The sequence below is a fragment of the Micromonospora sp. NBRC 110037 genome, from assembly GCF_001652995.1.
GTDB lineage: Bacteria > Actinomycetota > Actinomycetes > Mycobacteriales > Micromonosporaceae > Micromonospora > Micromonospora chalcea.
Window position 1 is genome coordinate 1 of record NZ_BBVA01000010.1, and the last position, 54,270, is coordinate 54,270.

The 54,270-nt window shown below is 72.8% G+C and carries 55 protein-coding genes and 3 tRNA genes (1 of these 58 only partly in view); 27 read left to right on the forward strand and 31 right to left on the reverse strand.

Features of this window, described 5'->3' with window-relative positions:
- The coding region (locus A4R25_RS25295; protein ID WP_157539161.1) for an IS5 family transposase at nucleotides 1-625 on the forward strand (625 nt) is incomplete at its 5' end.
- 52 nt (nucleotides 626-677) lie between these two features.
- Here A4R25_RS25295 and A4R25_RS25300 read toward each other — a convergent pair.
- The 7 genes from A4R25_RS25300 to A4R25_RS25330 form a co-directional block, all read right to left on the reverse strand.
- Entirely contained in the window at nucleotides 678-1,301 is a 624-nt protein-coding gene (locus A4R25_RS25300) for a DedA family protein (protein WP_043327550.1), read from the reverse strand.
- Between the two features lie 24 nt (nucleotides 1,302-1,325).
- Nucleotides 1,326-2,585 carry an adenylosuccinate synthetase gene (locus A4R25_RS25305; RefSeq protein ID WP_064448328.1) on the reverse strand — a complete coding sequence of 420 codons (1,260 nt, stop codon included), beginning with the start codon at nucleotides 2,583-2,585 and terminating at the stop codon, nucleotides 1,326-1,328.
- Nucleotides 2,582-3,541: a hypothetical protein gene (locus A4R25_RS25310; protein ID WP_064448329.1), complete on the reverse strand. Its 960-nt coding sequence runs from the start codon at nucleotides 3,539-3,541 to the stop codon at nucleotides 2,582-2,584. The genes A4R25_RS25305 and A4R25_RS25310 overlap by 4 nt, the downstream gene beginning before the upstream one ends.
- 10 nt (nucleotides 3,542-3,551) lie before the next feature.
- Complete coding sequence (locus A4R25_RS25315) at nucleotides 3,552-4,535, reverse strand: hypothetical protein (RefSeq protein ID WP_064448330.1); 984 nt, start codon at nucleotides 4,533-4,535, stop codon at nucleotides 3,552-3,554.
- A complete protein-coding gene (locus A4R25_RS25320) occupies nucleotides 4,532-5,290 on the reverse strand; it encodes an NUDIX domain-containing protein (RefSeq protein WP_197494967.1) in 759 nt (252 codons plus the stop codon). The genes A4R25_RS25315 and A4R25_RS25320 overlap by 4 nt, the downstream gene beginning before the upstream one ends.
- A gap of 80 nt (nucleotides 5,291-5,370) precedes the next feature.
- Nucleotides 5,371-6,435, reverse strand: coding sequence for a MaoC/PaaZ C-terminal domain-containing protein (locus A4R25_RS25325; RefSeq protein WP_231915643.1), 1,065 nt, complete (start codon nucleotides 6,433-6,435; stop codon nucleotides 5,371-5,373).
- Entirely contained in the window at nucleotides 6,435-7,793 is a 1,359-nt protein-coding gene (locus A4R25_RS25330; RefSeq protein ID WP_064448332.1) for a 3-oxoacyl-ACP reductase, read from the reverse strand. The genes A4R25_RS25325 and A4R25_RS25330 overlap by 1 nt, the downstream gene beginning before the upstream one ends.
- Before the next feature lie 55 nt (nucleotides 7,794-7,848).
- Here A4R25_RS25330 and A4R25_RS25335 point away from each other — a divergent pair, with 55 nt between their 5' ends.
- The 4 genes from A4R25_RS25335 (at nucleotide 7,849) to purB (ending at nucleotide 13,220) form a co-directional block, all read left to right on the forward strand.
- Complete coding sequence (locus tag A4R25_RS25335; RefSeq protein ID WP_064448333.1) at nucleotides 7,849-9,141, forward strand: acetyl-CoA C-acetyltransferase; 1,293 nt, start codon at nucleotides 7,849-7,851, stop codon at nucleotides 9,139-9,141.
- Between the two features lie 124 nt (nucleotides 9,142-9,265).
- Nucleotides 9,266-9,781 carry a SigE family RNA polymerase sigma factor gene (locus A4R25_RS25340; RefSeq protein WP_043327545.1) on the forward strand — a complete coding sequence of 172 codons (516 nt, stop codon included), beginning with the start codon at nucleotides 9,266-9,268 and terminating at the stop codon, nucleotides 9,779-9,781.
- Nucleotides 9,778-11,697, forward strand: coding sequence for a hypothetical protein (locus A4R25_RS25345; RefSeq protein ID WP_064448334.1), 1,920 nt, complete (start codon nucleotides 9,778-9,780; stop codon nucleotides 11,695-11,697). Before A4R25_RS25340 ends, A4R25_RS25345 begins: the two co-directional genes overlap by 4 nt.
- An 89-nt stretch (nucleotides 11,698-11,786) precedes the next feature.
- Nucleotides 11,787-13,220 carry an adenylosuccinate lyase gene (gene purB / locus A4R25_RS25350; protein WP_370446779.1) on the forward strand — a complete coding sequence of 478 codons (1,434 nt, stop codon included), beginning with the start codon at nucleotides 11,787-11,789 and terminating at the stop codon, nucleotides 13,218-13,220.
- 93 nt (nucleotides 13,221-13,313) lie between these two features.
- Here purB and A4R25_RS25355 read toward each other — a convergent pair whose 3' ends face one another.
- Together A4R25_RS25355 and A4R25_RS25360 are read right to left on the reverse strand one after the other, a co-directional pair.
- Nucleotides 13,314-13,889: a YbjQ family protein gene (locus A4R25_RS25355; RefSeq protein ID WP_181373706.1), complete on the reverse strand. Its 576-nt coding sequence runs from the start codon at nucleotides 13,887-13,889 to the stop codon at nucleotides 13,314-13,316.
- 12 nt (nucleotides 13,890-13,901) lie between these two features.
- The gene (locus tag A4R25_RS25360; RefSeq protein ID WP_043327542.1) at nucleotides 13,902-14,585 is read right to left on the reverse strand and encodes a trypsin-like serine protease; all 684 of its coding nucleotides are present in this window, start codon (nucleotides 14,583-14,585) and stop codon (nucleotides 13,902-13,904) included.
- Between the two features lie 465 nt (nucleotides 14,586-15,050).
- On the opposite strand from A4R25_RS25360, the gene purS reads away from it, so the two are divergent.
- The 4 genes from purS to A4R25_RS25380 all read left to right on the forward strand — a co-directional run bounded on the left by purS (nucleotide 15,051) and on the right by A4R25_RS25380 (nucleotide 19,491).
- Nucleotides 15,051-15,314, forward strand: coding sequence for a phosphoribosylformylglycinamidine synthase subunit PurS (gene purS, locus A4R25_RS25365; RefSeq protein WP_043327541.1), 264 nt, complete (start codon nucleotides 15,051-15,053; stop codon nucleotides 15,312-15,314).
- Nucleotides 15,311-15,994 carry a phosphoribosylformylglycinamidine synthase subunit PurQ gene (gene purQ, locus A4R25_RS25370; RefSeq protein ID WP_064448336.1) on the forward strand — a complete coding sequence of 228 codons (684 nt, stop codon included), beginning with the start codon at nucleotides 15,311-15,313 and terminating at the stop codon, nucleotides 15,992-15,994. The genes purS and purQ overlap by 4 nt, the downstream gene beginning before the upstream one ends.
- A 64-nt stretch (nucleotides 15,995-16,058) precedes the next feature.
- Nucleotides 16,059-18,731, forward strand: coding sequence for a phosphoribosylformylglycinamidine synthase subunit PurL (gene purL / locus A4R25_RS25375; RefSeq protein ID WP_064448337.1), 2,673 nt, complete (start codon nucleotides 16,059-16,061; stop codon nucleotides 18,729-18,731).
- 10 nt (nucleotides 18,732-18,741) lie between these two features.
- Nucleotides 18,742-19,491, forward strand: a complete 750-nt coding sequence (locus A4R25_RS25380) for a 2-phosphosulfolactate phosphatase (protein ID WP_064448462.1) — start codon at nucleotides 18,742-18,744, stop codon at nucleotides 19,489-19,491.
- Between the two features lie 94 nt (nucleotides 19,492-19,585).
- On the opposite strand, the gene A4R25_RS25385 is transcribed toward A4R25_RS25380, so the two are convergent.
- The gene (locus A4R25_RS25385) at nucleotides 19,586-21,817 is read right to left on the reverse strand and encodes a carboxypeptidase-like regulatory domain-containing protein (RefSeq protein WP_064448463.1); all 2,232 of its coding nucleotides are present in this window, start codon (nucleotides 21,815-21,817) and stop codon (nucleotides 19,586-19,588) included.
- A gap of 160 nt (nucleotides 21,818-21,977) precedes the next feature.
- Here A4R25_RS25385 and A4R25_RS25390 point away from each other — a divergent pair, with 160 nt between their 5' ends.
- The 5 genes from A4R25_RS25390 (at nucleotide 21,978) to amcA (ending at nucleotide 26,642) form a co-directional block, all read left to right on the forward strand.
- Nucleotides 21,978-22,331, forward strand: coding sequence for a sterol carrier family protein (locus A4R25_RS25390; protein WP_043327538.1), 354 nt, complete (start codon nucleotides 21,978-21,980; stop codon nucleotides 22,329-22,331).
- Nucleotides 22,332-22,500: 169 nt separating this feature from the next.
- A complete protein-coding gene (gene purF / locus A4R25_RS25395; protein WP_043330756.1) occupies nucleotides 22,501-24,018 on the forward strand; it encodes an amidophosphoribosyltransferase in 1,518 nt (505 codons plus the stop codon).
- A 57-nt stretch (nucleotides 24,019-24,075) separates the two neighbouring features.
- Nucleotides 24,076-25,230 (forward strand): phosphoribosylformylglycinamidine cyclo-ligase, encoded by a 1,155-nt coding sequence (gene purM / locus A4R25_RS25400; protein WP_043327537.1) that lies wholly within the window; start codon nucleotides 24,076-24,078, stop codon nucleotides 25,228-25,230.
- A 127-nt stretch (nucleotides 25,231-25,357) separates the two neighbouring features.
- On the forward strand, nucleotides 25,358-26,449 hold the full coding sequence (gene amcB, locus A4R25_RS25405) for a cyclophane-forming radical SAM peptide maturase AmcB (protein ID WP_197494971.1): 1,092 nt from the start codon (nucleotides 25,358-25,360) through the stop codon (nucleotides 26,447-26,449).
- Nucleotides 26,430-26,642 carry a multiple cyclophane-containing RiPP AmcA gene (amcA, locus tag A4R25_RS25410; protein WP_030500600.1) on the forward strand — a complete coding sequence of 71 codons (213 nt, stop codon included), beginning with the start codon at nucleotides 26,430-26,432 and terminating at the stop codon, nucleotides 26,640-26,642. The genes amcB and amcA overlap by 20 nt, the downstream gene beginning before the upstream one ends.
- Nucleotides 26,643-26,788: 146 nt before the next feature.
- On the opposite strand, the gene A4R25_RS25415 is transcribed toward amcA, so the two are convergent.
- Nucleotides 26,789-27,004, reverse strand: coding sequence for a DUF3073 domain-containing protein (locus tag A4R25_RS25415; RefSeq protein WP_013283429.1), 216 nt, complete (start codon nucleotides 27,002-27,004; stop codon nucleotides 26,789-26,791).
- Between the two features lie 292 nt (nucleotides 27,005-27,296).
- Nucleotides 27,297-28,379 carry a Glu/Leu/Phe/Val dehydrogenase gene (locus tag A4R25_RS25420; protein WP_043327536.1) on the reverse strand — a complete coding sequence of 361 codons (1,083 nt, stop codon included), beginning with the start codon at nucleotides 28,377-28,379 and terminating at the stop codon, nucleotides 27,297-27,299.
- A 174-nt stretch (nucleotides 28,380-28,553) separates the two neighbouring features.
- Here A4R25_RS25420 and A4R25_RS25425 point away from each other — a divergent pair, with 174 nt between their 5' ends.
- The gene (locus A4R25_RS25425) at nucleotides 28,554-29,393 is read left to right on the forward strand and encodes a hypothetical protein (protein WP_030500602.1); all 840 of its coding nucleotides are present in this window, start codon (nucleotides 28,554-28,556) and stop codon (nucleotides 29,391-29,393) included.
- 256 nt (nucleotides 29,394-29,649) lie between these two features.
- Complete coding sequence (locus A4R25_RS25430) at nucleotides 29,650-29,859, forward strand: BldC family transcriptional regulator (protein WP_007073996.1); 210 nt, start codon at nucleotides 29,650-29,652, stop codon at nucleotides 29,857-29,859.
- Nucleotides 29,860-29,930: 71 nt separating this feature from the next.
- Here the strand turns inward: A4R25_RS25430 and A4R25_RS25435 are convergent, their stop codons facing one another.
- The gene (locus A4R25_RS25435) at nucleotides 29,931-30,329 is read right to left on the reverse strand and encodes a PPOX class F420-dependent oxidoreductase (protein ID WP_064448338.1); all 399 of its coding nucleotides are present in this window, start codon (nucleotides 30,327-30,329) and stop codon (nucleotides 29,931-29,933) included.
- Between the two features lie 55 nt (nucleotides 30,330-30,384).
- On the opposite strand from A4R25_RS25435, the gene A4R25_RS25440 reads away from it, so the two are divergent.
- Entirely contained in the window at nucleotides 30,385-31,164 is a 780-nt protein-coding gene (locus A4R25_RS25440) for a bifunctional 2-polyprenyl-6-hydroxyphenol methylase/3-demethylubiquinol 3-O-methyltransferase UbiG (protein WP_064448339.1), read from the forward strand.
- Nucleotides 31,165-31,217: 53 nt separating this feature from the next.
- On the opposite strand, the gene A4R25_RS25445 is transcribed toward A4R25_RS25440, so the two are convergent.
- Nucleotides 31,218-31,505 (reverse strand): hypothetical protein, encoded by a 288-nt coding sequence (locus tag A4R25_RS25445; RefSeq protein ID WP_043327533.1) that lies wholly within the window; start codon nucleotides 31,503-31,505, stop codon nucleotides 31,218-31,220.
- A gap of 162 nt (nucleotides 31,506-31,667) precedes the next feature.
- Here A4R25_RS25445 and A4R25_RS25450 point away from each other — a divergent pair, with 162 nt between their 5' ends.
- Nucleotides 31,668-32,525 carry a 3-hydroxyacyl-CoA dehydrogenase family protein gene (locus A4R25_RS25450; RefSeq protein ID WP_064448340.1) on the forward strand — a complete coding sequence of 286 codons (858 nt, stop codon included), beginning with the start codon at nucleotides 31,668-31,670 and terminating at the stop codon, nucleotides 32,523-32,525.
- On the forward strand, nucleotides 32,522-33,265 hold the full coding sequence (locus A4R25_RS25455) for an enoyl-CoA hydratase/isomerase family protein (protein ID WP_064448341.1): 744 nt from the start codon (nucleotides 32,522-32,524) through the stop codon (nucleotides 33,263-33,265). Before A4R25_RS25450 ends, A4R25_RS25455 begins: the two co-directional genes overlap by 4 nt.
- A 60-nt stretch (nucleotides 33,266-33,325) precedes the next feature.
- Here the strand turns inward: A4R25_RS25455 and A4R25_RS25460 are convergent, their stop codons facing one another.
- Nucleotides 33,326-34,663, reverse strand: a complete 1,338-nt coding sequence (locus A4R25_RS25460) for an ABC transporter substrate-binding protein (RefSeq protein WP_043327530.1) — start codon at nucleotides 34,661-34,663, stop codon at nucleotides 33,326-33,328.
- Between the two features lie 166 nt (nucleotides 34,664-34,829).
- On the opposite strand from A4R25_RS25460, the gene A4R25_RS25465 reads away from it, so the two are divergent.
- Together A4R25_RS25465 and A4R25_RS25470 are read left to right on the forward strand one after the other, a co-directional pair.
- Nucleotides 34,830-35,219 carry a hypothetical protein gene (locus A4R25_RS25465; protein ID WP_043327529.1) on the forward strand — a complete coding sequence of 130 codons (390 nt, stop codon included), beginning with the start codon at nucleotides 34,830-34,832 and terminating at the stop codon, nucleotides 35,217-35,219.
- A 44-nt stretch (nucleotides 35,220-35,263) separates the two neighbouring features.
- Nucleotides 35,264-35,968: a DUF2786 domain-containing protein gene (locus A4R25_RS25470; protein ID WP_064448342.1), complete on the forward strand. Its 705-nt coding sequence runs from the start codon at nucleotides 35,264-35,266 to the stop codon at nucleotides 35,966-35,968.
- A gap of 20 nt (nucleotides 35,969-35,988) precedes the next feature.
- Here A4R25_RS25470 and A4R25_RS25475 read toward each other — a convergent pair whose 3' ends face one another.
- Nucleotides 35,989-36,501: an SRPBCC family protein gene (locus tag A4R25_RS25475; protein WP_064448343.1), complete on the reverse strand. Its 513-nt coding sequence runs from the start codon at nucleotides 36,499-36,501 to the stop codon at nucleotides 35,989-35,991.
- A gap of 297 nt (nucleotides 36,502-36,798) precedes the next feature.
- Between A4R25_RS25475 and A4R25_RS25480 the strand changes: the two genes are divergently transcribed.
- Complete coding sequence (locus tag A4R25_RS25480; RefSeq protein WP_043327526.1) at nucleotides 36,799-37,236, forward strand: ArsI/CadI family heavy metal resistance metalloenzyme; 438 nt, start codon at nucleotides 36,799-36,801, stop codon at nucleotides 37,234-37,236.
- A gap of 50 nt (nucleotides 37,237-37,286) precedes the next feature.
- Here A4R25_RS25480 and A4R25_RS25485 read toward each other — a convergent pair whose 3' ends face one another.
- The 3 genes from A4R25_RS25485 to A4R25_RS31590 form a co-directional block, all read right to left on the reverse strand.
- Nucleotides 37,287-37,871 carry an N-acetyltransferase gene (locus A4R25_RS25485; RefSeq protein ID WP_064448344.1) on the reverse strand — a complete coding sequence of 195 codons (585 nt, stop codon included), beginning with the start codon at nucleotides 37,869-37,871 and terminating at the stop codon, nucleotides 37,287-37,289.
- Nucleotides 37,872-37,922: 51 nt separating this feature from the next.
- On the reverse strand, nucleotides 37,923-38,909 hold the full coding sequence (locus A4R25_RS25490) for a hypothetical protein (protein ID WP_231915633.1): 987 nt from the start codon (nucleotides 38,907-38,909) through the stop codon (nucleotides 37,923-37,925).
- 147 nt (nucleotides 38,910-39,056) lie between these two features.
- On the reverse strand, nucleotides 39,057-40,292 hold the full coding sequence (locus A4R25_RS31590; protein ID WP_197494968.1) for an NAD(P)-binding domain-containing protein: 1,236 nt from the start codon (nucleotides 40,290-40,292) through the stop codon (nucleotides 39,057-39,059).
- An 80-nt stretch (nucleotides 40,293-40,372) separates the two neighbouring features.
- Between A4R25_RS31590 and A4R25_RS25500 the strand changes: the two genes are divergently transcribed.
- Entirely contained in the window at nucleotides 40,373-41,269 is an 897-nt protein-coding gene (locus A4R25_RS25500; RefSeq protein WP_064448345.1) for a LysR family transcriptional regulator, read from the forward strand.
- A gap of 63 nt (nucleotides 41,270-41,332) precedes the next feature.
- Here A4R25_RS25500 and A4R25_RS25505 read toward each other — a convergent pair.
- The 8 genes from A4R25_RS25505 to A4R25_RS25540 all read right to left on the reverse strand — a co-directional run bounded on the left by A4R25_RS25505 (nucleotide 41,333) and on the right by A4R25_RS25540 (nucleotide 46,859).
- A tRNA-Phe gene (locus tag A4R25_RS25505) sits at nucleotides 41,333-41,406 on the reverse strand.
- Between the two features lie 76 nt (nucleotides 41,407-41,482).
- A tRNA-Asp gene (locus A4R25_RS25510) sits at nucleotides 41,483-41,556 on the reverse strand.
- Between the two features lie 33 nt (nucleotides 41,557-41,589).
- Nucleotides 41,590-41,662 (reverse strand) — tRNA-Glu (locus tag A4R25_RS25515).
- A 143-nt stretch (nucleotides 41,663-41,805) separates the two neighbouring features.
- Nucleotides 41,806-42,591, reverse strand: coding sequence for a polysaccharide deacetylase family protein (locus tag A4R25_RS25520; RefSeq protein WP_043327523.1), 786 nt, complete (start codon nucleotides 42,589-42,591; stop codon nucleotides 41,806-41,808).
- Nucleotides 42,592-42,666: 75 nt separating this feature from the next.
- A complete protein-coding gene (locus A4R25_RS25525) occupies nucleotides 42,667-43,614 on the reverse strand; it encodes a MerR family transcriptional regulator (RefSeq protein WP_064448346.1) in 948 nt (315 codons plus the stop codon).
- On the reverse strand, nucleotides 43,604-44,197 hold the full coding sequence (idi, locus tag A4R25_RS25530; protein WP_043327521.1) for an isopentenyl-diphosphate Delta-isomerase: 594 nt from the start codon (nucleotides 44,195-44,197) through the stop codon (nucleotides 43,604-43,606). Before idi ends, A4R25_RS25525 begins: the two co-directional genes overlap by 11 nt.
- Complete coding sequence (gene crtI / locus A4R25_RS25535) at nucleotides 44,194-45,675, reverse strand: phytoene desaturase family protein (RefSeq protein ID WP_197494969.1); 1,482 nt, start codon at nucleotides 45,673-45,675, stop codon at nucleotides 44,194-44,196. The genes idi and crtI overlap by 4 nt, the downstream gene beginning before the upstream one ends.
- A gap of 29 nt (nucleotides 45,676-45,704) precedes the next feature.
- Entirely contained in the window at nucleotides 45,705-46,859 is a 1,155-nt protein-coding gene (locus tag A4R25_RS25540) for a polyprenyl synthetase family protein (protein ID WP_064448348.1), read from the reverse strand.
- 64 nt (nucleotides 46,860-46,923) lie between these two features.
- Here A4R25_RS25540 and A4R25_RS25545 point away from each other — a divergent pair, with 64 nt between their 5' ends.
- Together A4R25_RS25545 and A4R25_RS25550 are read left to right on the forward strand one after the other, a co-directional pair.
- On the forward strand, nucleotides 46,924-47,850 hold the full coding sequence (locus tag A4R25_RS25545; RefSeq protein ID WP_064448349.1) for a phytoene/squalene synthase family protein: 927 nt from the start codon (nucleotides 46,924-46,926) through the stop codon (nucleotides 47,848-47,850).
- Nucleotides 47,847-49,169 (forward strand): deoxyribodipyrimidine photo-lyase, encoded by a 1,323-nt coding sequence (locus tag A4R25_RS25550; protein WP_064448350.1) that lies wholly within the window; start codon nucleotides 47,847-47,849, stop codon nucleotides 49,167-49,169. The genes A4R25_RS25545 and A4R25_RS25550 overlap by 4 nt, the downstream gene beginning before the upstream one ends.
- 360 nt (nucleotides 49,170-49,529) lie before the next feature.
- On the opposite strand, the gene A4R25_RS25555 is transcribed toward A4R25_RS25550, so the two are convergent.
- Nucleotides 49,530-50,630: a serine hydrolase gene (locus tag A4R25_RS25555; protein WP_064448351.1), complete on the reverse strand. Its 1,101-nt coding sequence runs from the start codon at nucleotides 50,628-50,630 to the stop codon at nucleotides 49,530-49,532.
- Nucleotides 50,631-50,722: 92 nt separating this feature from the next.
- Between A4R25_RS25555 and A4R25_RS25560 the strand changes: the two genes are divergently transcribed.
- Nucleotides 50,723-52,207, forward strand: a complete 1,485-nt coding sequence (locus A4R25_RS25560; RefSeq protein ID WP_064448352.1) for an NAD(P)/FAD-dependent oxidoreductase — start codon at nucleotides 50,723-50,725, stop codon at nucleotides 52,205-52,207.
- A 4-nt stretch (nucleotides 52,208-52,211) separates the two neighbouring features.
- Here the strand turns inward: A4R25_RS25560 and A4R25_RS25565 are convergent, their stop codons facing one another.
- The 3 genes from A4R25_RS25565 to A4R25_RS25575 are packed head-to-tail and all read right to left on the reverse strand — an operon-like array spanning nucleotide 52,212 to nucleotide 53,648.
- Complete coding sequence (locus A4R25_RS25565) at nucleotides 52,212-52,976, reverse strand: crotonase/enoyl-CoA hydratase family protein (RefSeq protein WP_064448353.1); 765 nt, start codon at nucleotides 52,974-52,976, stop codon at nucleotides 52,212-52,214.
- Nucleotides 52,977-53,016: 40 nt separating this feature from the next.
- Nucleotides 53,017-53,442, reverse strand: a complete 426-nt coding sequence (locus A4R25_RS25570; RefSeq protein WP_064448354.1) for a PIN domain nuclease — start codon at nucleotides 53,440-53,442, stop codon at nucleotides 53,017-53,019.
- Nucleotides 53,439-53,648 (reverse strand): type II toxin-antitoxin system VapB family antitoxin, encoded by a 210-nt coding sequence (locus A4R25_RS25575; RefSeq protein ID WP_064448355.1) that lies wholly within the window; start codon nucleotides 53,646-53,648, stop codon nucleotides 53,439-53,441. Before A4R25_RS25575 ends, A4R25_RS25570 begins: the two co-directional genes overlap by 4 nt.
- 110 nt (nucleotides 53,649-53,758) lie before the next feature.
- On the opposite strand from A4R25_RS25575, the gene A4R25_RS25580 reads away from it, so the two are divergent.
- A protein-coding gene (locus A4R25_RS25580) for a Rieske 2Fe-2S domain-containing protein (protein ID WP_064448356.1) crosses the window boundary here: on the forward strand, nucleotides 53,759-54,270 show its 5' portion. The gene runs 340 nt beyond the window's last position; the window shows 512 of its 852 coding nt (coding positions 1-512); its start codon is at nucleotides 53,759-53,761; its stop codon lies beyond the right edge, outside the window.

Genomic DNA, 54,270 nt, shown 5'->3' on the forward strand with positions numbered 1-54,270 from the left:
GGTGTACTGGTGGTTCGCTCGATGGCGCGATGACCACACGTTGATGCGTCTGCACGACCGGTTGCGGGAGCAGTGCCGTACCGCCGCCGGACGGCACGCGCATCCCAGCGCCGGAGCGATCGATTCTCAGTCGGTGCGCGCCGCGGACACCGTGCCCCGACACAGCCGCGGTTTCGACGTCGCGAAGAAGGTCAACGGCCGTAAACGCCACATCGTCGTGGACACCATGGGCCTGCTCCTGGCCGTCATGATCACCGGCGCGCACGTCAACGACCGCACCATCGCCCGTGACCTGCTCTGGCGCACCCGGCTGTTCCACCCCCGCCTACGCCTGCTCTGGGCAGACGGCGGCTACATCGGCACCCTGAGCACCTGGGCCCGCCACGCCCTCGACCTCACCGTGCACCTGGTCCACAAACTCCCCGGACAACACACCTTCGTCGTGCTGCCCCGCCGCTGGGTCGTCGAACGCACCTTCGCCTGGATCAGCAAGAAACGCCGCTGCGTCCGCGACTACGAACACCTACCCACAAGCCACGCCGCCTTCGTCACCTGGGCCATGATCCACGTCATGGTCACCCGCCTGGCCCGACACACGAAACCGGCCCAGGCAACCCACACCTGAGCCGGAATCTCAAACACTCACTTAACGCCTCCGGTAGTGGAAGGGCCCCTTTTTAACAGTCGCGGCGCGCGGCGGCTCGCCGGTGTGCCCGCCGCCGGCCCCAGCGGGCGGCCTCGAACAGCCCGGTGACCGCGAGCGAGATGGCGACCCCGGCGAGGAGCCCGGAGACGGGGTTGTGCTCGAACGCCAGGCCGCCGAAGTAGCCGAGCAGCGTGCAGTAGATCCCCCAGGTCGCGCAGGCCAGCGCGTCGTACAGCAGGAACATCCGCACCGGATAGCGGACCGCACCCATGGTCAGCGTGACGGCGGTGCGGCCGCCGGGGACGTACCGGGCGGTGGTCAGGATCATCCCGCCGCGCCTATCGACGGCCCGGCGGGCCCACTCGGAGCCGGCCCGCCGCCGGCTGTCCGCCGGGAAGCGGGCCAGCCGGTGCGCGCCGCCGCCGCGCCCGATCGCGTAGGAGACGTGATCGCCGACGAGCGCGCCGAACGCGGCGGTCACGATCACCAGCGCCAGGTCCGGCTCGCCGCCCGCCGCGAAGACCCCGGCCGTGATCACCACGGTCTCGCCGGGCACCGCCGGGAAGAACGCGTCGACGGCGGTGACCGCGATGATCACCAGGTACACCCACGGTGAGGTCACCGTGTGGTGCAGCAGGTCGAGCGCGTCCCCCATGCACCCATGCTCGGTGGTGCGGTGTTAAGCAGGGGCCCTTCCCATACAAAAGGCGTTAACAAGGGGCCCTTCCTTCTCCTCGGCCGTGGGCCCGCGCGATGTGAGCACCACCGGCGCCCCCAGCGCCTCCGAGACCGCCCCCGCCCAGTCGGCGGGCGCCGAGTCCAGCACCGGCCGGGCCCGCAGCAGCCGCTGCGTGAGCGCCGCCTGCCGGTCCAGGTCACCGGCCGGGCCGGGGACGAGCCGGTCCAGGCCCTCGTACCGGCGGCAGATCCGCAGCTCGGACCCGGCCAGGTCGAGGTGGGTCAGCGCCAGCCCGTCCACCCCACCGGCGACCTCCAGCGCGTACCGGTGGGCGACCGCGTCGAAGTGCCCGAACCGGAACCGGCCCTGCCAGGGGTTCGTCCCGTTGTGCCGGTCGCGGAACGGCAGCGCCGCGTCCTCGGTGACCAGCGGCCCGGGACCGTGCCGCGTGGTGGTCGTGCGCAGCACGCCGAGCCGCTGCGCGGTACCGGCCAGGCCCGCCTCGGCGAGCAGCGTCTCGGCGTTGGCGAACGTCGTGGTGCTCCACGTCGTGTACGGGTGGAAGCCGTGCCACTCGTCCAGCAGCACCCCCTGCGCGCCCTCGAACACGCAGGTGCCCTCGCGCAGCGCGGATGCCAGCCAGGTCCGGTCGACGATCGCCACCCGGCGCGCGAAGGCCGCGTACGCGGGCAGGCAGTCCTGGACCGGCGGCGCGTCCAGCGGGCCCAGCTCGGCGGTGAGCCGGTCCCGCAGCGCGGTCAGCCGCCGGCGCAGCACCGCCGGGCGGCGGCAGTCCGCCACCCGGGGTGCCTCGTCGGGGTGGGCGAGGCCGTACGCGACCGCCTCGCCCACCCCGAGCCCGCAGGAGCCGTGCCGGTCGGCTCCCCGGGCGATCTCCCGGGCGCGGTTGGCGGCCCGGTGGTACGGGGTGGCGAGCAGCGCCTCCCCGTCCACAGTCAGACGGTCGAGCGCGTCTGGTACGCCGACCGACGCGAGGTGGTCGGCCTCGGCGGCGAGCGCCAGCGGGTCCACCACCACGTGCCGCGCCAGGTGCGTCCGTACGCCCGGACGGAACGTCCCGGCGCCGAACTGCGCGAACGTGTGGTGCCGCCCGTCGCGCAGGACGACGTTGTGCGCCGCCTGCGCGCCCCCGTTGAACCGGACCACCGTGTGCACCTGCCGGGTGGCGCAGAGCAGGTCCACCACTGTGCCCTTGCCGGCGTCGCCGTAGCCGAGGTCGACCACCATCACGTGGTTCACAGCCGGGTGACCCCGCTTCCGCCGTCGGCCGGGCTGAACGGCAGCGTCGCCACCGCGCGGCGTCCCGAGCCGAGCCGGGCGAGCGCCTTCGAGACGGTCCGGGTGGCGGTGGAGCCGGCGCGGTCCAGGTCGCGCAGCCCGGCGTCCAGGTCGATGGCCTGCTCGCCGAGCCCGACGGTGAGCGCGATCGTCTCGCAGACCGCGTCCAGGTCGTCCAGCTCGACCGCGTTCTGCCCGAGCAGGCCGCGCCAGAAGTCCAGCACCTTGCGGTTGCCCGCGTAGTGGCTGCCGGCGGGCAGCAGGTAGTAGGTGTCCCAGCGCGCGGTCACCTCGTCCACGATCTGCCGGACCGGCACGTCCTCGCTCAGGTCGTCGCCGATCAGCCGGGCCACCTCCGCGCGCTTCACCCCCGCGTACGCCAGCTCGTCGCCGATGATGAACAGGTAGCCGCGCCGGCCGCGCTTGTCCCAGCTGTCGGTGGCCGTGTGCCGGGCCATGAAGTACAGCGCCAGCTCGTACGACTCCATCATCTGGCCGCCTCCGCCGCCCTCCAGCACGATCCGGCCGAGGTCGTCGTCCATCCGGTTGTCGGACTCGAACTGCCCGATCTGCAACGGCACCCGGTCGCAGGTGGCGTCGCCGATCGCGCCGAACATGATCTGCGGGTCGCTCGCGTACCCCTGGCGCAGCAGCAGGCCGAGCAGCTGCGGCAGCTTGCTCTGCAGCACCCGGGGCACGTGCCCCATCGAGCCGGTGACGTCGAACAGCACGGCGATCGGCGTCGACTGCGGGTGCTCGGCGGAGTCGCGGCTCTCCCGCAGCGCGTCGCGCGGGTCGAGCGCCGGGTGCACCTTGCGAGCGCCGCTGTCGCTGTACGAGAACGCGCTCTTGCCGGTGCGGCGCCGGTAGCGGTCGGCGGCGTCGTACACGTCGGTGGACCAGATTCCACTGCCCATGGCAGCCTCCCTACGGGTTGAGGGTGAAGGGTCGGAAGGTGCGCGGCCCGTACAGCCGGTGCAGCACCTCGTCCAGTTCGCGCAGCAGCCGCCAGGCGTCGTCGGGCCGGGTGGCGAGCGCGGCGCCCTGGCAGCCGTCGGCGAAGGCGCGCAGCTCGCGCGGCGCGCGGTCGCCCATCAGCCAGGTCATGCAGCGGGCGGCCATTGCGATGTCGGTGCCGGGGCCGCACTGCCGCTTCGCGGCGACCTCCGGCGGATACCAGTCCTCGTGGCCGGGCACCAGCGCCGGCACGAGCCCGCCCGGCTCGGTCGAGAAGCACCAGTCGACGAGCACCAGGCCGTGCGCGTCCGGCTCGATCAGCACGTGCCGGGGCAGGACCGCGCCGTGCACCACGCCCGCGCGGTGGGCCAGGCCGAGCGCCACGAGCAGCCGCCGCCACATCCAGGCCGCGTCGCGCGGGTCCAGCCCGTCCGGGTACGCGCGGCGCACGTCGTCGAGGCTGCGCAGCCCGGGTACGGTCACCAGCTCGTTGACCTGCCGCTGCACGCCTGTCGACGGGTCACGCGCCGGGTAGGAGTCGACGAGCTTCGGCACGTACGCGAGGTGTCTGGCGTCGCCGCGCTCGGCGATGCGGCGCAACGCGCGCGCCTCGCGGGCCATCAGGTCGTTGTCGCCGGGGTGCCGGGCCACCTTGGCCAGGTGATAAGAAGGGGCCCCTCCTCTACCGGAGGCGTTAACAGGGGGCCCTTCCTTGCGTTCGTGCAGGGTGGCGACGTCGCCGGTGTACGCGGGGGCCGGGGTGCGCCAGCGGGTGGTGACCGTGACGAGTGCTTCGGCGGCGGCGGCGCGTACACCGGGGTCGGCCGCGCCCAGCCGGTCGGGGTGCAGCGCGCCGACCAGCTCGCGGTAGCGGCGGGCCGGCTCGTCGGCGCCGAACAGGTCGGCGTCGGTACGCGCGGCAGTGACCAGCCGGATCGCCTCTTCGGTCCTCACCGCACCGTCTCCTCCCGGGCGGGGCGCAGCAGCGCCGGGTGCAGCAGCCGGGCGTCTCCGGCGCGGTAGAGCTTGGCCCGGGGGCCGCCGCGCGCGCCGCCGCGCTCGGTGCTGGCGCCGGTGCTCTCCACGAAGCCGGGCACCGAGAGCACCTTGCGGTGGAAGTTGCCGGCGTGCAGCGGGTGCCCCCAGACCGTCTCGTAGACCTCCCGCAGCTCGGTGATCGTGAACTCGGGGGCGAGGAACCGGGTGGCCAGCGGCGTGTACTCCAGCTTGGAACGGGCGCGCTCCAAGCCGTCGTCGATGATCCGGCCGTGGTCGAAGGCGAGCTGCCGGCTGGTCAGCGCGGTCACCGGCAGCCAGATCGCCTCGTCGGCGTCGGTGTCGGCGACCGGGTCGGGCAGGTCGGGAGCGAACGCCAGGTGCGCGACCGAGACCACCCGCATGCGCGGGTCGCGGTCGGGCGCGCCGTAGCTGCCGAGCTGTTCCAGGTGCACCCGGCGCAGTCGCTCGCCGCCGAGGCCGGTCTCCTCGGCCAGCTCGCGGCGGGCGCCGGCGGTCAGGTCCTCGTCCGGCTGGACGAAGCCACCGGGCAGCGCCCAGTGCCCCGCGTAGGGCGGCGCGCCGCGGCGGATCAGCAGCAGGTGCAGCGCGCCCTCGCGGATGGTCAGCGCGACCACGTCGACGGTGACCGCGACCGCCGGGTAGTCCCGCGGGTCGTACCCGGCGAGGAAGTCCTGCTCGTTCACGGTCACTCACTCTCTCAGGCTGAGAACAACTCACTCTGAGAACAACTTAGCGCCGAAAAGAGGGGACGGCAAGTCCCCTCTTTTCCTCAGCGCACCGAACCGGTCAGGTGCGGCCTCCCGTCCCGGGCGCTGTGCAGCGCGAAGTCCCAGCCCGCGCCGTTCGGCGAGGCGCTGAACGCCACAGTCGACGGCAGCGGCACCGGCAGCTTGAACGCCACGTCCACCGTGTACGCCTCCGGTAGCCGGGGTTCCAGCGCGGCCAGGCATCGGGCCTTGCTCCACATGCCGTGCGCGATCGGGCGCGGGAAACCGAACAGCCGCGCGCCCAGCTTCGAGGTGTGGATCGGGTTGTGGTCGCCGGAGACGCGCGCGTAATCAGTACCCACGCGGGGCGTCACCCGCCACCGCGCCGAGGCGGCCGGCGGCGCCGGGCGGTCACCCCGGTCGCGCCGCGCGCCGCCGGACGCACGCTCCTTCCCGAGGTACGTGGACACGCCGCGCCACACCTCCTCGCCGCCGATCGAGCCGACCAGCACCACGTCGAGCTGGCGGCCGCGCTCGTGCGGGCGCAGGTTCTCCGCGTACGTGTGGAAGTCGACGCGCTCGCCGACCTCGACCGGGCGGTGCACGGTGATCCGGTTGGCCACGTGCACCACGCCGGTGAGCGGGATCGGGAAGCCGGGGCTCGTCATCAGCCGCAGCGACAGCGGGAACCCGAGCACGTGCAGGTATGTCGCCGGCAGCCGGTCGGTCAGCCGGAACCCGCACACCCGGTCGTAGTCCGCCAGGTGCCGCTGATCCACAGAGACCCCGCCAACGGCGAGTTCCAGCCCCGGCACGTCACTCCCGCGCCGCCCCCCAACCCCAGGCACCACCCCGAGTAACGCCCGCCGATAAAGCGCCCCACTGGCAGGCAGCCCGTCCAACTCCACCCGCCGCCGCCCCACCGCTCCTTCACCCCGTCGATCATGAGGTTGGCTGCCTTGTGGATCTCCAGAAGTGCCGTCAACTTCATGATCGTCGGAGGTGGGGCGGGCGGCGGCGTTGGTGCGGGCCAGGGCGGCGGCTCGGGCGGCCGTGAGGTCGCGGGTGGGGCCCTCGATCAGGTCGTGCAGGGTCAGGTCGTCGTCCTCGTGGTCACGGGGTGCCATCACGCCCCCAGGAGGCTCTGGCCGCAGACCCGGACCACGTTGCCGCTGACCGCGCCGCTCGCCGGCCAGGAGAGCCAGCCGATCGTCTCGGCCACGTCCACCGGCAGGCCGCCCTGCGCCATGCTGTTCATCCGCCGTCCCGCCTCGCGGATCGTCAGCGGGATACGCGCGGTCAGCCGCGTCTCGATGAATCCCGGCGCGACAGCGTTCAGGCTGATCCCGCGCTCGCGCAGCACCGGGGAGAGCGAGTCGACCAGGCCGATCACGCCGGCCTTGCTCGTCGCGTAGTTGGTCTGCCCCCGGTTGCCGGCGATCCCGGCGATCGACGAGACCGACACGATCCGGCCGCCGGCCGGGATCAGGTCGCGCTCCAGCAGGACGTCGTTGATCCGCTCCTGGCTGGACAGGTTCACATCGATCACCGAGTCCCACCGGTCGGCGTCCATCCGGCCCAGCGTCTTGTCCCGGGTGATGCCCGCGTTGTGCACCACGACGTCGACCCGGCCGTGCCGGGACGCCAGATGCTCCGCCAGCCGGGTCGGCGCATCAGGCGCGGTCAGGTCGAGCTGCACCGCGCTGCCGCCGATCTCGTTGGCGACAGCGGCCAGCTCGTCCCCGGCCGCCGGGATGTCCAGCGCCACCACCTGGGCGCCGTCGCGGGCCAGCACCTTCGCCAGCGCCGCGCCGATGCCCCGGGCCGCGCCGGTCACCAGCACCACCTGCCCGTCCAACGGCCGGTCCCAGTCGGCCGGCGCGACCGCGGTGCCGGTGCCCACGCGTACGACCTGGCCCGAGACGTACGCGGAGCGGCCGGAGAGCAGGAACCGGAGCGTGGACTCCAGGCTCACCGGCGTGCCGGCGTCACCCTCGCGGGTCACGTAGACGAGCTGGGCGGTCACGCCCCGGCCGAACTCCTTGCCGATGCTGCGGGTCAGGCCCTCCAGCGCGCGCTGGGCGGTAGCCTCCCGGGGAGAGCCGCACTCGGCCGGCGGGGTGCCCAGCACGATCACCCGGCCGCTGGGCAGCAGCGACCGGGCCTGCGGGTGGAAGAAGTCGTAGAGCTGGCGCAGCCCGGCGGAGTCGGTGATCCCGCTGGCGTCGTACACCAGGGCCGCGAAGCGGCGGTCGGCGTCGTGCGCGGCGACCGGATCGGCCAGCTCGACCCCGGCGGTGGTCAGGATCTTGCCGGCCGGCTCGGCGATCCGGCCGCCGGCCGAGGCGCCGAGCAGGACCGGCCCGGGAACGAGCGGGTCACCGGGCGTGTGCCGGCGCAGTCGGGGCGGGTCGGGCAGCCCGAGGCGCTTGACCAGCGCGCGACCGGCCCCCGTCTGGACGAAGCTCGCGTACCTGTCGGTCATAGGCGTAGCCTACTGGCGAGTAGGGTTCGGGCAACAGTTTCGAGGGAGGCCGATCGTGCAGAGTGTCCGGAGGGTCGCGGTCATCGGGGGCAACCGCATCCCCTTCGCCCGGTCCAACTCGCGCTACGCGCACGCGTCGAACGCCGACATGCTCGGTGCGGCGCTCGACGGGCTGGTCGCCCGGTTCGGGCTGGCCGGCGAGCGGGTCGGCGAGGTCGTGGCCGGCGCGGTGCTCAAGCACTCCCGCGACTTCAACCTCACCCGCGAGGTGGTGCTCGGCTCCCGGCTCGACCCGCACACTCCCGCGTACGACATCCAGCAGGCCTGCGGCACCGGGCTGGAGGCGGCCATCCTGGTCGCCAACAAGATCGCCCTCGGGCAGATCGAGGTCGGCATCGCCGGTGGCGTCGACACCACCTCGGACGCGCCGCTCGCCGTCAACGAGGACATGCGGCGCACCCTGATCCAGCTCAACTCGGCCCGCACGCTCGGCGAACGGCTCAAGATCGCCGCGAAGCTGCGCCCGCACCAGCCGTTCAAGCCGGACATCCCGCGCAACGCAGAACCCCGTACCGGGCTGTCGATGGGTGAGCACGCGGCCCGGACCGCGCTGCGCTGGAACGTCGACCGCACCGCACAGGACGAACTGGCGCTGCGCTCGCACCAGCGGCTCGCCGCCGCGTACGACAAGGGGTTCTTCGACGACCTGATGACCCCGTACCTGGGGCTCACCCGCGACCAGAACCTGCGGCCGGACACCAGCCTCGAGAAGCTCGGCTCGCTCAAGCCGGTCTTCGGCGCCTCCGGCGCGGACGCCGAGCGGGCCACCATGACCGCCGGCAACTCCTCGCCGCTCACCGACGGCGCCTCGACGGTGCTGCTCGCCTCCGAGGAGTGGGCCAAGGCGCACAACCTGCCGGTGCTGGCATGGTTCTCCTGGTCCGAGGCCGCCGCCGTCGACTTCGTGCACGGCGACGAGGGCCTGTTGATGGCCCCCACGTACGCGGTGCCCCGGATGCTGGCCCGGGCCGGGCTCAGCCTCCAGGACTTCGACTTCTACGAGATCCACGAGGCGTTCGCCTCCCAGGTGCTGGCCACCCTCGCCGCCTGGGAGTCGCCGGAGTTCTGCAAGGAGCGCCTCGGCCTGGACGCGCCGCTCGGCTCGATCGACCGGGAGAAGCTGAACGTCAACGGCTCCTCGCTGGCGGCCGGCCACCCGTTCGCCGCCACCGGCGGCCGGATCGTCGCCACGCTCGCCAAGCTGCTTGATCAGAAGGGGAGCGGGCGCGGCCTGATCTCCATCTGCGCGGCCGGTGGGCAGGGCGTGACAGCCATCCTGGAGCGCTGACAGCCTCCGGCAGGGCTGCGGTCCCGGCCGCAGCCCTGCTCCACGTTCCCGTCGGCGCCCGGAGCAACCCGAGGGCGGCTCGGCCGCGTCACCTGGGCATGAGGCGTACGAGAGGCTCCGGGACGTGAACCGGGCCGAGGAAGACGAGTACCGGCAGTTCGTCACCGCCCGGCTGGAGTCGTTGCGCCGCACCGCGTACCTCCTCTGCCGCGAGTGGCACACCGCCGACGACCTGGTCTCCATCACGATCGGCAAGCTCTACCGGCACTGGCGCCGGGTCCGCGCGGCGGAGAACATCGACGCGTACGTGCGCGGAATGCTCACAAACGCCTGGCTGGACGAGCGGCGGCGGCCCTGGCGGCGCGAGCACAGCACCGACACGGTGCCGGAGACCGCCGACATGATCCTGCCGGAGCCCACGCTCGCCGAACGCGACATGCTGCTCGCCCTGCTCGGCCAGCTGCCGCCCCGACGACGCGCCGTGCTGGTGCTCCGCTACTACTGCGACCTGTCGGTGGAGGAGACCGCCGACGTCATGGGTATCAGTACCGGCACTGTGAAGAGCCAGTCCGCACGCGGCCTGGAGGCGTTGCGCCTGCTGCTGGGCGGCATCCCGTCGACCCGAGGGGAGCTGTCATGACGTACCGGCAGTTGTTCGACGATCTGATCGGCGAGCCGCCGGTCTCCACGGTGGATGTCGACCGGGTGATCAGCGGACAGCGCCGGGCCCGGCGGCTGCGGATCGGCGGCGGCATGACGGCTGTCGCCGCGGTGGTGGCGGCAGTGCTGGTCGGCACCACGACGCTCATCGGCAAGCCGCACGCCCAGCCGGCCAAGCCGGCACCGGCCGTCACGACGATTCCCGGCAGCGATCAGGACCTGGACCGGATCGACGCCGCGGTGATCGCGGCGTTGACCCGCGCGGTGCCGCGCCTGGCCTGGGCGGTCAAGGACGGGCCGGTGATTGACACCCCCGCGTGGGCTTCCAACGTGATGGGCCCCGGCTCCCTCGGTTACCGGGGAAACGGCAGCTTCCGGGCGGACGGGGTGGACCTGGTCGCGAGCCTGCAGATCACTCCTGACGGCGCGAAGAGCTGGCAGGCCGAGGCGGCTCGCGGATGTTCCAAGAACGCCGTCGAGTGCGGCGAGCAGACGGGTCCGGACGGCGAGAAGATCAGGTACCACCGGTCGGTCTGGGAGCAGGAGGTGCCACCGCAGCTCCGGGATCAGATGTCGAGCCGGACAGAGAGCGCTGGCGTGACAGCACTGCGTCGGGACGGCACGTTTCTGAACCTGAGCCTCAGGACCGTCACCGCCGAGGACAAGCTTCCGGTCGCCGTCGGGCAGCTGATCCCGGTCGTGGTCGACCGGGCCGTCGCCCTCGCGCCGGAGCCGTCCCCCACACCGGCGGCCACGTCCACCGTCACCACTGTCGCGGGCACCGCCGCGGACGCGGCGCGTCTCGAGGCGGCGCTGACCAGCGCTCTGCGCCGGCAGGCACCCGACTTCACCTGGCTGACCAAGTGGGGCGGCGAGAGCAGCCCGACCCCGGTCGGGTTCGAGCCCAAGGGCTGGCTGAGCGTCGACGCACCGATGATGGATGCCGCCACGTTCCGGGTCGGGAACCGGGCCGCGCAGGTCACGCTACGGCTGGTGCGCGACGGACAGGCAGCCTGGTCGGTCGCCCCGCCCTGCCCGACCGCCGCGCTCGCCGCCCGTCACTGCACGGTAACCGAGTTCCCTGGTGGCGAGCGCCTGCGAGCCCGGCGGATGCTCTCCGACTTCGGCTCGCGCCCCGACTCGGCCCGGCCGACGGGAAGCAACAGCTACCTGATCGAGTCGCTTCGCCCGGACGGCACGCTGGTCCGCCTCTATCTCACGCAGGACAAGCCGGCGCTCTCGATGGAACAGACGATCGAGATTGCACGGGAGCCGTCGCTCGTCCTGGCCCCACGGCCCCCGGCGGGAACCGCCACCAGCCAGGTCTACAGCCCGCTCAGGTGGGACTACGACGGCGCAGCGTCGGCGGCAGCCACCGGCGCGCTCGACGCCGTCTCGCCGGACGGAATGATCTATCTGCTGCCCTTCCGCGGAGGGGGCGACGGGCCCAACGGCGCGACTCTCCTGTCGTACAACTTCATGGTGCAGCGAGGCGGGCTGGCCGGCGACGGGGAGATCATCGTGGAGCGCCGCGCGGCGCTGGTGCTGAGCTGCGCCACGGTCGGGGCGCTCCCGCCCGCGACGCACCGGGCGCACGCGCATGACGGCGAGTGCACCGAGTCGACCCGCCCGGACGGGAACCGGGTCGTCACGATCGTCTCCCGTCCGGCCGGGTCGGTGGTCTACAGCGTGTTCGTCCAGCGACCCGACCGCGGCACGGTCGAGGTGGTGATCGACAACCGGCCCAACACCGGAGGCGCCTCGGACATGCCGACGGACGGAGACTTCGGGCGTCGCTGGCCGAAGGGCGTCAAGGGTGGCGCGACCCCGCCGCTCACTCTGGAGCAGGTCACGGCGCTTGCCGGTCACCCGGATCTGATCAACCTGTTGCCCTGACCGGATAAGACGGACGCCCCGGGCCGGACCGGTCCAGGGCGTCCGCCACCAGCGGGCCGACCGGTGGCGGCGCGAGCCCGTACGCGAGAATGAGGGCCGTGACGACGATCCCGAACGTGCTCGCCAACCGGTACGCCTCGCCCGAACTGGTCGCCCTCTGGTCGCCGGAGGAGAAGGTCCGGATGGAGCGCCGGCTCTGGCTGGCGGTGCTCAAGGCCCAGCGTGATCTCGGCGTGCCGGTGCCGGACGGCGTGGTCGAGGCGTACGAGCGGGTGGTCGACGACGTCGACCTGGCCTCGATCGCGGCGCGGGAGCGGGTCACCCGGCACGACGTGAAGGCCCGGATCGAGGAGTTCAGCGCGCTCGCCGGGCACGAGCACGTGCACAAGGGGATGACCTCCCGGGACCTCACCGAGAACGTCGAGCAGCTCCAGATCCGCGCCTCGCTGGAGCTGATCCGGGACCGGGTGGTCGCCACGCTGGCCCGGCTGGGCTGGCACGCGGGCGAGTACTCGGCGCTGGTGATGACCGGCCGGTCGCACAACGTCGCCGCGCAGGCCACCACGCTCGGCAAGCGCTTCGCGTCCGCCGCGGAGGAGCTGCTGATCGCGTACGAGCGGCTGGAGGACCTGATCGGCCGCTACCCGCTGCGGGGGATCAAGGGGCCGGTGGGCACCGCCGCCGACCAGCTCGACCTGTTCGACGGCGACGCCGGGAAGGTGGCCGAGCTGGAGCGCCGGGTCGCCGGGCACCTGGGCTTCAGCCGGGTGCTGGACAGCGTCGGCCAGGTCTACCCGCGTTCGCTGGACTTCGACGTGCTCTCCGCGCTGGCCCAGGTGGCCGCCGCGCCGTCGTCGCTGGCCACCACGATCCGGCTGATGGTGGGCCAGGAGCTGGTCACCGAGGGCTTCAAGCCGGGCCAGGTCGGGTCCAGCGCCATGCCGCACAAGATGAACACGCGCTCGTCGGAGCGGGTGAACGGCTTCGCGGTGATCATCAGGGGTTACCTGTCGATGGTCGGTGAGCTGGCCGGTGACCAGTGGAACGAGGGCGACGTCTCCTGCTCGGTGGTACGCCGGGTCGCGTTGCCGGACGCCTTCTTCGCCGCCGACGGGCTGTTCCAGACGTTCCTCACCGTGCTGGACGAGTTCGGCCCCTACCCGGCGGTGATCAATCGGGAGCTGGAGCGCTTCCTGCCGTTCCTCGCCACCACGAAGATCCTGGTGGCAGCCGTACGCCGGGGTGTCGGCCGGGAGGTCGCGCACGAGGTGATCAAGGAGCACGCGGTCGCCGTGGCGCTGGCCATGCGGGAGAAGGGCGCGGCGGAGAACGACCTGTTCGACCGCCTGGCAGCCGACGGCCGGCTGGGCCTGACCCGGGCCGAGATCGACACCCTGGTGGCCGACCGCAACGCCTTCGTTGGCGCCGCCGCCGACCAGGTCAACCGCGTGACCGCGAGGATCACCGGTGTGGTCGAGTCCCACCCCCAGGCCGCCACCTACTCCCCACCCCCCATCCTCTGACCCAGGCCCTTTCCCCGGCGATCATGAAGTTGGCGGCACTCAGGGAGATCATTCCTGCCGTCAACTTCATGATCGACGCCGCAAAGCGAGGGGTCAGGGGCCGGTGGGGGTTTCGGCTGCGGAACTCAGGTTGGGGGCGCTGGCCGGTTCGGCGATGCCGCCCGGGGCGGAGGCGATCTCCGGGTCGTGGGCGGTCTCGGCCGCGATCGCCGGCTGGTCCGGCGGCATGACGTCCGGCATCTTGGGCGCGACGATCACCGCCGTGCCGTACGCGCAGATCTCCATCCACATCTCGCCGCAGTCGCGGCTGTCGAAGCGCATGCCGATCACCGCGTTCGCGCCGAGGCGGCGGGCCTCCTCGCCGAGCCGGGCCACCGAGTCGGTACGCCACCGGGTCAGGTTGTCCGGCGCCAGCGGGTCGTATGCGCCACCGCGCAGGTTCTTGACCCCCTCGCGGTACGGGTTGCGGGTCCTCGCCATCGACGAGACCACTTCGCCGAGGATCTGGCGGATCTCGTAGCCAGGCAGTTGATCCGTCGTCACGACCAGCACGTTTCCGATGCTGTCAGCCCTCGGCCGGGTGGTTCGGGAGCCGTGTTCAGCTGATCGCATGCTGAAAAACGACGCGGCGCGGACGGCCGGGCTGCTCCCGGCCGATCCGCGCCGCATCGGCATCAACCGTCAGACACCGGCCGTCGAGGCGATCCAGGACCGGTTGTACGCGACACTGCCGTAGTTCTGGATGCTCTGGCCGTCGGCGGTGGAGGCCACGCCGACCTGCTGGCCGTTGTAGAACTGCGGGCCACCCGAGTCGCCCCGCCAGGCGTTGCCGTTGACCCGGGTGCTCCGGATCGCCTGGCCGCCGTACGCGTCGGTGACGCTGGTGCTGGTCACCCGTACGCTCGCGGTCTTGAGCTGGGGCGACGCGCCGCAACCGCTGTAGCAGGTCATGCCCCAGCCGTAGATGGTGTTCGTGGAGCCGACCGGCGGGTTGCTGCTGGCGAGCGAGACGGCGGAGGTGCTGACCGTGCTGGACAGGCGCAGCAGGGCCAGGTCGTAGCGGGTGTAGGAGGCGCTCACGGTGCGGGTGACGCCACCCGAGGCGTAGTAGACGCTGCCGACCCGCACGGACATGGTGCCGCTGACGCAGTGCCGGGCGGTGAGCACCCACTGGGGCGCGATCACGCTGCCGGAGCAGGTGAACGAGCCGTTGCTGAAGACGGCGGCGGCCCAGGGCGCGGACGAGACGGTGCCGCCACCGATGATCGGCTGCGGGCCGGCCGGCGCGGCGGCGGCGCCGGAGGCGGTGGCCAGGACACCGGCCAGCGCGGTGGTCAGCACGGCGAGCAGGGGACGGAGGCGCATGTCGGGGCTCCTTCTGCGCGACGCCCGGGGTTGCCGGGCAGAATGACACCCGCCGGACGGGGGAGCCGGCGAGAGACATCGATCGGGTGCATCGACATCTGACGATGCATGCTACGGGCGTGCCTCGCGGTGTCACAAGAGATGAATCGAAAAACGCCGATGGCGTGACGTCCGCCGCGTGTCGCGTCGACGTGCTGTCGGATACCTGTCCAAGCTGGGGCGTTTCGCAGCAGAATGCCTGGTAGAGGGGGGTGTGGAGGGTCACCCACAGGCACCGAGCGCAACGAATTCGCATCGACGCAGCAACGAACGGGCAACGGTGCCCGGCCGGCGTCGCCGGTCCCGCCCGGCACTGCCGGAACTGCCCCCGGCCGGTTCGGGCCGGGCGGTATCTGCCAGGTAGGCTGGCTGCGCTCGCCCGATAGTGGGCCGGCACCCAACTGCGTACACAGTCAGGAGTGCCCCGTGCCTCGCGTCGTAGTCGACGTCATGCTCAAGCCCGAGATCCTCGATCCGCAGGGCCAGGCCGTCGCGAACGCGCTGCCCCGGCTCGGCGTCAGCGACGTCGCCTCGGTTCGGATCGGCAGGCGGATCGAGATCGAGTTCACCGGCGAACCGGACCTGGACCGGGCCCGCGAGATCGCCGACAAGCTGCTGGCCAACCCGGTCATCGAGGACTTCACCGTCCGCGTGGTAAACACCGACGAGACCGCGGGCGCGCAGTCGTGACCGCCCGGGTCGGTGTGGTGACCTTCCCCGGCTCGCTCGACGACGGGGACGCGGCCCGCGCCGTGCGGATCGCCGGCGCCGAGGCGATCCGGCTCTGGCACGGCGACCCGGACCTGCACGGGGTGGACGCCGTCGTCCTGCCCGGCGGCTTCTCCTACGGTGACTACCTGCGCTGCGGCGCCATCGCCCGGTTCGCCCCGGTGATGGAGACGATCGTCCAGGCCGCGCGAGGTGGCCTGCCGGTCCTCGGCATCTGCAACGGCTTCCAGATCCTCTGCGAGGCGCACCTGCTGCCCGGCGCGCTCACCCGCAACCAGCACCTGCACTTCCGCAACCGGGACCAGGTCCTGCGGATCGAGGCCACCGGCACCGCCTGGACCAACGCGTTCCAGCCGGGCCAGGAGGTGCTCGTCCCGGTCAAGAACGGCGAGGGCTGCTACGTCGCGGACGCCGCGACGCTCGACCGGCTGGAGGGCGAGGGCCGCGTCGTCGCCCGCTACGTCGGCGGCAACCCCAACGGATCGCTGCGCGACATCGCCGCGATCACCAACGAGGCCGGCAACGTGGTCGGCATCATGCCGCACCCCGAGCACGCGGTGGAGGCGCTCACCGGCCCGTCCCTGGACGGCCTCGGCTTCTTCACCTCGGTGCTCAAGCACCTGGTGGGAGCGCCGGCGTGATGGTGGCCGTGATCATCGGTCGGCTCACCCGCCGCACGGGCGGCGAGCGCAACAAGGAGACGTCATGACCACCCATCCGGACCCGGCCCTGCGGGAGCCGCAGGGCGGCCCGACCGACGAGTGGGCGCCGGGCGTGGACACCGTCCCCCGGGCCGCCGAGACGCCGGAAGAGCTTCAGCCGTACGCCGAGCTGGGCCTCCGCGACGACGAGTACGACCGGATCCGGCACATCCTCGGCCGCCGGCCCACCCAGGCCGAGCTGGCCATGTACTCGATCATGTGGAGCGAGCACTGCTCCTACAAGTCGAGCAAGGTGCACCTGCGCCAGTTCGGTGAGAAGGCCCCGCCGAGCGACCGGCTGCTCGCCGGCATCGGGGAGAACGCCGGCGTGGTCCAGGTCTCCGACGAGCTGGCGGTGACCTTCAAGGTCGAGTCGCACAACCACCCGAGCTTCGTCGAGCCGTACCAGGGCGCGGCGACCGGCGTCGGCGGCATCGTCCGCGACATCCTCGCCATGGGCGCGCGCCCGGTCGCCGTGATGGACCCGCTGCGCTTCGGCGCGGCCGACCACCCGGACACCGCCCGGGTGCTGCCCGGCGTGGTCGCCGGCGTCGGCGGCTACGGCAACTGCCTCGGCCTGCCCAACATCGGCGGCGAGGTCGTCTTCGACCCCTGCTACCAGGGCAACCCGCTGGTCAACGCGCTCTGCCTGGGCGTGCTGCCGGTCGACCGGCTGCAGAAGAAGGACGCCACCGGCCCCGGCAACATCGTGGTCCTGATGGGCGCCAAGACCGGCCGCGACGGCATCGGCGGCGTGTCGGTGCTGGCCAGCGCCACCTTCGACGAGGGCAGCGAGCAGCGCCGCCCGTCCGTGCAGGTCGGCGACCCGTTCATGGAGAAGCTACTGATCGAGGCGTGCCTGGAGCTGTACGACGCCGAACTGGTCGTCGGCATCCAGGACCTCGGCGGCGCCGGCCTGACCTGCGCGCTCACCGAGACCGCCGCCTCCGCCGGCACCGGCATGCGGGTGTGGCTGGAGCGGGTGCCGCTGCGCGAGCCGTCGATGGAGCCGCACGAGATCCTGGCCAGCGAGTCCCAGGAGCGGATGCTGCTCGTCGTCTCGCCGGACAAGCTCGACGCGGTCCTCAAGACCGCCGAGAAGTGGGGCGTCTGGGCCACCGCCATCGGCGAGGTCACCGCGCCGTCCCCGGACGGCCAGCCGGGCCGCCTGGTCGTCACCTGGCGCGACCAGCTCGTGGTGGACGTGCCGCCGGGCTCGCTCGTCGACGACGGCCCGGTCTACGCCCGGCCGATGCGCGAGCCGGCCGACCTGATCCTGCTCCAGGCCGACCGCGCCGAGACGCTGCCCCGGCCGAACACCCCGGAGGCGCTCCGGGAGACCGTGCTGCGCATGATCGCGTCGCCCAACCTGGCCGACAAGACCTGGGTCACCGAGCAGTACGACCGCTACGTGCTCGGCAACACCGTGCTCGCCCAGCCGGAGGACTCCGGCGTGATCCGGATCGACGAGCGCAGCGGCCTCGGCGTCGCGCTCTCCGTCGACGGCAACGGCCGGTACGCCCGCCTCGACCCGTACCACGGGACGAAGCTGGCGCTGGCCGAGGCGTACCGGAACGTGGCGGTGACCGGCGCGAAGCCGATCGCGGTCACCAACTGCCTGAACTTCGGCTCGCCGGAGGACCCGGGCGTGATGTGGCAGTTCGCCGAGGCCGTACGCGGCCTGGCGGACGGCTGCCTGGAGCTGGGCATCCCGGTGACCGGCGGCAACGTCAGCTTCTACAACCAGACCGGCGCGGCGGCCATCCACCCGACCCCGGTGGTCGGCGTGCTCGGCGTGCTCGACGACGTGGCGAACCGGGTGCCGATGGGCTTCGTGCCCCGCGCGGCCGGCGACCACGACCAGCTCTTCCTGCTGGGCGAGACGCACGTCGAGCTGTCCGGCTCGGAGTGGGCCTGGGTGACCCACGAGCACCTGGGCGGCATCCCGCCGCAGGTCGACCTGGCCCGTGAGCGGCAGCTCGCCGAGCTGCTGGCCGAGGCGGCCCGCGTCGGTCACCTCAGCTCGGCGCACGATCTCTCCGACGGCGGCCTGGCGCAGAGCCTGGTCGAGTCGGCCCTGCGCCGCGGCGTCGGCGCCCGGGTCGTGGTGCCGGAGCACTTCGCCGGTGGCTCGATGCCGTTCGTGTTCCTGTTCAGCGAGTCCGCCGGCCGGGCGCTGGTGTCGGTGCCGCGCGGGCACGAGAAGGCGTTCACCGCCCTCTGCGCCGAGCGCGGCGTGCCGTGGGAGTTCATCGGCGTCACCGACCCGGCCTCCGGCGCGCTGGAGGTGCACGGCCAGTTCCGGATCGGCCTGGACGAGCTGCGCGAGGCGCACAGCGGCACGCTGCCGCGCCTGTTCGGCGCGGCCGAGGCGGCGCGGGTGGAGGTGGCGGCGACCCGTACCGGGACCACCACCGTGCTTCCGGCCACCGCCGAGCAGCCGGTCGGCGTGGACCCGGCCGAGGTCGCCTCCGAGCCGATCACCGAGACGGGCACGGACGCCTCGCCGGCCGAGGCGCCCGCGCCGGCCGCCACCGACTCCGCTCCGGCCGCGTCCGACGCGGATTCCGACGAGACCGCGCCGGCCTCCGACGCGATCCCGGCGCAGGACGCTTCGGCGCCTGCCGACGGGTCCGACGGCCCGGCTCCCGGTGAGCCGGCGCCGGACCGGCGCTGAGGCCCCGGCCTTGGCCGTATTCGCCCAGCCCGGCGCCGGTGCCCGCTTCGACTGGGGACTGACCGGGGCGGCGGAGCTCGGCCGGGTCTGCGCCGCCCTGGTGGTGGTGGACGTGCTGTCGTTCACCACCGCCGTGGAGGTGGCGGTGAGCCGCGGCATGCGGGTACACCCGTTCCCGTGGGGCGAGCAGGCCGCCGACTACGCCCGCCGGGTCGGCGCCGTAGCCGCGGTGGGCCGCCGGAGGACGACAGCGGAGCACCCGTGGTCGCTCTCCCCGGCGGCGCTGCGGGCCGCGCCCGTCGTCGCCGACCTGGTGCTGCCGTCGCCGAACGGCTCGGCGATCAGCGCCGCCGCGAGCGCCACCGGAGTGCCGGTGGTCGCGGCCTGCCTGCGCAACGCGCGCGCCGTCGGGCGCTGGCTCCGCACCCAGGGGTACGGCTCGACCGACGCTCCCGTGGGTGTGGTGGCGGCCGGGGAGCGCTGGCCCGACGGGTCACTGCGGCCCTGCGTGGAGGACCAGCTCGGCGCGGCCTGCGTGCTCGACGCGCTCGCCGGGGTGCCCGGCGGACTTTCGGTGGAGGCAGCGATGGCGCTGGCCGCGCTCGCCAGCACCCCTGATGTGCCGGCGGCGGTGCGGGGGTGCGTGTCCGGCCGGGAACTCGCCGAGGGTGGCTTCGCCGAGGACGTCGACGTGGCGACCGAGGTCGGCGTCTCCGACGTGGTGCCGGTGCTGCGCCAGGACTACTTCGCCGCCGCCTGAGTCACCGGCTCCACCACCCGCTCGACGGGGTATCAACCAACGACTGTGGCCGCCCGCGAACGCGGGCGGCCACAGTCATGCGTGCTGGTGGCTGTCAGTCGTCCAGCCAGTCGAGACGCCGGCCGCCGCGGTCCCCCTGCGCGTCCGGGCGGGCGCGACCGGCCTGCGCCGGGTCGTTGGGGTAGGCGTTGTCGTAGCCGCCACCGCGCTGCTGCGGCGGCTCCTGGCCGTAACCACCCTGCTGGCCGTAGCCGCCCTGCGGGGACTGGCTGTAGCCGTCGCCGTATCCGCCGCCCTGCTGGCCGTATCCGCCCGCCTGGTGCCCGCCGTCGTATCCGCCGGTGCTGCCGTAGCCGCCACCGGCCGGGGCGTTGTCGTAGCCGCCCTGCTGGCGACCGGCGTCGTAGCCACCGGCCGGGCTGTCGTATCCACCGGCCGGAGCGTCGCCGTAGCCGCCCTGCTGGCGGCCGGCGTCGTAGCCACCGGCCGGGGCGTCGTACCCGCCTGCGGGCGCGCTGTCGTAGCCACCAGCCGGGGCGTCGCCGTATCCACCGGTGGCCCGGCCACCGCCGTAGCCCGCGTCGCCGTAGCCACCGGCGCCGCCGTAGCCGCCCGCCGGGGCGTCGCCGTAACCGCCCTGCTGGCGGCCGCTGTCGTAGCCGCCGGTGGGCGCGTTGTCGTAGCCACCCGAGGCGGCGCCGTACCCGCCGCCGGAGCGGTAGCCGTCACCCTGCTCCGCGCCGCGGCCGTACCCGGCCGGGCCGGACTGGTCGTACCCGCGGTCCTGCTCCGGCTGGTAGGTGCTGGTCGGGTACGGGTCGGCCGCCGGCGCGTACTGCGTGCTGTCGCCGGTGTAGCGGCCGGTGGGCTCGTCGAAGCGCTCGTTGCCGTAGCCGCCGCCCTGGGCCGCGTATCCGGCCGCGCCGGCCGCGGCGCCCGCGGCGTAGTCCGGGCTGCCGTAGCCGGCCCCGGAGGACGGACCGTTGCCGTAGCCGCCGCCCGAGGAGGGCGCGGTGCCGTATCCGCCGCCGGAGGCGGGCGCGTCGCCGTAGCCGTTGCCGGCGCCGTAGCCGCCCTGCCCGGGCGCGTCGTCGCCGTAGCCGTACCCGGCCTGTCCCGCGCCGACGCCGTACGCCGGTCCGGGCGGTGCGCCGTACGGGTCCGGTGGGACGTCGTCCACGACCGGCCGCTGGAGCATGGTGGGGGCGTCGCTGATCGACGGGCCGCCGACCATCGTCGCCGCCGGTCCGGCGCCCATGCCGTTCACGACGCGGGTCTGGTCGTCGGTGCCGTGGTAGGCGCCCCGGGCCGCGGGGATCGCGCCGGCCGCGGCGGCGCCGCCGGGGCCACCCGGACCGACCGGTCCACCCGGGCCGTCGCCGTCACCGTCGTCGCCCTCGTTCTTGCGCCGCATGTAGAGCAGCACGATGGTGCCCACACCGACGGCGACGAACAGACCGCCGAGCAGGATCAGCAGCCAGGAGCCCATGCCCCCGGAGTCCTCGTTCGCGGTCGGCTCCTGGGCGGCCGGCGCGTCGGTGGCTGGGGTGTCGGCCGGGTCCTCCTCGAGCGGCTCGTCCGACGGCGGGGCGGACTCACTCGCCGACGGGGTGGCGCTCGGGCTCGCCGACGCCCGCAGCTGAATGCTGAGCCGGACGCCGGTCACGGACTGGCCGGCGCTGGCGTTTATCGACCTGGCGACCGGGGTGGCGCCGTCGGTCGAGGCGCCCACCTCGATCCGGCCGGGTGCGATCGGGTTGGAGTCGGAGCCGCTGAAGCTGAAGTTGCCGTTGCCGCTGGTGTTGGTACGGCGCTCCTTGCCCGCGCTGTCGCGCAGCATGACGAGGGCGCCTTCGATCGGGTCGCCGTCGGCGTTCACCACCTTGCCGGACACCGTCTTGACGGTCTGCGGCTGGTCCGGCGTGGGCGGCGCGGCCGCCCTGACGGTGACACGGAGCGGACGCGCGCCCCCGCCGCTCACCGTGATTCGTGCTGAGGCGTTATTGGCGGGAGCGTTGGCGGCAGCCGACAGGTTCAGCGTGACCGTCTGGTCCTGCTCGCCGTTGAAATCGACCCGGCCGCAGCCTCCGCAGTTGACGCCGTCGGGCAGGTCCTGCACGTCGATATCGGCAGAGGTCTCACCGTTGTTCGGGCGAACCGTGACCGTGACTGCGCTGCTTCGGCCGGCCTCGATCGTCACGGAGTTAGTCGCGGTGACGATCTGTGCGGCCAGGGCGGGGGTGGCGGGGACGGTGAGCAGGGCGCCGAAGAGCAGCGCTACGACCACACCGGCCCGCTGCTTCCAGGCACGTCGGTGTGTTGACACGTCCACCGCCTTCCGGGTCTGATCTCTCCGCCGGCCGCTCGGCCGAGGTTGATCACTCACGGTACGAATAACGCCGTCGGCAACTATGCCTTGTCTGACCGGATCATCTCTACCCAGGGCCGCCGCAGGGCGGCGTTCTGCCGGGTCGTATCGTCCCGTCGTGTCCTCTCCGCACGCTTATTCCGAAGCGGTACTCGCCGCCCTGGCGGCGCTGGACGAGGGGCGTACGCCCGAACGGCCGGTCCTCCGGGAGGCGGTCCGGACCCTCTTGGCTGCCCTCACGGATCGCGCCCCCGGCCGATCGGTGGAGGTGCGCGTCCCACCCTACGGTGCGGTGCAGTGCGTGAGTGGTCCACGACACACCCGCGGCACGCCCCCGAACGTGGTGGAGATGGACCCGCCGACGTGGCTGGCGCTCGCCACCGGACGCCTCGACTGGGCGCGAGCGGTCACCGACGGTCGCGTACGGGTGTCGGGGAACCGGGCCGACCTTTCCGCGTACCTCCCGATTTAGCCGGCGGACGGCCGCAACCCGCACTCACCCTGAGCGGGGACTCCGTGACTGTCGGTATCGACTGCTGTTCGCGTACACTGAGACCCGACGACGGTCCCGGCCCATAGCGTGCGGAGCTGACCCCCGACTCCGCCAGGCCAGTCCAGACCCCACCAAGAGGGAGCGGCAGGTGCCCCGAGGCGATGGCCGGCTGAGCCACGACCTTGACCCCGAGCGACCCGGCCCCCAGGACGCGTGCGGCGTCTTCGGCGTCTGGGCCCCCGGGGAAGAGGTCGCCAACCTCACCTACTTCGGGCTCTACGCCCTCCAGCACCGGGGCCAGGAGGCCGCGGGCATCGCAGTGAGCGACGGTTCCGGCGTCGTGGTCTACAAGGATCTCGGCCTGGTCGCCCAGGTGTTCGACGAGCCGACGCTGGCGAGCCTGCGCGGGCACGTCGCGATCGGGCACGCGCGCTACTCCACCACCGGCGGCTCGACCTGGGAGAACGCCCAGCCGACGATCCGCGCCACCAGCGCCGGCACCACCATCGCGCTGGCGCACAACGGCAACCTGGTCAACACCGCCGAGCTGCAGCGCGAGGCCGCAGTGCGCGGGCTCGACCCGGACGGCTCGACGAACGACACCTCGCTGGTGACGATGCTGCTGGCCAGCCGGCCCGACCTGTCGGTCGAGGCGGCGGCGCTGGAGGTGCTGCCGCAACTGCGCGGCGCGTTCAGCTTCGTTTTCATGGACGAGTCGACGCTCTACGCGGCGCGCGACGCGCACGGCGTACGCCCGCTGGTGCTCGGCCGGCTCGAACGCGGCTGGGTGGTGGCCAGCGAGACCGCCGCGCTGGACATCGTCGGCGCGAGCGTGGTCCGCGAGGTCGAGCCGGGCGAGCTGATCGCCATCGACGAGAACGGGCTGCGCTCCAGCCGGTTCGCCGCGCCCGAGCCCAAGGGCTGCCTCTTCGAGTACGTGTACATCGCCCGGCCGGACGCCACCATCGCCGGCCGTAACGTGCACGCCGCGCGGGTGCAGATCGGCCGTCAGCTCGCCAAGGAGCACCCGGTCGAGGCCGACCTGGTGATCCCGGTGCCGGAGTCCGGCACGCCGGCCGCGATCGGCTACGCCGAGGAATCAGGCATCACCTACGGCCAGGGCCTGATGAAGAACCCGTACGTCGGGCGCACCTTCATCCAGCCCTCGCAGACGCTGCGCGCGCTCGGCGTCCGGCTGAAGCTGAACCCGCTGCGGCAGAACGTACGCGGCAAGCGCCTGGTGGTGGTGGACGACTCGATCGTCCGCGGAACCACCCAGCGGGCGATCGTCCGGTTGCTACGCGAGGCGGGCGCCCTCGAGGTCCATGTCCGGATCTCCTCGCCGCCGGTGAGCTGGCCCTGCTTCTACGGCATCGACTTCGCCACCCGGGCCGAACTGCTGGCCAACGGGCTGGACAACGAGGGCATCCGGCGCTCGATCGGCGCCGACACGCTCGGGTACGTATCGCTGCCCGGTCTCATCGCCGCGACCGAGCAGCCGAAGAGCCGGCTCTGCCGGGCGTGCTTCGATGGGGAGTATCCGATCGAACTGCCGGCCGGGAACCTGATCGGCAAGCACGTGCTCGAAGGAGTGGGACGCCGGGTCGCCGCCGAGGCGGCCGGGCCGACCGGTCCGCTCGTCGCCACACCGACCCACCACCCGTAGCACCACCGACGCGGGTCCGGCCGCTCCGGGCTCGCGGGAACCACAAAGGGGAGAACCGTGACGCACGTGTCCGAGCGCAGCGGCGCAGGATCCAGCCCGACGGGCGCCGGCGGCGACCGCCAGCCCTGGTCGGCGGGGTCCGGCCGGACGCAGCGCAAACGCTCGGTCTCGTACGCCGACGCCGGGGTGTCGATCGAGGCGGGCGACCGCGCGGTCGAGCTGCTCAAGTCCAAGGTCAAGGAGACCCGGCGCCCGGAGGTCCTGGGTGACCTGGGCGGCTTCGCCGGCCTGTTCCGGCTGGACACGAAGAAGTACAAGAATCCGATCCTGGCCTCCTCGACCGACGGCGTCGGCACCAAGCTGGTGATCGCGCAGCAGCTCGACATCCACGACACGGTCGGCATCGACCTGGTCGCCATGGTCGTCGACGACCTGGTCGCCTGCGGCGCCGAGCCGCTGTTCCTGCTCGACTACATCGCCACCGGCGAGGTCGTGCCGGACAAGGTCGCCGAGATCGGCGCGGGCATCGCGGACGGCTGCCGGTACGCCGGCTGCGCGCTGCTGGGTGGCGAGACCGCCGAGCACCCGGGCGTGCTGCGCCCCGACGAGTACGACATCTCCGCCACCGGCGTCGGCGTGGTGGAGGAGAGCGAGATCCTCACCCCGGAGCGGGTGGAGGTGGGTGACGTGGTGATCGCCATGCGCTCCTCCGGCCTGCACTCCAACGGCTACTCCCTGGTCCGGCACGTGCTGCTGGGCGCCGGCCGGATGCGGCTGGACGTGGTGATCGACGACTTCGGCCGCCAGCGGACGCTCGGCGAGGAGCTGCTCACCCCGACCAAGATCTACGCGCAGGACTGCCTCAAGCTGATCGCCGAGGCCGAGGTGCGGGCGCTGGCCCACGTCACCGGTGGCGGCATCCCCGGCAACCTGGTCCGGGTGCTACCCGAGCACGTCGACGCCGTGGTCAACCGCTCCACCTGGAAGCCACAGCCGATCTTCGATCTGATCCAGACCAAGGGCCGGATCGAGGACCCGGAGATGGAGGCGACGTTCAACATGGGCGTCGGCATGTTCGCGATCGTCTCCGCCGAGGACGCCGACCGCGCGCTGGCCACCCTGACCGGCCGGGGCGTGGACGCCTGGCAGGCGGGCGAGATCATCGAGGGGTCCGGCAACGTGCAGATGGTCGGGCAGCACACCCGGGGCTGATCACCCTGCGCCGATCGGCCGGGCACCTGATCGGGGGTTCACCCGAGCGGTCGCCGCGGCCTAGCCTGGAGGTTCGGTTTTCAGGCAGGCGGGGGAGGTGCTGATGGCCGCACGTGCGCCCGAAGGGATGCGGGGTATCGCCGCCGTCCCGTCGTACGTGGTGATGCAGCCGACCACCCTGTGCAACCTCGACTGCGCCTACTGCTACCTGCCGCTTCGGGCGGCCGATCGGCGGATGCCGGTGGCCGTCGCCGAGGCGGTGGCGGCGTCGGTGAACCCGTGGGCGACGGGTGGTCGCTTCTCCGTGGTCTGGCACGGCGGCGAGCCGCTCGCGGCCGGCCGGGAGCATCTGGCCGCGCTGCTGGCGCCGTTCGGGCCGGACGTCGAGCACCACGTGCAGACGAACGCCACGCTGATCGACGACGCCTGGTGCGCGTTCTTCGCCGAGCACCGGGTGCGGGTCAGCGTCAGCGTGGACGGGCCACGGGCCCGCAACGCCGAGCGGGTCACCCGGGGCGGGCGGCCCGCGTACGACCGGATCGTGGCCGGCGTGGCGGCGCTGCGCCGCCACGGCGTGCCGTTCTCGGCGCTGGCTGTGGTGTCCCGGCCGGAGCCGGGCCTGGCGACCGAGCTGTACGACTACTTCCTCGACCTGGGCTGCGACGTGCTCGGCGTCAACATCGAGGAGACCGAGGGCGTCAACACCCGGACCAACGCCCGGGACGCGGGCGCGGTCACCGGGTTCTGGGCGGAGCTGGTCGCGGCCTGGCGGCGTGATCCCCGGATCCACCTGCGCGAGGTGGAGTGGTCGCTGCGGTACGCGGGCGCGGTGCTGGCCGGCACCGCCGACGACCTGCTGCCCCGCCGCCTCGACCCGATCCCGACGGTCGGGCACGACGGTTCGGTGGTGGTGCTCTCGCCGGAGCTGGCCGGCTTCACGGACCCGCACTACGGCGACTTCACCAGCGGGAACGTGCTCACCACCCCGCTGGGCGAGATCGTCGCCGACGCGGCCGGCACGCCCTGGGTGGGCGAGTTCCTCACCGGCGTGGAGGCGTGCCGGACGTCCTGCGCGTACTTCGGCTTCTGTGGGGGTGGGCACGCCGCCAACCGCTACTTCGAGCTGGGGCGTTTCGACGGTACGGAGACCGAGCACTGCCGGAACAGCAAGATCCGCCTACTGGAGGGAGTGTTGGAGCATGCCCGAGACCATCAGTGACACCGACCGGGGGGCAGTGGCCGACCGGGTGCGGGACGCCGCTGCGGGGCTTACCGCTCTGCTCCGTGAGGCGGAGGCGGCGCGGCTGCTGCGGGCGGAGGTGTCGGGCGGCGACGGCGCCAACGCGGTCTGCGCCTGGAACCACTTCGAGAACATCCCGACGTTCTACAACTGGAACAACCGGCCGCGCTGAGGGCTCGGTTCCGCGATCAGGGACCTGCCGGCGAGTCGGGGCGGCACCCCGGCACGGCAGGTCCCTGATCGTCGGTCGTACGCCGGCTCAGCAGAGCACATGCGTGAGCACGCGGGGGTTACCGCGTGCTCAGATGTGACCGGAGGTCAGCGGGTCGGACGAGCCCAGGTGTCCGGGTCGTCGTCCGCGTGGTCCTCGTCATCGTCGTCGACATACTCTTTGTAGTCGTCGTCGAAGTTGTGCTCAGACTTCCCACTACCCGCCAGTTCGCGCTGCAAGGCGGTTAGGTCGGTGTTCGGGGAGTGATACTTCAACTCCCGCGCCACCTTCGTCTGCTTGGCCTTAGCACGGCCGCGCCCCATGGCTCGACCCCCTCGCACAGAATGCGGGGCAGCCCGAAGGCGGGCCCCGATGACGTCAGGCATCTCTCGTGGCTCTTACGGTACATGGGGATGCCATCGTTCGGCACCTCGGGTCACCGTCGACCGGACCTGCGCGTCGCAGTGGTCCAGCCGTCACCAAGTGTACCGGGTAAGGGGTAAGGTCCGGGGCTGGCCGTGACAGCGGACAAATGGGTACGAACGGGCCCGAGGCTCAGCTTAACGCGCACGGCCTCCGGGGGTGGAGTCGCCGCTCCGCCCCCGGAGGTGAGCTTCACCGCAGATGGATCGCGCGCAGCCGGCCGACCTCGGCCATCCGCCGCTCGGCGAGCCGGTCCGCGGCCACCGCCGGGGGTACGCCCTCGTCGTCGGCGAGCTGGAGGATCTGCCGGGTGGTGTCGAAGATCCGGGTGGCGCGCAGCTTGGCGCGCTCGAAGTTGAAGCCCTCGATCTCGTCGGCCACCTGGATCACGCCGCCCGCGTTCACCACGTAGTCCGGGGTGTAGAGGATGCCCCGGTCGGCGAGCACCTTCTCGATGCCCGAGTGGGCGAGCTGGTTGTTCGCCGCTCCGGTGACGACCTTCGCCCGCAGCACCGGCACGGTCTCGTCGTTCAGCGCGCCGCCGAGCGCGCACGGGGCGTACACGTCGATGTCGGAGGCGACCAGCGCCGCGGTGTCGTCGACCAGGGTGACCTGCGGGTGGGTGGCGCGCGCCCACTCCAGGGCGCGCGGGTTCACGTCGGTCGCCACCACCTCGGCGCCGTCGTCGAGCAGGTGGGCGGTCAGGTACTTGCCGACCTTGCCCAGCCCGGCCACGCCGACCCGGCGGCCGGCCAGCGTCGGGCTGCCCCAGACGTGCTCGGCGGCGGCACGCATGCCCTGGAACACGCCCCACGCGGTGAGGATCGAGGAGTCGCCCGCGCCGCCGTGCTCCACGCTGCGGCCGGTGACGTACCGGGTCTCGCGCGCGATCACGTCCATGTCCGCGACGTACGTGCCGACGTCACAGGCGGTGTAGTAGCGGCCGTTGAGCGACTCGACGAAGCGGCCGTACGCGCGCAGCAGCGCCTCGCTCTTGATCTGCTCGGGGTCGCCCCAGATGACCGCCTTGCCGCCACCGAGGTCGAGGTTCGCCAGCGCGTTCTTGTAGGCCATGCCGCGGGAGAGGTCGAGCACGTCGGCGAGGGCGTCGGCCTCCGTGGCGTACGGGTAGAACCGGGTCCCGCCGAGCGCGGGGCCCAGCGCGGTGGAGTAGATCCCGATGATCGCCTTCAGGCCGGACTGCTTGTCCTGGCAGAACACGACCTGCTCATGCCCCGTGGAAACGGGGTCGTCGGTGCTGGCGAATACGCCCATGGCTGACTCCTGTGTCGGTGAGCGCCCTTGTGGGGAGCGGAACCTGGTGGCACGCCGGCGGGATGCTGCCGGTGTCTCTGAGCCTAATATCGGCCCGAACCGTACTGTCGCGCACGTCACGCCACGGGCTCACGGGCGGCGACGGGCGGTCCCGTCTCGTGGGAGGATCGCGCCGTGCCGTCGCTCTTCGCTTCATACCTGCGCGTGTACGAGCCGCTGACCGCCTTCGACCGGGACCGGCAGTCCTACTGGCGCCGGTACGTCAGCGAGGGCCGGGCGATCGCCCCGCTGGAAGGGCCGGTACGACAACGGACCGCCGTGATCGAGGCGCTGGGCGCGGGCTGGACCCGGCTGCCCGACCTGCCCGACGAGGCGTACGTCCTGGAGTCGGACGACTCGTTGCTGGTCTGCCCCTGGAACCTGCGCATCCGGGTCGCCGAGGCGGCGCTGAGCGCCCGCGACGGCGTGCCCTCGGTGCTGGCCGACGCGTTCGTGCCGCCGGTGCTCGCCGGGCAGGCCAAGGCCGTGGTGGAGGACTGGCGCAGCGGCGCCCGGGTGCTGGAGCACGGCGTGCCCCGGGTGCACGAGCAGATCGCCACCTGGGGCGTGCCGCTGCGCTGGTTCGTGCTGTTCGAGGCGGGTGAGCGGCACCTGGTCACCGAGCCGGAGCGGCGCGCGCTGCGCTACCGCACCGAGATCTCCAAGGCGCGCCGCCGCGCGTCGCGGGCGCTGTCGGTGCTGCGCAAGTCGATCGGCGAGGCGCCGATCACCGAGGCGGTCGAGGAGGCGGCCCGGTGGCTGGAGGAGTTCCACCCGCGCTCGGTGGTCGAGCTGGACTACGGCGGCCTGGTGCAACTGCTGCCGGACGAGACGCTCGAGGCCGACGACTCGACCGATCTGGTGGCCACCGGACTGTCCGGACTGGGCCGGGGCGAGGCCGAGGAGGCGTCCGCCGCGTACGACAAGCTGGTCGCCCGCTGGCGCGCGGTGCAGCTGTTGGAGCGCTGCAACTGACGCCCGGTTTACCCCGATAAGTGGTCTTGGACACGAGAGTGTCTCGTAGTTGATGCGTCACGAACCGTGATCATGAGTCCTAATAAGGTAGTTTCTGCGGCATAAAAGTCGTAAAAATCGGGCATGCTTCATCCGTCCGTCTAGGGACCTTCAGCCGTTCGGCCCATGTCGGACATCGGGGACTAGCCGGACCATGGGAGACGCGTCGGCCGGCGGGACCCCGGCCGATGTCTATACATGTGGAGGAGTGACCCCGATGGCATCGCGAACGCACGAACCTGAGCCGCTACTCACACCGGCCGAGGTGGCGTCGATGTTCCGTGTCGACCCGAAGACGGTGACCCGGTGGGCCAAGGCTGGCAAGCTCAGCGCCATCCGGACCCTTGGCGGCCACCGCCGCTACCGTGAGTCAGAGGTTCGGGCGCTACTGCAGGGGCAGATCCCCCAGCAGCGCCAGGGAGACTGACGAACCGGCGTTCTCCGGCGTTCCGATCAGGGGCGGTGCCGTCGCGGCGCCGCCCTTAATCGTGCCCGGGCTCAATCGTGTCCGGGGGCCGCGCCGTCCAGCACGATCCGCAGCCCCACCGTGCCCCCCTCGCCCCGGCGCAGCCGGCTGCCGAGCAGGCTCAGCCGCCCGATCAGCCGGTACTTCTGCTTGAGCAGGCCCCGCACCCGCCGGGTGCTCTCCGGATCGGCGATCGTCGCGTGTGCCGGCACCGCCTCGCCGTGCGGTCGCCCGCGCACGTCGCACGGCGCCACAGTGACCCGGCCGTCGCGCCGGATCCGCTTCACCTTGCCGGAGTCGGACACCGTCCACACCGCCAGCGAGTCACCGTCGCGTACCGCCCACACCGGTGTCGCCACCGCCCGGCCGTCCTTGCGGAACGTGGTGAGCAGGACGTACTTCTCCGCCGCCAGGCGGTCCAGGTCGGTCACGCCGCCCAGGATACGGCGGCCACGGCGCCGCCGACCCCCGGATAGCGTTGCGGGCATGACCGGGGAACCCGAGATCGGCGACGTGTTCGGCGAGATGATCCGCGACGCGTACGCGGTCGCCACCGGGATCGGACCCCGGCCGATGGCCGGTGGACGCCTGCCCCGGCCGGTCATCGAGATCATCGAGCGGGACGACGGGCTGATCAACGGCGCGCCCGCCGGGCACTACCTGGACCCGCCGCAGCTGTGGCAGCCGCACGACCACCGGGCGGTGGACCGGGTACGCGGGCACGTGCTCGACGTCGGCGTCGGCGCCGGACGGATCGCGCTGGAACTCCAGGAGCGCGGCGTGCCCGTCACCGGCCTGGACACCTCGCTGGGCGCGCTGCGGGTCAGCCGGCACCGGGGCGTACGCGACCTCGTCCACGGCACCGTCGACGAGCACACCGCCGACGGGCCGCGCTACGACACGTTCCTGCTGCTCGGCAACAACCTCGGGCTGTTCGAGGGGCGGGAACGGGCGCCGACGATGCTGGCCGCGCTCGCCGCCCTGGCCCGCCCCGGCGCCCGGGTGATCGCCCACGGCACCGACCCGTACGGCACCACCGACCCGGTGCACACCGCCTATCACGAGCGCAACCGGCAGCAGGGCCGGATCGGCGGGCAACTGCGGCTGCGGCTGCGCTACCGGCTGCTCGGCACCGGGTGGTTCGACTACCTGGTCTGCTCGCCCGAGGAGTTCGCCGAGCTGGTCCACGGCTCACCGTGGCGACTGGCCGACGTGGACGACACCGACCACCCGTACTACCTCGCCACGCTGGAGCTGCGGCGTTAGGAAGGGCCCCTTTCAAGCGCCCAGGCGTTAACAAGGGGCCCTTCCTTACATGCTCAGACCTGGACGGTGGGGGTGGTCTGCTCCGGGGGCAGTCCGCCGTCGCCGTCGACCACCTCGTCCGGCGTGCCGTCCTCGTCGATGTCCACCATGGTGATGTCCACCTTGCCGTCACCGTCGGTGTCGAACTGGAACAGGTCGGCCTTGCCGTCGCCGTCGGTGTCCACCACCCACACGTCGGTCTTGCCGTCGTTGTTGGTGTCCGCGCGGAGCAGGTCCACCCGCTCGTCGCCGCGGGTCTCGACCGTCTCGGTGTTCTCCGCGCTCTCCGGTGCCTGGCTCATCTCGTTCCTTCCTTCGACGTTGACGGCCGTCCTTACCCCGTCCGCTCCGCCCCCACTCATCCCGGCGGCCCGGCCCTGCATAGGGTCGCATGCAGGAACGAGCGAGCGGACGGGCCCGGCGGCGGAGACCCCGCGCGCCCCCGCCGCGGCGAGGGGACACCGATGAGTGGTCGTTTTGTGGTCGTCGGGGCCGGCACCATGGGCCTCGGCATCGCGTACGTGGCGGCCGGCGCCGGGTACGCGGTCGAACTGGTCGAGGTCGACCCCGGGCGGGGCGCCGAGGCCGTCCGCCGGCTCGGCGAGCTGTGGGACCGGGGCGTGCAGCGCGGCAAGCTGACCGAGGAGGCCGCCACCGCCAACCGCGGGCGCGTCACGTTGCGGGCCGGGCTCACCGAGGTGCCCGAGGGCGCCGACGTGATCGTGGAGGCGGTGCCCGAGCGGCTCGACCTGAAGCGCGCCGTGCTGCGCGAGGCGGAGAGCCGCCGCCCCGCGCTGCTGGGCAGCAACACGTCCAGCATCCCGATCGCCGAACTGGCCGCCGGGCTGGACCGCCCGGCCGACTTCGTCGGACTGCACTTCTTCAACCCGGTCTGGGCGATGGCGCTGCTGGAGGTCGTGGTCGGCCCGGCCACCGCGCCGCAGACCACCGAGGCGGCCGTCGCGCTCGCCGCCCGGCTGGGCAAGGACCCCGTCGTCGTACGCGACATGCCCGGCTTCGCCACCTCCCGCCTCGGCGTCACGCTCGGCCTGGAGGCGATCCGGATGGTGGCCGACGAGGTGGCGAGCCCGGCCGACATCGACAAGGCGATGGTGCTCGGCTACCGGCACCCGATCGGCCCGCTGGAGCTGACCGACCTGGTCGGACTGGATGTGCGGCTCGACATCGCGCGTACGCTCCAGGCCGCGTACGGGGACCGCTTCGCGCCGCCGCCGCTGCTGGTCGAGATGGTGGCCGCCGGGAAGCTGGGCAAGAAGTCCGGGCAGGGCTTCTACACCTGGAAGGACGGCCAGAAGAAATGAGCGGGCTGCGGATCGAGGAGCTGCCGGACCGGCTGGTCGTGACGCTGGACCGGCCGGAGAAACGCAACGCGATCGACGCCGACCTGGTGGCCGAGCTGCACGCGGTCTGCGCCGACCTGGAGGCACGCCCCCGGCTGTTGCTGCTCACCGGCGGGACGGCGGGCATCTTTGCCGGCGGCGCCGACATCGCCCAGCTGCGCGAGCGCGGCCGGCTGGACGCGCTGGCCGCCATCAACCAGGGCGTCTTCGCCCGCATCCGGGCGCTCCCGATGCCCACCGTGGCCGCCGTCGACGGGCCGGCGCTGGGCGGCGGCGCCGAACTCGCGTACGCCTGCGATTTGCGGGTGTGCACGGACCGCGCGGTCTTCGGTCAGCCCGAGGTGCGGCTGGGCATCCTGGCCGGCGCGGGCGCGACCTACCGGCTGCCGGCGTTGATCGGTGAGGCCCGCGCCAAGGAACTGCTCTTCACCGGCCGGCGGGTGGACGCCGCGGAGGCGCTGCGGATCGGGCTGGTGAACCGGGTGGTGGCCGAACCGGACGAGCTGCTGCCCACCGCGCACGGCCTGCTCGACGAGATGGCGAAGGGCTCCGCGCTGGCCCTGCGGCTGACCAAGCTGGCGGTGGACGCCCCGGCGGCCGCGCACCCGCAACTCGACCTGCTCAGCCAGGCGGTGCTCTTCGAGGACGAGGAGAAACACCGGCGGATGACCGAGTTCCTGGACCGGCGCAAGGCGCGCTGAGCCGGAACACGACGAGGGCCGCGCCGGTGTTCCCGGTGCGGCCCTCGTCGTCGGCGCTTCTCAGCGTCTGATCTGGACTCCGGCGTCCGCCAGAGCCGGGATCGCCGGCGCGGACTCGGCGAAGCCGATGAGCAGCAGCGCCTCCGGCCCGTACGCCTTGATCTCCTGGGCGATGCCGGAGAAGTCGACGGGGGTCTTCGGGTCCTCCGGCGGCTCGTAGGTCAGCAGCTTGACCCGGTCCGCGCCGATGCCGGCCTTCTCCAGCTCCGAACGGACGTTCTCCTGGAGGCCCTCGCCGTAGGAGTCCTTACGGGCCAGGATCGCGATCTTGCGCGGCCCGTCCCGGAGCATCACGTCGGCCAGCGCGCGACCCTGGAGGCTGTCCGGCGGGGCGGTACGGAAGTAGAGGCCGTTGTCGTCCACCGCGCTCAGCCCCGCGTCGGTGTTCGACGGCGAGAACAGGATCCGCCCGGCGGCCACCACGTCCGGCAGCACCGCCCGGGAGATGCCCGAACCACCGGCGCCGATGATGACGTGGACGCCCTCCCGGACGTGCGAGGCGACAGTGGCCTTCGCGACCGCCGGGTTGGTGCCGTCGTCGCCCTCGACCCACCTCACCGGCTCACCGAGCACACCACCGGCGGCGTTGACCTCGCGGAGCGCGAGCGCGGCGCCGGCGGCCAGCGGCGGGTACGCCAGCGCCAGGTCACCGGTCTTCGGCAGGAGGCCGCCGAGGACCAGCGGCGCGTCCTTCGCCTTCCCGTCGCGCAGCTTGCGACCGCGCGGCGGCGTCTTGCTGCTCGCCCCGGACTCCTCACCGGCGCCGACGAACTCGGTCTTGCTGTCGTCGATCTTCTGGTTGTCGAAGTGCATGGTGCCGTAGCTGGCGGTGGCCGGCTCGCCGTTGTCGGTGAACCCGGCCCGGGTGAGCGACACGCCCCGGTACTGGATGTCCTGACCGGCGCGGGCGAGCTGGAGGCAGGTCGCCACCTCGTCGCAGCGCTCGCCGCCGGTGGTGACCCCGACGATCTGCTTGGCGATCTCGCCCGGCGCGGTGGTGCCGGCGAGCTGGGCGGCCAGCGCGCTGATCACGACCGCGTCGTAGGACTCGGCGGAGTAGAGGAAGTCACCCAGCTTCGCGTCTACGGCGAGTAGTCGTTCCTTGAAGCTCTCGGGCAGCGGAGTGAGGGGCGTGGTGCCCTTCATCCCGTTCACCAGATCCGCCCGATCCTTCAGCTCGGCTGGGTATGAATTGAGCATGTTGCCGTCGGTGCCGTAGAGGCGCACCTGGGTGGCGGGCGCTTCTTCCGGCTCGTCGCTCCCGCAGGCGCTCGTGGCGAGCAGGAGCGCCGCGCAGGCCATGGACAGGGCCGCGCGCGACGTGCGTGTTCTCAGCATGGTCGTCCTTCCTCCGGCGAAGGTCCGCTGCGCACCTTAGCGTGCCCACGCGGTAGGCGGGACTGTGGAGTCGGCTCCGTCGGCACCCCGACTGCGGGAATCACGCTGCGTGTTCATCGAGCGATTTCCGGGTCACGGCTTGACCCCCGGCGCTACTGTTCCGCGGGTGAACGACGAAGCACAGCAGACGCTGGACGACGCGACCGCCGTGCTCCGTTCCGCCCTCGCCGGCGACGGCGCCGGGGTGGTGGGCACGTTCGACGCGGTGGTGGACCGCTCCGGCCTGGCCGGGGCGTACGGGGTGGCGTGGTGCCTGGCCGCCACCATGCTCGGCGACGACGCGCCGGCCGGCGGGGCGGCCCTCGACTTCCCCGGCATCGACCAGGCCGACTACGACACCCGCTGGGTGGCCCGCTTCGTCAGCGCGTGCGCCAACGACGACGCCGACACCGGTGAGGCGCTGTTCGGCGCGGCCGCCGCCGACGGGCTGCTGCCCGACTGCCTGCTCACCCTCGCCGGCTCGACCATCGCCACGCTGCGCAGCCGGTCCGACTGAGCCCGCCGCGCCGCGACGCGCGCCGGCTGTGATAGCTCTGGGTCATGTCCGAGGCGATGCTCAGCAAGGTGCGCAAGCTGCTCGCCCAGGCCGAGGACCCGGCCTGCACGCCCGCCGAGTCAGCCGCGTTCACGGCCAAGGCCACCGAGCTGATCGCCCGTTACGGCGTCGACCGGGCGCTGCTCGCGGCACGCGACCCGGCCGTCGACCCGGTGGGCGACCGGACGGTCGAGGTGGTCGCGCCGTACGCCCGGGACAAGGCCGGACTGCTGGCCGCGGTCGCCGAGCCGTTGCGCTGCCGCTGCGTACGCCGACGGCAGGGCAACGGTTTCGCCATGCACCTGTTCGGCTTCGCCAGCGACCTGGAACGCGTCGAGTTGCTGTTCACCTCGCTGCTGGTGCAGGCCGCGCACGGACTGGCGGGAGCCGCCGTGCCGGACGGGGAGCACCCGGCCGCGTTCCGGCGTACCTGGCTGGCCGGCTTCGCGTACGTCGTCGCGCAGCGGCTGCGCGCAGCCGAGGAGAACGCGGTGGCCGAGGCGGGCGGCCCCTCGACGGCCCTGGTACTCGCCGACCGTTCCGACCGCGTCCAGCGCCGGGTCGCCGAGGCGTACCCCAGGTTGCGCACCGCGCCGCGACGGCGCCTCGCGGGCGGTGGTTTCGCGCCGGGCGCGGACGCCGGCCGCCGCGCCGACCTCGGCGGCACCGGCGTGCCCGGCGCCGCGGCGACGCCGGGCATCACCGGCTGACCGGGCCCATCGGGTACGGGTCAGGCGGTGCGGGCGACCGTCGCCAGGTAGCGGCAGAGCAACTCGTGCCAGCCGGCCGTGAGCGCCTCGCGGTAGCCCTCGGCCGCGGCGCCGTGCCGGTCGAAGTAGCGGTGCTCGACCTCGACCCGGGTCAGTTCCGGGCCCTCGGGGTGGAACAGGACCTCCACCTCGCTGGCGCCGGCCGGGTCCGGCACCGGCACCCGGTCCGGGCCGATCTGCCAGGTGAAGACCAGACGCCTAGGCGGATCCCAGGTCAGCACGCGGCCCCAGTCGTTGCGGAAGCCGTACGGGCCGATCTCGTAGAGCATGCCGCCGGCCCGGGGTTCGATGCCGAGCGCGGCGAGCGCCTGCGGGCCGGACCAGGTGTACTCGCGTACCCACCAGTCGGCGAGCGATCCGGTGAACACGGCGTACGCCCGCTCGGCCGACGCCGGGGCGAACAGGTTGCTGCGGAGGGAGAAGCGGTCGGATTCCTGCCGGACCTCATCCGGATCGGCCATCTCCTGTCCCATAGGTCCGGACCATACCGGCTCATGTCTCGGTGCGCAGCTTCCGTTGCGCCCGCTTCCGGACACCGGGAACGCCGCTCCACGACAGCGCTGTGTGGTGGGACAGGCGCGCCGAGTTGGCGGAACGCCTCGGGGCGTACCCGGTACCAGGCCTAGGTGCCGCGCCGCTCGGAGCCGGACGCAGATCTCCGACGCCGAGGCGCCGGCAGCGCTTGTTTCGACATTTCTCTAGGTTGACAGACTTCAAAGCAGAGGGCAGGGTGGAGTCTGCTTCGATAAACATCTAGACAGGGAGTTCACATGTCCCGCGTCCAGCTCGCCCTGCGCGTGTCCGACCTCGAAGGCTCCGTCGCCTTCTACAGCAAGCTGTTCGGCGTCGAGCCGGCCAAGCGCCGCCCCGGCTACGCCAACTTCGCGGTGGAGAACCCGCCGCTGAAGCTCGTACTCCTCGAAGGTGAGCCCGGCCTGCCGACGGTGATGGACCACCTCGGGGTCGAGGTGGCCACCACCGGCGAGGTGAACGCCGCGACCAGCCGGCTCACCGAGTCCGGCCTGATCACGCTGGAGGAGAACGACACCGAGTGCTGCTACGCGCTCCAGGACAAGGTCTGGGTGCGCGGCCCCGGCGACGAGCCGTGGGAGGTCTACACGGTCAAGGCCGACTCGCCGCAGCTGGAGAAGGTGACCGAGAGCGCCTGCTGCGCCTCGGACACCGCGGAGCAGCCCGCCGGCGTCTGAACGGCGGATCCCCACCGGCGTCTCCGCCGGTGGGGATCTCTGTCGTACGGTCAGGTACGGCGATTCCGCATGACCCAGGTGGGCAGCGGCTCCGCGAAGGCGTGCACCACCTCCCAGCCGGCGCGCCGGTACACCTCGACGTTGTCCGGGTTGCTGGTCTCCAGAATCGCCGGCAGGCCGTCCGCGGCGGCCCGGTCCAGCCCCACCCGCATCACGGCGTGGCCCCACCTGCGGCCGGCGTGGTCCGGGTGCGTACCCAGCACCCCCAGGTACCAGAACGGCGCCGACGGCAGCGCGGCGTGCACCGCCTCGTCGTAGGCGCGGACGCGGTGCAACACGTCGGCGGGAAGCCGGGCGGCGAGATCGTCGTCCGGCGGGGCGCTCCCGGATGCCGGCGGCTCCCAGATCGCCACCGACGCGCCGTGCCCGATCGTCCAGATCGTCTCCTTGTGCACCCGCTTGTCGAACAGGTGCCCGAAGAAGACGGCCGCATAACGCGCATAGGTCGCCTCGTCGGGGAACAGGTGCCGCAGGACCGGATCCTTGGTGAACGCCGCGACCAGCGACGTGACGACCTGGGCGCGGTCTTCCGGCGTCGCAACGGTGATCTCAGGCCCTGTCACAGCGTGCAACATATCGTGCGGCCGAGGCGCGGGGCGTCCCTCGCGGCGTGAGCCGGCCGGCGACTACCGTGCCTCGGCGAACCTCAGCCGCCTGAAGGCCTCGACGTAGACGAACCGCTTGCCGTCCGGAGAGAAGCTCGGGTGGTACGCGCGCTCACCGTCGGCGATCCGCGTCTTCTTCCCGGTGTCGACGTCGACCGACCACACGCCGCCCACGTGATCCGACGCGACGGCGGCGATCACCGACCTGCCGTCCGGCGACACCGCCAGGTCGGCGAGCCCGGGAAGCTCCGCGAGGAACCTGGCCGTGGCCGATCCGACGTCCCACTCGGTCAGGTGCCAGGTGAAGTCAGACGGATACACCTCGACAGGCAGCGGCAACCTGCCGAGGGTGTCGGGTGCGGTGATGAAGAACAGCCGCTCACCCATGGTTGCCGGCGACCGCACCAGCACCATGGACTCGCAACCCGTATCACTGCCACTGAGGTTGAAGGTTGTCCCGTCGACCGTCACCGGAGAGGGGAACTCAGACGCCTTCCCGTCAGCGAGCAGCTGGATTCCCCCCGGCCCGCACTTCCGGCGCGCCTGCACATATCCCCTGCCGTCACCGTTCACGAGTGCGGCACCGGCGAGGAAGCGCGTCGACGCCAGAGGCTCGAACGTCTTGTCGGCCGGCGAGTAGGTGAGCAGCTCCGTTCCGTCCCAGCCGCATTCGAGGGCCACCCCGAGGTCGCCGTCGGGGTCGGCGAACAAGAAGCTGAACAAGCCCGCTTCGCAGGCGGGCACCGCCGGGGCGCGCGTGAGAACGGCTTCCTCGCCGCTCCCGTCGGGCCGCTGCCGCCACACCTCGGCTACTCCCGAGCCCGAGGTCGAGGTCACCTCCCGCAGGTAGTAGACCCAGCCGTCGGCGGCCCACACCGGATGGAACAGGGAGACGGAATCCAGGAGCCCCGAGATCCGGCCGCACCCGCCCACCAGGATCACGGCCAGTACGAGGACCGACGTCAGAGCCGTACGCAGCGTCCGCACATGCGACCTTCTGGTGCTCACCTGCCTCATTCCGTCCGTCACTCAGCGGGCTCACCGTAGGCGCCGCCGCCGTTGCCGGGGACCGTACACCCGTTAGGTACTCAGGGTGGCGACCTGTGCCGGCCGTGGATACGGCCAACCGACCGGGAAGCGCAATCGTCGCGACACCTAGCGGGACCGGACCACGGCCGTGACCTCGACCTCGAGCACAGCGCCCGGCAGGAAGAGCCTGCTGACCTCGACAGTCGTGCTCGCCGGCGGCGGTGTGCCAGGGAAGAGCCGTCGCCGGACGGCCGCGTACGCCGACAGGTCAGCCAGGTCCGTCATGAACGTGCGGACGTGCAGCACGTCGTCGAAGCTCGCGCCGTGCGCCGCGAGCACGCCGCCCACGATCTCGAAGATCCGTTCGGCCTGGGCGCCGGCGTCTCCGGGGGCCACCACCTCGCCGTCGTCGTCAACGGCGACCTGTCCGGCGAGCATCAGCAGCGCGCCGCCGCCGACATCGATCCGGGCGACGTGCGCGAAGCGGTCGCCGAACGGGGCCGCGACGGATTCGGGGTTGTCCAGGGTGAGGCGCATCGGCGTCCCTTCGCAGAAGTCGGGGGAGACGAGGGAGGAGAGATCGGCGTCCTGGTCCGGCGCGGCCCGCATCAGGTCGAGGGCGGCCTCCAGCACGGGGGCCGGCACCGGGCGGCGCAGCGCCAGCCGGGCATCCTTCGCCGCCATCGTGACTGCGAACGAGGCGCCCGAGGCTGTGGCCCGTCCGACCGCGCCGCCGAGGGCCCCACGGTCGAGCACGTCGAGGGCGGTCTGCCTGTCGACACCGAGCGCTGCGGCGACAGCCAGCGCGTCGTGCAGCGCGGCGACAGCCGTCACCAGGCCCGTGTTCGCGACGAGTTTGACGGCGGCACCTGCGCCGATCGGACCGCAGTGACGGACCGTCCCGAGCTGCCCCAGCACCGGAGCCGCCCTCTCCACGGCATCGGCAGGGCCGCCCGCGAAGATCACCAGCGTGCCGGCCCGGGCGGCGTTGACGCTGCCGCCGACGGGGGCGTCGAGGAGGTAGACGCCCGCCGGAAGCCGGCCGGCCACCGCTCGGACTTCGTCCGGCCCGATCGTCGACATCTGCACCACGACCGTCCCGGGTCGGAGCGCGGTGGCGGCGCCGTCCGGCCCGAACAGCACCGTCTCGACCGCGCCGGCGTCGGCGAGCATGACGACGACGACCTCGACTCCGTCGACCGCGGCGGACGGGCTCGCGGCCACCGTCGCGCCGACCGCCGCGAGCGGCTCCGAACGCTCCGGGCTGCGGTTCCACACTCTGACCCGGTTGCCGCCGGCCAGGAGGCGGCGCGCGATCGGCGTACCCATGTGCCCGGTCCCGAGGACCGCGATGATCTTCACGCGGTAACGCTAGGCCGGTGAAAGCAATGCGACAAACGAATGTCTTGCATGCCTGCCATGCGTGATTACCATGCCTGCCCATGGAGACTCAGCTGCTGGAGGTGTTCCGCACCGTCGCGCGGCACGGCTCGGTCACCACCGCCGCGCGCGCCCTCAGCTTCACCCAGTCGGCTGTCTCCCGGCAGATAGCCGCGCTCGAGGCCGACATCGGCGCCCGGCTCTTCGACCGGCTGCCCCGCGGCGTCGCCCTCACCGAGGAGGGACGAGAGCTGCTCCCGCACGCCGAGGCGGTCCTCGACCGGCTCGCCGCGGCCCGGCGTGACCTCGACGACCTGCGTGGGCTCGGCCGAGGGCGGCTGCGTGTGGGCGCCTTCCCGACCGCTGTCGCGGCCCTCGTACCCCGGGCGATGGCGTCGTTCCGCTCGGCCTACCCGGAGGTCTCGCTTTCGCTGGTCGAGGGCGTGACGCCGCGGCTGCTGGAGCGCCTGCTCGCCGAGGAGGCGGATGTGGCAGTGGTCAGCACCTCGCCCACGGGCGAGCTGGACCGCGAACGATTCGACCTGCGACACCTGCTCGACGAGCGGCTCCTGGTCGCGGTCGCGCGTGACCACCGGCTGGCGCGCCGCCGCTCGGTGCGCCTGGCGGACCTCGCCCCGGAAGCGTTCGTCGTGGGCTCGGCCACCGCGGAGAACAGCCTGCTCCGCGCAAGCCTGCCCAGCGGTTTCTCGCCGCGCATCGACATCGTCGCGGCCGAGTGGACCGGCAAGCTGGGATGCGTCGCCGCCGGGTTGGGGGTGGCCCTGGTTCCGGCCCTGGCGGTACGCGGAACCCCGCCGGACATCGCACTGCTCCGCCTGCACCCGGACGACGAGTCGGTACGGCAGATATTCGCGGCGACCGTGCGGGGCAGGACGCCGCCGCCGGCGGTCACGCACTTTCTCGAGCATCTGCGGGCGGAGGCGGCCCATCTGGGCTGAAAAGCAGAACGCCGACCTGCGTATCCGCTGGTCGGCGTTCCTGTAGCCCGGCGAAAGGCTATGTGGCCAGGGGCGGGGTCGAACCGCCGACCTTCCGATTTTCAGTCGGACGCTCGTACCAACTGAGCTACCTGGCCGTGGTGCTCGGCACATGCTACCGCACGAGCCGATACGCAGAACGCCGCGCATTGAGCTGCGCGGCGTCAGCGCTTGCGGTCCTGACGGGACTTGAACCCGCGACCTCCGCCTTGACAGGGCGGCGAGCACTCCAACTGCTCCACAGGACCTGGCTGGTGTTGCATCCGGCGCGAGCCGGACCGTGCCCCCAACGGGATTCGAACCCGTGCTACCGCCTTGAAAGGGCGGCGTCCTGGGCCGCTAGACGATGAGGGCGGCCCCGCCATCATTGCACACTCGCAACTTCAAGCGGACTTGCTCCCATCCGGCCCCGCCGGAGGCAGGAGAAGCATATGTCATGTCTGCACGGACGGCCAAACCGGTATGGGCATGGCCGCGACGCCGGGCAAAACCGCAGGTCAGGGTAGTCGCGCGATGCCGTACCGCCGCTTCAGGTCCGGGATCAGGTGCCGGCACGCGGCCATCGTCTGGGCCCGGTCACCGCCCGCGTCGTGCATCAGCACGATCGAGCCGTTCCGGGTGGCGCCCTTCACCCGCTTGATGATCGTCTTCGCCGGCGGGTGGTCCCAGTCCTGCGGGTCCACGCTCCAGTGCAGCGGGCGCAGGCCCATCTGCCGGGCCACCACGATCTCCTCGGCGGTCCACCGGCCGCCGGGCTGGCGGAACCAGGTGATCGGCGCCTTGGGCGCGGCGGCGCGGATGGCGTCGTTGGTCCGTTCCAGGTCGGCCCGGATCTCGGTGGCCGACCGCCGGCCGAGGTTCACGTCGTGGTGCCAGCTGTGGTTGCAGAGCTGGTGACCCTCGCGGACGATCCGGGCCACCAGCTCCGGGTAGCGCTTGGCCTGCTGGCCGACCACGCAGAACGTCGCGGTGACCCGGGCCGCCCGGAGCTGGGCCAGGATCTGCGGGGTGTAGCGGGGATCCGGTCCGTCGTCGAAGGTGAGCGCCACCCCGCTGCTCCCGCTGGCCCGGTGCAGGCCCGCCGGGAGCTTCTTGGGCACCGGGCGCAGCTTCGGCTTCCTGGGGGTGGCGGTCGGGGTCGGTGAGGGCTTCGTCACGGGCGACGGCGACGCCGAGACCGACGGCGAGGCCGCCGCCTGATCGGGTGACTTGCCGGCTTCGCCGCAGGCGGTGACGAGGAGCACCAGGCCCAGGGCGAGCGCCGGCAGGGCGCGTGGACGCATTCGTCGCTCCCGGAGGGGTCGGGGTCAGACGGACTTTCCGACCGTAGTGGACGCGCCCCGGAGCGAAAAGGGCCGTCAGCCCTTCGTCGACTGGTCCAGCGAGTCCCGTACCGCCAGGGCGAGGGAGAGCGCCTCGGCCAGATCCACCGGCCGGACCACCCCGGCCGGCAGCGAGTCGGCCCGCCAGCCGGGCCCGGCGGCGAGCACCAGCAGCGGCCGGCGGGGGACGGTCAGCAGCGCGGTGAGCTGGCACGGGTCGGCGGTCGCGCGGGTGTGCGACCAGAGGACCACGGCCGCCGGCCCGGTCCGGTTGACCGCCTCCACCAGGGCGGGCAACGGCACCCGGGCGCCGAGCATGCGACAGCTCACACCGGCCTCCGCGAGCGCGGCGGCGAGCGCCTCCAGCGGCAACGAGTGCTGTTCCTCGTCGGCGCAGGAGAGCAGGATCCGGGGCGGTCCGCCGTTCGGGTGGGCCCGGATCACCGTGGCGAACGCCACCGAGACGCACCGGGACATCAGGTGTTCCACCTCGATCAGGCCGGCGGTGGCGGCGTGCCGTTCCCCGATCCCGGTGAGCACCGGCCGGAGCAGCCCCTCCCAGGTCGCCACCACCCCGTCGGCGGCGAGCGCCTCGGCGATGGTCCGCGCGATGGTCACCGAATCCAGGCGCATCGCGGCACGGGCCAGCCCCCGTGCGGCGGGGCCGGCCCGGCCGACCGGGATGGTCGTGCCGCCGCCGTCGCGTACCGCCGAGGTCCGTGCCTTGAGCGCGAGCCGGTCCGGCGGCGGCACGGCCGGGGCCTGCCGGGCCCAGCGGGCCGCCTCGGCGGGCGCCACCCCCTCGGTGGTCAGCCGGCGCATGATCTCCAGGCGGGCGAGGTCGGCGGGCGTGTAGCGCCGGTGGTGGCCCGGCACGTGCTCGCTGGGACCGAGGCCGTACCGCTGGTGCCAGGTGCGCAGCGTGGTGACCGCCACACCCAACCGGCGTGCCACGGCCCCCGCGCTCAGCGCCTCATCGGCCACCCGACCGCTCCGGTGCCTCGGAGGCCGCGACGCCCGGCCGGGCCGGGCCCGCCGGATGCAGCAGCCGGTTGACCACGCCGCCCAGCCACGGGGCGTACGCGCGGGGGTCGGCGTCCAGGTCGGCCACCACCGCGCCGGGGTCGGCCCAGCGCAGCTCGGCCACCTCGTCCGGATCGGGCCGCGTCACCAGGTCGGCGGGTACGTCGGCGCGCAGCACGTGGTCGTACTCGAACTCGACGCGGCCGGTCGCCGGGTCCTCGGCGTAGTAGATGTAGACGCCCACCTCGGTGAGCTCGACCGGGCCGACGCCGAGTTCCTCGCCGAGCCGCCGGTTGGCGGCCTCGGTCAGCGACTGGCCCGGCAGCGGGTGCCCGCAGCAGGAGTTCGCCCAGCGCAGCGGGAACCGCGTCTTCACCGCGGCCCGCTGCTGCAGCAGCACCCGCCCCTGCGGGTCGACCAGGAGCACCGAGAAGGCCCGGTGCAGCCGGCCGGGTGGCTGGTGGGCGGTCGCCACGGTGGTCTCGCCGAGCACCTGCCCGTCGTCGCCGACCAGCTCGACCAGGTGTTCCTCCCGCTCGCTCATGCCGTCGCCCCGGTGATCCGGGCCGCCGCGAGCTTGCCGCTGATCAGCACCATCGGTACCCCCACGCCCGGCTGCGTGCCGGAGCCGACGAAGACCACGTTGTCCAGCTTCCGGTGCAGGTTGGAGGGGCGGAACGGCCCGGTCTGGAAGAGTCTGTGCGCGGCGGCGAACGGCGTGCCGGCGGCCATGCCCTGTGCCGCCCAGTCGGCCGGGGTGACGGCCCGCATCACCTCGATGCCGTCGCCGAAGCCGACGTATCCGCGTTCCTCCAGCGTGCCTACGAGCTGGTCGGCGTACCGCTGGGTGAGGTCGCCCGTCCAGTCGAGCGGCGCCCGCTCCAGGTTCGGCACCGGCGCCAGCACGTAGTAGGTGTGCTTCCCGGCCGGCGCCACCGACGGGTCGGTGCGGCTCGGGTTCGTCACCAGCAGCGACGGGTCGGTCATCAGCTCGCCTCGGCGGATCACCTCGTCGAACGTCCCCTTCCAGGAGCGCCCGAAGTGGATGTTGTGGTGGGCGATCTTGCCATAGCCCTGCGTCGAACCGATGTGCAGCACCACGCAGGACGGCGAGTAGGTGAGCTTGCGTTGCCGGCTGGGCGGCAGCAGGTCCTCGTAGGCGACCGGCAGGTCGGGGTTGAGCACCACCGTGTCGGCGGGGACGAAGTCGCCGTCGGAGGTGATCACGCCGGTGGCGCGGCCGTTGGCGGTCTCCACCCGGGTCACCGTGGTGCCGTACCGGAACTGCACGCCGTGCTTCTCGGCCGCGCCGGCCATCCCGCGGGAGACCGCGTGGATGCCGCCGCGCGGGAAGCAGACACCGGCCACCGAGTCGAGGTACGCGATGACCGCGTAGATCGCCAGCGCGTCGTGCGGCGACAGGCCCGCGTACATGGCCTGGAAGGAGAAGATCCGCTGGGTACGCGGGTCGCGGAAGAACTGGTTGATCTTCGTCTGGAGCCGCCGGAAGGCGCCGTTGGCGAACAACTTCAGCAGGTTGCCGGTGAGCAGGTCGGTCGGCGCGTCGAGGTTGCGCTCGATGAAGTCGGCCCGTTCCCACTGCCACAGGTTGCGGGCGTAGTCGACGAAACGCAGGTAGCCGTCCGCCTCCCGGGGACCGCAGACACGCGCGATCTCGGCCGCCATCCGGGTGGTGTCGGTGATGACGTCGAGCGTCGACCCGTCCGGGTAGTAGGCGCGGTACGCCGGGTCGAGCGGGCTCAGGTCGAGCCAGTCGGTCAGCTCCTCGCCGACCGCGCCGAGCGCCTCGGCGATCAGGTCGGGCATGGTGAGGACGGTCGGGCCGGTGTCGAACTCGTACCCGTCGACGCTGAGCCGCCCGGCGCGCCCGCCGGGCACCGGCTCGCGCTCCAGCACCGTCACCTGCCGGCCGCTGCCGGCCAGGTGCAGCGCGCACGCCAGCCCACCCAGCCCGGCGCCGACCACCACCACCCGGTCGGTCCGTCCCTTGACGGTACGCATTCCGGCCCCCTTGCTCGCGAAGTTGCTCATCATGCCCGCCGTGCGGTGGCGGCGGTGGCGAGACCCGTCAGCGCGGTGCGCGCGGTCTCGTCGATCGGTGCGGTGCCGAGCGCGGCGAGCGCCTCGGTGACCCGGTCGGCGATCATCCGTTCCACCCGGGCGGTGGCGCCGGTGTCGCGGACCACGTCGGCCAGCCGGTCCACGTCGCGTGCCGTGGTGACCGAGCCGGCCCGGTCCAGCGCCCGGCGCTGCGCCGGGTCGGCGAGCTGCCGGGCCAGCATCAGCAGGGCGGTCGGCTTGCCGGTACGCAGGTCGTCCCCGGCCGGCTTGCCGGTGGTCTCCGGGTCGCCGTAGACGCCGAGCAGGTCGTCGCGGAGCTGGAACGCCTCGCCGACGGCCAGCCCGTACCGGGTGTACGCGGCGATGAGCGGGTCGTCCGGGTCGGTGCCGGCCAGGCAGGCGCCGAAGAGCAGCGGCCGCTGGACGGTGTAGCTGGCGGTCTTGTACCGGGCCACCCGTAGCGCCCGGTCGACTGTCCAGTTCCCCGCGTCGTTCTCGCCGAGCACGTCCAGGAACTGCCCGGCGACCGTCTCCACCCGCATCTGGTCGTAGCAGCGGCGCACGTCGAGCAGCCGCTCGGCGGGGACCGCCGCGTGGCCCAGGAGCCGGTCGGCCCACACCATGCAGAGGTCGCCGATGAGTACGGCGACCGCTTCGCCGTACCGGTCGGGGTCGCCCGCGTGCCCGGCGGCGCGGTGCCGGGCGGCGGCGGCCCGGTGCGCGGTCGGCAGCCCGCGCCGGGTGTCGGAAGCGTCCATCACGTCGTCGTGCACGAGCGCGAACGTGTGCAGCAGTTCGAGGGCGGACAGGGCCGGGAGCACCGAACACATCGGTTCCTCCCCGCCGACAGCGCCCCGCCATCCCCAGTACGCGAACGTGGGCCGGACCCGTTTGCCGCCGGCCAGCACGCAGTCGCGCGCGGTTGCGGCGAATGCACCCATCGCTGCGTCGATCTCGGTCAGCGAATCGACTTCCGCGGCCAGGAACGCCACCAGCGTCTTATCGACCCCTTTGATCAGGTCTTTCGTGAACGCGGCCAGTACGCCGCGGACCGGATCGTCCGTCGCCCCGGCCTGAGCCGGCGCGACGCGGAGCGCATTACCCGCAACTGCGTCGTTGGCCATGTGGGCGAGCGTACCCTAGGGTTACGAGTTGCGTCGATTGCTGCGTCGAAACTGAGGAGGGCCGATGGACGTGGATCTGGCCGCCGCCTATGACCGCTGCCGCGAGCTGCACCGGCGTCACGGCCGTACCTACTATCTCGCCACCCGGCTGCTCCCCGCCTGGAAACGGCGACATGTGCACGCCTTGTACGGATTCACCCGCTACGCGGACGAGATCGTCGACCGCACCGAGGACCTGCCGCCCGCCGAGCGCGCGGCCCGGCTGCGCGAGTGGTCGGATCGATTCGTGGCCGGGCTGCACGGCGCGTCGGTCGACGACCCGCTGCTCCCCGCCGTGCTGCACACCATCGCCGTGTTCGACCTGGACTGCGACGACTTCGCGTCGTTCCTGCGCAGCATGGCGATGGACCTGACGGTGATGTCGTACCCGACCTACGACGACCTGCTCGACTACATGGAGGGCTCGGCCGCCGTCATCGGCACCATGATGCTGCCGATCCTGGGCAGCTCCGACCCGGCCGCCGCCCGGGAGCCCGCCCGCCAGCTCGGCTTCGCCTTCCAGCTCACCAACTTCATCCGGGACGTCGCCGAGGACCTCGACCGGGGCCGGACCTACCTGCCCGACGAGGATCTGGCCAAGTTCGACGTCACCCGCGCCGACCTCGTCGCGGCCAAGGCCGCCGGTCGCACCACGCCGCGCATCCGCGAGCTGATCGAGTACGAGGTGACCCGCGCGCAGGCCCACTACCTCGCCGCCGCGCCGGGCATCCCGCTGCTCAACCCCGCCTCGCAGGCGTGCATGCGCACCGCGTACGCGCTCTACGGCGGCATCCTGGACGAGGTCGCCGCGCAGGACTACGACGTCTTCGTCCGCCGGGCCCTGGTGCCGCAGCGGCGCCGGATGGCGGTGGCCGCGCGGGCGCTGCTCACCCCGCCCGGCACGCCGGTTCAGGTGCCCGGCCCGGCGCTGGAACCGGCCCTGGCCGGATGACCGGCCGGACGGCGGTCGTGCTGTTCACCCGCGACCTGCGGGTGCACGACCACCCGGCGCTGGCGGCCGCCTGTTCCGCGTTCGAGCGGGTGGTGCCGCTCTACGTGCTCGACCCGGAGTTGCAGCAGCTCTCGCCGAACCGCACCCGCTTCCTGCACCAGAGCCTGGCCGACCTGCGCGAGGCGCTGCGCAAGCGCGGCGGCGACCTGGTGATCAGGCGCGGCGACCCGGTGGCCGAGACGGTGAAGCTGGCCCGGAAGGTGGGCGCCGAGGGCGTCGGGCTCTCCGCCGACGTCAGCCACTACGCCCGCCGCCGGGAACGCCGCCTGCGCGCCGAGTGCGACCGGCACCGCATGTTCCTGCGGTTGTTCCCCGGCCTGACGATCGTCGAGCCGGGCGCGCTGCGCCCGAGCGGCGGCGACCACTACCGCGTGTTCAGCCCCTACTTCCGCGCCTGGCAGGGCGTGCGCCTGCGGGACGAACTGGCCGCGCCGAAGCGGGTCCGGCTGCCCGACGGCGTCGACCCGGGCCGCCCGCCCGACCCGCCGAAGGGCGACAGCCCGGCCGCCGCCGTGGGCGGGGAGAACGCCGCCCGCCGCCGGCTCACCGCCTGGCTGCCCACCCTCGACCGGTACGACGACATCCACGACGACATGGCCGGCGACGAGACCTCCCGGCTCAGCCCGTACCTGCGCTTCGGCTGCGTCTCCCCGCTGGCGGTGGCGACCCGGGCCGGCGACCGCGACGGCCCGTTCGTCCGGCAGCTCTGCTGGCGCGACTTCTACCACCAGGTCGTCGCCGGATTCCCGGACCTGTCCACGGCCGCCTACCGGCGGGGCGCCCGGGAGGACTGGCGGTACGACGAGCACGCGCTCGACGCCTGGACCGAGGGACGGACCGGCATGCCGATCGTGGACGCCGGCATGCGTCAGATGCGCGCCGAGGGCTGGATGCACAACCGGGCCCGCCTGATCACCACCGGCTACCTGACCAAGCACCTCGGGCTGGACTGGCGGCCCGGCCTGGAAGTCTTCTTCCGGTGGTTGCTCGACGGCGACCGGGTCAACAACTCCGGCAACTGGCAGTGGGTGGCCGGCACCGGCAACGACACCCGGCCGTACCGCGGCTTCAACCCGGTACGGCAGGCCGAGCGCTACGACCCCGACGGCGCGTACGTGCGGCGGTGGGTGCCGGAGCTGGAATCGGTGGCGGGCAAGGCGGTGCACCAGCCGTGGCGGCTGCCCGACGCTGTGCGTCGCACGCTCGACTACCCGCCGCCGCTGGAGGTGCCCGGCGCCGACCCGGTCTGGCTCCGCTGACGCCCTCGCCTCTCGCCGCGCGTCGCCCGCGCACGAGCGCGAACGTCACACGAGCCCAACGTCGCTGGCGCACAGCCCGCGCGGGTCGCGGCACGGCGCCCACGATTACTGCGGGTGACTGCACCTCTAGCCCGCGCCATCCACCTCCGGCCGACTTTGCTCTGCAGCCATATCCGCACCCGTTGCGGAACGTGACCGGTGCGGGCCTCTCGCGGATTTCGGACCTAGCGGAAATCCGCTGCTCAACTCGGTGCTGCGCCAATGGGTGCAGAGCAAAGTCGGAAAAGGGGAAGCCAGGCGCGACTGCCGGCCGAATGCGCTGCGTGACGACGCGCCGGAATTACAGAACGTGACCGACGGTCAGAGGCAGGAGTGCAGCGCCTCGACCAGCTCCTCTACCCGATCGTGGTCGGCCAGCCGGGCGGTCGCGTACGCGAAGGTGTAGCCCCGCTCCGGGTCGGCCCAGGCGCTGCTGCCGCCGATCCCGCCCATGCCCCAGCTGCCGTCCGGCTCCCACTGCATGCCGAGCGTCCAGTCCACCGGCCGGTCCAGCAGCAGGTCCGGCCCGGAATACTGCACCCGCGTCGCCTCGGCGACCAGCTCCGGGCTGAACAGACGTACCCCGTCCAGGGTGCCGCTGGCGAGCAGGCCCGCGTACAGCCGGGCGAGCCCGGCGGCGGTGGCGTGCAGGTTCACCGCCGGGATCTCGGCGGCCCGCCAGAGGTCGCTGTTCACCATCGCGACGTCGCGCCCGCCGGGCGGGTTGTCCAGCGCCCGCGCCCGCAACGAACCCGGCTCGCCGCGCATCGCGTCCGGCCAGGCCGGATCGGCGTACGACAGGTCGGCGCACCGCCGCCGGTCGGCCTCACCCAGCCCGAAGGCCAGGTCCAGGCGCCACGGACCGGCGATCTCCTCGGCCAGGAACCGGCCCACCGGCCGCCCGTCCACCCGGCGGACCAACTCGCCCACCAGGTGCCCGTACGTCCAGGCGTGCTCGCCCGCGACGGCGCCCGGGTCCCACTCCGGCTCGGCCGCCGCCAGGTCGGCGCAGAGCAGGCCCCAGTCGGCGATGGCCGCGGCGGGGCGGGGCACCGGGAAGGCGGGCAGCCCGGCGGTGTGGGCGAGGACCTGCCGGACGGTCGCCGGGGTGCGGAACTCCGGCCAGTACGCCGACACCGGCGTGTCCAGGTCGACCCGGCCCCGGTCGACGAGCAGCAGCAGACAGAGCGCCACCACCGGCTTGCCGGTCGAGTAGACGTCCACGAGCGTGTCCGGACGCCACGCGCGGTCCGCCCCTGCCATCGGTGCGACCGCACTGGGCGGGACCGCCGCCGCCGTGCCGCCCATCAGCTCGATCACCGGTACGCCGTCGTGCCACACCGCGAGCGACGCGCCGGTCTCCCGGCCGGTGACGAACAGGTCGTGGAAGCAGTCCCGGACCGGGGTGAAGCGCGTGTGCATGCGGCCACGGTAGGCGGTCGCGTTCGTGACGAGCGCGGGAATTCGGGGCCGGTGCGGTGGCCGGTGTCCCGAAGGTACGGAATGCTTGCGGAATGGCGGAGCCGGAACAGGTTGACGTAGTAGTGGTCGGGCTCGGCGTCGGCGGCGAGGAGGTGGCCGGACGGCTCGCCGAGGCCGGCCTCACAGTGGTCGGCATCGAACGGGACCTGGTCGGCGGCGAGTGCCCCTACTGGGGGTGCGTGCCGAGCAAGATGATGATCCGGGCGGCGAACGCGCTGGCCGAGGCGCACCGGGTCAACGAGTTGGCCGGGTCCGCCCAGGTGCGGCCGGACTGGGCGCCGGTGGCGAAGCGGATCCGCGCCGAGGCCACCGACACCTGGGACGACAAGGTGGCGGTGGACCGCTTCACCGGCAAGGGCGGCCGGTTCGTCCGGGGCAGCGGGCGGCTCGACGGCCCGAACCGGGTACGCGTCGGCGACCAGGTGTTCCCGGCCCGGTACGGCGTGGTCCTCGGCACCGGCACCCGGCCCTCGGTCCCGCCGATCGACGGGCTGGCCGACACGCCGTACTGGACGAATCACCAGGCCATCGAGGTAGAGGAACTGCCCGCGTCGCTGCTGATGCTCGGCGGCGGCGCGATCGGGCTGGAACTCGCGCAGGTCTTCGCCCGGTTCGGCGTGCGGGTGACGGTCATCGAAGCGGCCGACCGGGTGCTCGCCGTCGAGGAGCCGGAGGCGTCAGCGCTCGCCGCCGACGCGCTGCGCGCCGACGGGGTGGAGATCCACACCGGGGTCAAGGCCGGCTGGGTCGGCCACGACGGCGGCGCGTTCACCGTGTACGCCGACGGCGCCGAGTTCACCGGCGAGAAGCTGCTCGTGGTGACCGGCCGCAAGGCGCACCTGGAGGAGTTGGGCCTGGACACGGTCGGGGTGGACGCCGGGCAGCGCTACCTGCCGGTGAACGACCGGATGCACGTCACCGACGGGATCTGGGCGGTCGGTGACCTCACCGGTGAGGGCGCGTTCACCCACATCGCCATGTACCAGGCCGGCATCGTGGTGGCCGACGTCCTCGACCACATGCGGCGTACCAAGGGCGGCCCGGACGCCAGCGGCACCGCGAGCGTGGTCGGCGGCGCGGCCGGTGTGGTCAGCTCGGTCGGCGGCGCGATGAGCGCGGGCGGGTCGAGCGTCGCGCCGGGCAGCGTCCCGGTCGCCGACTACCGGGCGCTGCCCCGGGTCACGTTCACCGACCCCGAGGTCGGCGCGGTCGGCCTCACCGAGCAGCAGGCCCGCGAGCGCGGCGTCAACGTCCAGGTCGGATACGCCGATCTCACCTCGTCGGCCCGGGGCTGGATCCACAAGACCGGCAACGCCGGGTTCATCAAGCTGGTCGCCGACGCCGACCAGGGCGTGCTCATCGGGGCCACCTCGGCCGGACCGGCCGGCGGCGAGGTGCTCTCCGCGCTCGTCGTGGCGGTGCACGCGGCGGTGCCGATCAGCCAGCTCCGGCACATGATCTACGCGTACCCCACGTTCCACCGGGCCATCGAGGACGCGTTGCGCGCCCTGAAGTGACGCCTCAGCCGGCCGGCGCACCGTGGCGGCCGGCCCCGGCGGCGAACCGGCCGGCCCCGCGTACCCCGTCCACCGCCAGCGACTCCATGCCGTAGGCCAGCTCGGTGGCCATCGCCTCCGGCTCCGGCCGCCCCGCGCCGTCCAGCACCGCCGCCCGGTCGTTGCGCAGGCACGTCTGCGGATGCCCGGCGATCGCGGCGGCCAGCTCCTCGGCCGCCGCGCGGGCCGCACCCGGCGCGACGAGCCGGTTGACCAGACCCATCGCGTACGCCTCGTCGGCGCCGACCGGGCGTCCGGTGAGGATCAGGTCCATCGCCCGGCTCTCGCCGATCAGCCGGGGCAGCCGGACCGTCCCGCCGTCGATCAGCGGTACGCCCCACCGGCGGCAGAACACGCCGAGCGTCGCGTCCGACTCGGCGATACGCAGGTCGCACCAGAGCGCCAGCTCCAGCCCGCCCGCCACCGCGTACCCGGAGATCGCCGCGATCACCGGCTTGGACAGCCGCATCCGGGTGGGGCCCATCGGTCCGTCCCCCTCGGGCTCGACGCGGTTGCCGCGCGGCGTGCCGACGGCCTTCAGATCGGCGCCGGAGCAGAACGTGCCGCCCGCGCCCCAGAGCACCGCGACCGCCGCGTCCGGGTCGGCGTCGAACGCGCGGAACGCGTCGGCGAGCGCTCGTGCGGTCGGCCCGTCCACGGCGTTACGGGCCTCGGGCCGGTCCAGGATCACAGTGGTCACGGCACCGGCGTGCTCGACGCGTACCCCCATGGGCTCAGCATGCCCGCGACGGCGCTGCCGTGGCTACGCCCTATTTGATCGAGCCGGGTCGGGTCAGCCAGCGCATCGGCTGGCCGGTGACGGCGCCGACCTGGTCGAAGTCCCGGTCGTAGTGCAGCAGCGAGAGGCCGTGGTACTCGGCGGTGGCGGCGATGAGCAGGTCGACCGCGCCCGCCGAGCGGTGCGTCCCCCGCACGGTCAGCTCGCCCTGGACCTCGGCGGCGCGTTCGTAGATCCGGTCCGGCATGACCACCCAGCCGAAGGCGGCCCGGAGCTGCTCGGTCAGGCGCGTCCGGTCGGCGACCGACCGGGCGGTGTAGAGGAATTCCAGCTCGACCAGCGGGCACACGGCGAGCAGACCCGCTGTCACCTGCTGTTCCCAGCGAGCCAGCACGTCGGGATCACGCAGGAGCCGGACGAGGGCGCTGGTGTCGATCAGGTAGTCGGCCAGCTTCACGAGCGGTAGGCGCCCTTGTCGAGCAGTTCGTCGAAGTCACCGGCCTGCCCGCGCTCGGCCAGGTCCGCCAGCGCCCGGGCGCGGCGCAGTCTCGCCGCGCCCTCGCGGAGAGCGACGTTCACCGTGTCCTTCTTGGTCTTCGTGCCGAACGCCTCGGCGGCATCCGCCAGCGCCTCGTCGTCGACGTCCACCAGGATCTTGGTCATCGCGGCTCCCTATATACGATCAGCAGCCTGAGTATATCCAGCGCGGAGGTCGTGCGAGGGAATTCCGGGGCGTCCGGTTTGGGGGCTCTCCTGCCGGGAAGTCGGAACGGGTGCGCGAACTACTGACGAAGATCGAACAGGCCACCGGTCTCGACCGGGTGGGTGACCGGTTGCAGCGCGCCGTCCAGGGCACGTTGCGTTCCCAGCGGGTACGCGACGCGCTGCACGGCGTGTGGCTCGGCCATCCGCTGCACCCCGCGATGGTGCAGGTGCCGGTCGGTGCCTGGATCTCCGCCGCCGTGGTGGACCTGCTGCCCGGCCAACGCCGGGCCGCCACCGCGCTGGTGGGTCTCGGTACGGTCAGCGCGCTCCCGGCGGCGGTCGCGGGGCTCAACGACTGGGCCACGCTCTCCCGCGACCAGCGCCGGATCGGGCTGGTGCACGCCGCAGCCAACACGGTCGGCCTGGCGCTGTACGCCGGTTCGCTGGCGGCCCGCCTCAACGGGCGGCACGGCCTCGGCCGGGCGCTGTCCTACCTCGGTCTGTCCGCCGCCAGCGGTGGCGCGTACCTGGGTGGGCACCTCGCGTACAAGCAGGGCGCCCAGGCCAGCCAGAGCGTCTC

Excerpts from the sequence above, each read along its gene's own strand:
- A4R25_RS25300 (WP_043327550.1), bottom strand. The coding sequence starts at position 1,301 with ATGGGGGACGCGCTCGACCTGCTGCACCACACGGTGACCTCACCGTGG.
- A4R25_RS25310 (WP_064448329.1), bottom strand. The coding sequence starts at position 3,541 with ATGGGCAGTGGAATCTGGTCCACCGACGTGTACGACGCCGCCGACCGC.
- A4R25_RS25325 (WP_231915643.1), bottom strand. The coding sequence starts at position 6,435 with ATGGCACCCCGTGACCACGAGGACGACGACCTGACCCTGCACGACCTG.
- A4R25_RS25330 (WP_064448332.1), bottom strand. The coding sequence starts at position 7,793 with ATGACCGACAGGTACGCGAGCTTCGTCCAGACGGGGGCCGGTCGCGCG.
- A4R25_RS25345 (WP_064448334.1), top strand. The coding sequence starts at position 9,778 with ATGACGTACCGGCAGTTGTTCGACGATCTGATCGGCGAGCCGCCGGTC.
- purB (WP_370446779.1), top strand. The coding sequence starts at position 11,787 with ATGAGGGCCGTGACGACGATCCCGAACGTGCTCGCCAACCGGTACGCC.
- A4R25_RS25355 (WP_181373706.1), bottom strand. The coding sequence starts at position 13,889 with ATGCGGCGCGGATCGGCCGGGAGCAGCCCGGCCGTCCGCGCCGCGTCG.
- A4R25_RS25360 (WP_043327542.1), bottom strand. The coding sequence starts at position 14,585 with ATGCGCCTCCGTCCCCTGCTCGCCGTGCTGACCACCGCGCTGGCCGGT.
- purL (WP_064448337.1), top strand. The coding sequence starts at position 16,059 with ATGACCACCCATCCGGACCCGGCCCTGCGGGAGCCGCAGGGCGGCCCG.
- amcB (WP_197494971.1), top strand. The coding sequence starts at position 25,358 with ATGCGGGGTATCGCCGCCGTCCCGTCGTACGTGGTGATGCAGCCGACC.
- amcA (WP_030500600.1), top strand. The coding sequence starts at position 26,430 with ATGCCCGAGACCATCAGTGACACCGACCGGGGGGCAGTGGCCGACCGG.
- A4R25_RS25415 (WP_013283429.1), bottom strand. The coding sequence starts at position 27,004 with ATGGGGCGCGGCCGTGCTAAGGCCAAGCAGACGAAGGTGGCGCGGGAG.
- A4R25_RS25420 (WP_043327536.1), bottom strand. The coding sequence starts at position 28,379 with ATGGGCGTATTCGCCAGCACCGACGACCCCGTTTCCACGGGGCATGAG.
- A4R25_RS25430 (WP_007073996.1), top strand. The coding sequence starts at position 29,650 with ATGGCATCGCGAACGCACGAACCTGAGCCGCTACTCACACCGGCCGAG.
- A4R25_RS25440 (WP_064448339.1), top strand. The coding sequence starts at position 30,385 with ATGACCGGGGAACCCGAGATCGGCGACGTGTTCGGCGAGATGATCCGC.
- A4R25_RS25445 (WP_043327533.1), bottom strand. The coding sequence starts at position 31,505 with ATGAGCCAGGCACCGGAGAGCGCGGAGAACACCGAGACGGTCGAGACC.
- A4R25_RS25450 (WP_064448340.1), top strand. The coding sequence starts at position 31,668 with ATGAGTGGTCGTTTTGTGGTCGTCGGGGCCGGCACCATGGGCCTCGGC.
- A4R25_RS25455 (WP_064448341.1), top strand. The coding sequence starts at position 32,522 with ATGAGCGGGCTGCGGATCGAGGAGCTGCCGGACCGGCTGGTCGTGACG.
- A4R25_RS25460 (WP_043327530.1), bottom strand. The coding sequence starts at position 34,663 with ATGCTGAGAACACGCACGTCGCGCGCGGCCCTGTCCATGGCCTGCGCG.
- A4R25_RS25470 (WP_064448342.1), top strand. The coding sequence starts at position 35,264 with ATGTCCGAGGCGATGCTCAGCAAGGTGCGCAAGCTGCTCGCCCAGGCC.
- A4R25_RS25475 (WP_064448343.1), bottom strand. The coding sequence starts at position 36,501 with ATGGGACAGGAGATGGCCGATCCGGATGAGGTCCGGCAGGAATCCGAC.
- A4R25_RS25480 (WP_043327526.1), top strand. The coding sequence starts at position 36,799 with ATGTCCCGCGTCCAGCTCGCCCTGCGCGTGTCCGACCTCGAAGGCTCC.
- A4R25_RS25485 (WP_064448344.1), bottom strand. The coding sequence starts at position 37,871 with ATGTTGCACGCTGTGACAGGGCCTGAGATCACCGTTGCGACGCCGGAA.
- A4R25_RS25500 (WP_064448345.1), top strand. The coding sequence starts at position 40,373 with ATGGAGACTCAGCTGCTGGAGGTGTTCCGCACCGTCGCGCGGCACGGC.
- A4R25_RS25520 (WP_043327523.1), bottom strand. The coding sequence starts at position 42,591 with ATGCGTCCACGCGCCCTGCCGGCGCTCGCCCTGGGCCTGGTGCTCCTC.
- idi (WP_043327521.1), bottom strand. The coding sequence starts at position 44,197 with ATGAGCGAGCGGGAGGAACACCTGGTCGAGCTGGTCGGCGACGACGGG.
- crtI (WP_197494969.1), bottom strand. The coding sequence starts at position 45,675 with ATGCGTACCGTCAAGGGACGGACCGACCGGGTGGTGGTGGTCGGCGCC.
- A4R25_RS25540 (WP_064448348.1), bottom strand. The coding sequence starts at position 46,859 with ATGGCCAACGACGCAGTTGCGGGTAATGCGCTCCGCGTCGCGCCGGCT.
- A4R25_RS25545 (WP_064448349.1), top strand. The coding sequence starts at position 46,924 with ATGGACGTGGATCTGGCCGCCGCCTATGACCGCTGCCGCGAGCTGCAC.
- A4R25_RS25550 (WP_064448350.1), top strand. The coding sequence starts at position 47,847 with ATGACCGGCCGGACGGCGGTCGTGCTGTTCACCCGCGACCTGCGGGTG.
- A4R25_RS25555 (WP_064448351.1), bottom strand. The coding sequence starts at position 50,630 with ATGCACACGCGCTTCACCCCGGTCCGGGACTGCTTCCACGACCTGTTC.
- A4R25_RS25560 (WP_064448352.1), top strand. The coding sequence starts at position 50,723 with ATGGCGGAGCCGGAACAGGTTGACGTAGTAGTGGTCGGGCTCGGCGTC.
- A4R25_RS25565 (WP_064448353.1), bottom strand. The coding sequence starts at position 52,976 with ATGGGGGTACGCGTCGAGCACGCCGGTGCCGTGACCACTGTGATCCTG.
- A4R25_RS25575 (WP_064448355.1), bottom strand. The coding sequence starts at position 53,648 with ATGACCAAGATCCTGGTGGACGTCGACGACGAGGCGCTGGCGGATGCC.